Below are 53,914 nucleotides of genomic sequence, written 5' to 3' on the forward strand. Positions count from 1 at the left end.
CCCGAACGTATCGCGGATTGGCAGGTGCCTTATGTGGTTCTGAATGATCATCTACCTCATGACCGGCTGGCTGAGGGGCGAAAACCACCCCGCTTGACGGGGCAGGCACTGAAGGCGGGACGGAATCCCGAAGTGCATTTTGAGATGCTGAAGGCAATGCACAACCGCAGCGCCGAGGTGCCAGCAGCACTGGACAGCCTTTGCACTGTCCTTGCGAACCGAGGAATTCGGCTCGGCAGCCATGATGATACAACGCCGCAGGATCGTGCTGAGTGGCGCGAGCGCGGGGTGATGATCTCGGAATTTCCGGAAACGCTGGAAGCCGCCGAATGTGCCCGGGCGGGCGGAGATCACATCATCCTCGGCTCACCCAATGTTGTGCGGGGCGGCTCACATAAGGGAAATGCCAGCGCGGTGGATCTGATCTCGATGGGTTTGTGTGATGCATTGGCATCGGATTACCACTACCCCAGCCCGCGCCGCGCTGCGCTGATGTTGGTAAAATCTGGCCTGCTGGATATTGCGAGCGCCTGGGCGCTTGTCTCGTCCGGTCCCGCGCGGGTTTTAGGCCTGAAGGATCGCGGAACGTTACAGCCCGGATATCGTGCTGATCTGGTGATACTCGATGCGACAACCCACAAAGTCGCCGCCACACTATCAGGCGGGTGTGTCAGCTATATGTCCGGTAGTATCGCAACACGTTTCTTGAGCTGATCCCGGCTTCATCTGGCTAAAAATACCTCCGCCGGAGGCATCGCGCTTAAGCGCGATTACCTCATCGCGAAATCCGGTTGAAATGCCCCATCTTGCGGCCGGCCTTGACCTCGGCCTTGCCATAGAGATGCAGTGCTACGTCCCGTTCGCGTGAAAGCTCGGGTACGCGGTCCATGTCATGCCCGATCAAATTCTCCATCACGACGTCCGAGTGGCGCTGACCGTCGCCCAAAGGCCAACCGGCCACGGCGCGAATATGTTGTTCAAACTGATCCACGGCGCAGCCGTTCTGGGTCCAGTGACCCGAGTTATGAACGCGCGGCGCGATTTCATTCACGATCAATCCTTGTGGCGTCACAAACAATTCGACACCCATGACGCCGACATAATCCAGCGCGTTGAGAATGTTGGCGGCCAGCAATACCGCATCTGTCCGCTGCGCCGGAGACAGGCGTGCCGGTATTGTGGTCGTGTGCAGGATGCCATCGCGATGGACATTCTCTCCAGGATCGAAACAGGCAACTTGCCCGTCCAGACCGCGTGCTGCGATGACCGAAACCTCGTGGCTGAAGTCCACAAACCCTTCCAGTATGGACGGCGCGCCCGCCATATCGGCCAGTGCCGCCCCGGCATCTTCGGGTGCGCGCAGCCGGGCCTGACCTTTACCGTCATAGCCGAAGCGGCGGGTTTTCAGGATGGCGGGGGTGCCAATGTCATCAATTGCGGCGCGCAAGCTGTCCAAATCGGAGATGTCTGCAAAGGGCGCGGTTTGCAGGCCTAAGCCTTGTAGAAATGTCTTTTCGGTCAAGCGGTCCTGACTGACCCGCAACGCCTCTCGACCCGGGTGAATGGGGCGGTGTGCCTCAAGCAGATCCAGCGCCTGGGTGGGGATGTTTTCAAACTCGTAGGTGATCACGTCCACCGACTCCGCAAAGGCCTTCAATGCGTCGGCGTCATCATAGGCGGCGGTCGTGACCTGATTTGCAACTTGACCGGCCGGAGGATTTGCGCCCGGCTCGAATATGTGGGACTTGAACCCCAACCGTGCAGCCGCGATCGAGAGCATCCTGCCCAGCTGACCGCCCCCCAATATCCCGATTGTCGCACCGGGCGTAAGCATATCTGACATCGTCATGTCTCCAATCTCTTGCCAATCGCACTCAGTGCAGCACGCAAGGCATCATGCGCGCCCTCGGATTGCAAAATATCCGTCATCTGAAGGCTCAGTGTGCCCTCGGTCGCAAGCGCGTCACGCTCGGCTGCCAGTTGGCCCGCATGCTCTTTTTGCATTGATGTCAGAAACCCTGACACAAGCTGCGTAGTGTAGAATTCGGCCCGGTCTTTGTCGCCGGTCTGATCAGCCAACCATTCGGTGCCTGTTGCCATAAGGTCCAGGATACCTGGCACCATGGCGCAGATGGCGAAGTGGGCGTTCAACGCGGCCTCATTGGCAACCTTGACCACAGGATTTTCGGGCTCGAACAAATCTGCCAAGAGGCGATCGTTGCCGTAAGCGGCCAACGGGCAACCTCCTGTCTGAAGGAAACCCAGCGGAATCGTTTGCACAAAATCCGATGCCGGCGCGCACAGGCAGGATAGCTGCTCCTCAGAGACGGCGGCCATCACTGAAACGATTTGCTGATCTGCGCGAAAGCTTAGTGGGGTTAGAACGACTTCGGCCACATGGGGTCGCAGGCAGAGAAACACGATCTCGGACGCATCAATTACGTCTTGGGGAGTGCCAACACTAGCCCCAAGCTCGGCCTGCAGAGCCGAGGAGACTTGGGCATTGCGCTCGGTGACATAAAGATCATGACCTTTTGCAGCCATCAGCCGCGCGATTGGCGCAGCGATGTGGCCTGTGCCGATGAAACCGATACGGCTCATTGCTGAGGCTCTTCCGGGATCGAAGCAGAGAGGGCCTCGCGCCACGCATCCAGCCGTTCCGCAAGCGCGGCATCCTGCAGCGCCAGAATGCCCGCGGCCATCAGGCCCGCATTGGCCCCGCCGGCGGAACCGATAGCCATGGTTGCAACCGGAAAACCTTTGGGCATCTGCACGATGGAATAGAGCGAATCCACACCCGACAACGCGCGGGTCTGCACCGGAACGCCAACTACCGGCACGCGGGTTTTCGAAGCCATCATGCCCGGCAAATGCGCCGCGCCACCCGCGCCCGCGATAATGACCTGCAAGCCGCGCGACACGGCGGTTTTACCATAATCCCAGAGGCGATCCGGCGTGCGGTGGGCCGAGACGATCCGCGCCTCATAAGCGATGCCCAGCTCATCCAGAATATCGGCGGCCTCTTTCATCGTAGGCCAGTCCGATTGGCTGCCCATGATGATCCCTACTTTCACATCGCTCATCCGCTTACGCCCCTGCCATCGGAAAGAGCGCGCACTATAGCCAAATCCGCATATGTGGCAATGCGGTACGCGCGTCTCAGGCGATGATATCGGGGGTCAATCTGTCTTCGATCAGACGGATGATGTCTTTGAGGCGCAGTTTCTGCTTTTTTAGCCGCTTGATCGTCAATTGGTCCGAGGTCCCCTTGGCCTGCAAGGCCTCGATCGCTTCGTCCAAATCACGGTGCTGGCGTCGAAAGACCTCTAATTCCACCCGCAGGACTTCATCGGTTTTCATCGAAAGATCGGTGGGTGCGTTCATGGACGACTCAGTGTTTCAAGTGGTGCTTCTAACACAAGATAGTGTGTCAGGGTTTATCCGGCCAGACCTTGTGGACATCCCTGTATCTTCCCATATTCTATATCACGCGGTTGCCGACATCGGGACCGCAGAATACGTCGCTTTGACAATGAAGGACGAAAATACGTGTCGAAACTTACCTTAGGCTCATACCCGCATCTTTTGGGGTTCGAGCAGTTGGAACGCCTTCTGGAACGGTCTGCAAAGGCCGGAAATGAAGGATACCCGCCCTATAATATCGAGCAGACCTCGGATTTTTCCTATCGCATCACCTTGGCGGTGGCCGGGTTCGCGGAAGAGGACCTGTCGATTACCATCGAGGATCGCCAGTTGGTGATCCGGGGCCGTCAGCGCGACGACAGCGAGGGGCGCATATTCCTGCACCGTGGCATCGCGGCGCGTCAATTCCAGCGCATGTTTGTGCTGGCTGACGGGGTCGAGGTGGGCGAGGCGATCATGGAAAACGGTCTGCTGCATGTGGACCTGACCCGCGCCGTGCCTGAAACCGTGGTTCAGACAATCAACATCAAGAAGGGGTAAGAGCAATGAATACACCGATTGAGATCAACGCCGAAGGCAATCGGATTGTCTATGTAAAGGCCGTTGATGTGGCAGACCTTCCGCAGGATCTGCGAGAGCAGGCAGGCGATCTGGATCAGCTGTATGCTGTCCACGATTCGGATGGGCAGCAATTGGCACTGGTTGCCGACCGCAAGCTGGCCTTTGTACTGGCACGCGAACATGACCTGTCCCCGGTGGCCGTTCACTAGGCCACCAAACATTCCGCCGAATTGACGTGACATTTTCTGCCTAAGCGGTGATCGTGCCGCTGATTGAAACGCAGGAGTGCGCGATGAGCTGGTATGATTTCGATTGGGTGGATGCGTTCAGCGATCAGGCCTTTGGTGGCAACGGCTGCGCAGTTGTGCATGAGGGTGCAGGGCTGTCGGACGCGGTTTGCATGGCATATGTGCGCGAGACTTCTCTGGTTGAATGCACTTTTACCGGGCCATCCGATATCGCTGATATCCGGGTCCGGTACTTCCTGGCCAGCCGGGAAATCCCATTTGCCGGGCACCCGACCATAGCAACCGTTGCAGCGATGCGATCACGGGGGTTGTTTCAGGGTGATGCTCTGACGCTTGAGACCGGAGCAGGGATTGTATCGATCAAACTGAATGGTGATGACATCGAAATGACGCAGGTCGCCCCGCAATTCGGCGATCATGTGCCCGCAGATCTGGTTGCCGCCGCCATCAGCCTGCCGGAAGAGGTGGTAATTTCTCCACCGCAGTTCGTTTCAACAGGTCTGCCCTTTTGCATTACGGTCCTGCGCGATCACGAGGCGCTGCGCGCTGCCAAGCTGGATGTTGCTTTGCTCAGTCATATTACCGAAAAGGCCGGTTTCTCGGGGTCGGACATGGCTGAACCGTTTCTTGTAACACTGAAAGGCGCAACGACTACGGGCGACACATTCTCGCGCCTGATGATGGCGCCCCCCAGCCCGCCCGAGGACCCGTTCACCGGATCGGCCACCGGTGCGATGGCGGCCTATCTCTGGAAACACGGACTGATGGACAAAGAGACATTCATCGCCGAACAGGGCCATGACATGGGCCGCCCCGGTCAGGCGACCGTGACACGCGTTGGACCTTCGGATGCGATGACGGGGATCAAAGTTGCCGGGCGCGGCCATGTCCTGATGCGCGGGCAGGTGAATTTGCCCGACTGAACCAGACCCGCACCTGCGAAAAAGGCCCTCAGAAATCTGAGGGCCTTTGATGTATTTTTTCGTCTTAAGTGATCAGGATGCTGCAATCAGCCCCATGCTTTCCAGCTTAAGCAGAACCTGATGTGCGCAGTTGTCAACCTCGACATTCTCGGTCTCGACGCGCAGCTCTGGGTCTTCAGGGGCGTCGTAAGGGTCGGAAATCCCCGTGAACTCTTTGATCTTGCCCTCACGTGCCAGTTTGTACAGACCCTTGCGGTCTCGGCGCTCGCATTCTTCAATGCTGGTCGCGACATGCACCTCGCAAAATGCACCGAATTGTTCGATCTCTTCACGCACAGCACGACGGGTAGTTGCGTAAGGCGCGATAGGAGCACAGATGGCAATACCGCCGTTCTTGGTTATCTCAGACGCGACATAACCGATGCGGCGGATGTTCAGATCGCGATGTTCCTTCGAAAAGCCCAGTTCCGAAGACAGGTTCTTACGCACGATATCCCCGTCCAGCAGGGTAACCGGACGATCCCCGGTCTCCATCAGCTTGACCATCAAGGCGTTGGCAATGGTGGATTTGCCCGAGCCTGAAAAACCGGTGAAAAACACGGTGAATCCCTGTTGCGAGCGCGGCGGGAAGCGGTTGCGCAGTTCCTGAACAACTTCGGGGAACGAAAACCATTCAGGAATCTCCAGCCCTTCGCGCAGACGGCGGCGCAGTTCAGTTCCCGAGATGTTGAGGATCGTGACGTTGTCCTTGTCCAGGATCTCGTCATTCGGCTCGTATTGCGCGCGTTCCTGCACGTAGACCATATGTTTGAAATCGACCATCTCGACGCCGATCTCGTCCTGATATTTTCGGAACAAGTCTTGCGCATCATAGGGGCCGTAGAAATCCTCACCGGCAGAGTTTTTGCCCGGACCTGCGTGGTCACGACCGACGATGAAATGGGTGCAGCCGTGGTTTGCGCGGATCAACCCGTGCCAGACTGCCTCGCGCGGGCCAGCCATGCGCATCGCAAGGTTCAGCAGCGACATCGACGTAGTCGAGGCCGGATATTTATCCAACACGGCTTCGTAGCAACGCACGCGGGTGAAATGATCCACATCGCCCGGTTTGGTCATGCCAACCACGGGATGGATCAGCAAGTTGGCCTGTGCTTCTTTTGCGGCACGGAAAGTCAATTCCTGATGCGCGCGGTGCAAAGGATTGCGGGTCTGGAATGCCACGATACGGCGCCAGCCCACTTTGCGGAAATAGGCGCGCAACTCGTTCGGCGTGTCGCGGCGGGCTTTGAAATCGTAATGCACGGGCTGCTGGATGCCAGTGACCGGGCCACCCAGATAAACTTTGCCCGCTACATTGTGCAGGTAATTCACAGCCGGGTGCGCATCATCATCAGCGCCAAAGACCTTTTCCGCCTCACGCGCCTTGTCTGGTGTCCAGCGGTCGGTCACGGTCATGGTGCCGAGGATCACGCCTTCCTGATCGCGCAGGGCAATGTCCTGCCCCAGCTCGATCGATGCGGCAAAATCCTCATCAACATCCAAGGTGATCGGCATTGGCCAAAGTGTTCCATCGGCGAGGCGCATGTTTTCGACCACGTTGTCATAGTCCGCTTCGCTCAGGAAACCTTTGAGCGGATTGAACCCGCCGTTCATAAGCAGTTCCAGATCGCAAATCTGCCGGGGCTTAAGATCCCAGCTGGTCAGATCAGCGGCTTCTATCTTGAGTTTCTGCGCAGACTCGTAGGAAACATACAGTTCGGAGATAGGGGCCAGATTGCTTAACATCGTCATCGGAAAACTCTTATCGCAGTTCTGTTGGCATTTGTTTCAAGGGTGTTTGCAGGGCATGTGCCTCGGCCTGAGGGTGAAGTCCATAGACTTGCAAAAACTAAGGATGAAATGCGTGGTTTTTTCTTGAAATGGAACGGTTTTCTGTTTTTTGTTTCAGGTTATTGAAAAAATCCCGCCGCTCAGGCTCATTAGGCGCATTCTCAGGCAATCTGTTCCAGTGGTGAGGTTTGCGACTCAAGGTCGGCTGCGTGCCTGACGGGCAGGGCGGGGACAGGTTCAGAGACACCGCGCAGGCTGAATTCCCGCAGATCGCGGGGATCACATTGTAACCCAGCCGCGTCCAAAACCTTGTCCGATACAAGGAGTTCGACCCCCAACGCTTTGGTTTCAGCCTCCAAACGGCTGGCAACATTTACAGCGTCTCCGATGATGGTGCGTGGCGCGTGTTTCGCCGCTCCGATTTCGCCCAGCACAAGATCACCAAGATGTAGACCCATGCCAATGCGCACGGGTTGGCTGCCTTCTGCTTGAAGCTGCTGGTTGAAACGCTCCAAAGCGTGTCCGATCCCGGCCGCCGCCCTCAGACCGGCACTTGCCGAACTTGCGGCGTTGGCTGTTTCAAACATCGCCAGCAACCCATCGCCCATGTATTTGTCGACAACTCCGCCTTGCGCCGTGATTGCTGGGACAATTGCGTCGAAGAAACGATTCAACAGAAACACGATATCATACGGCAATTGCCCCGTTGTGCGGGCGGTGAACCCGCGCATGTCCAGAAACAGAACCGCCAGCTGCCGTTCTTGCCCTTGGCTCGCATGCGCACGATCACGCGCGCCGTCAGGGCGGAAAACACGAAACACCGTGAGCGGGTCGGACGGCCGCATCTGGCAGGCCAAACGGGTTCCTTCTGGCGCGCTGATCGCTTTCAGACTGCGGGCTTCAACTTCGGTAGGCGGGTGCAACTGATCGGCACCATCTTCAACCACTACGCGACAGGTCGTGCAGCGCCCCTTGCCACCACACAGCGCGGTATGTGGGATGCCATTTGCGCGTGACATCTCCAAAAGGGTCATGCCTTTCTCCGACACAACTTCTGGACCGTTGACATAGCGCACCCGCACCGAATGCCGCCGCCGCCAAAGCTTGCGCCCGAGATAGACCAAGCCTGTTAGTGCAAGCGCGGCCCAGAATACCCACTGCGTATAGTCTGTGACGGAAAACAAAGACTGAAACTCTTCTTGCGAAGGCCAGTTATAGTATTCGACATACTGTTCTCGTAGATCGGGGTCGGCAAAATCGGCCCAGATACGCCGCCCCTCGGTCAGAAGGCCTGCGAAGGCGAAGCCCGGTACAAAGACGGCGAGACCGATCAGATATGGAACCATCGCGCGCCACCATGTGGTCAACCGTAACCACATGTGCAGCCCAATACATCCGTGGACCCACACCAGCAGAAGTAATAGGCTTTGGAACCAGATCGCGGTGCTGGGCCACATCAGAATGATGATGTAACCCATTTCATCATTCACCCCAAAAATCTCATGCGCGTATCGGGTCTGAACCAAATGTGAGATAAGCTGCAGCGGGATCAACAGGCCAAGAATAACCTGAAGCGCGACGCTGAAAGGCATTCTGAGCGTCCGGCGCTGCGCGAGTGAGATAAGCGCCAGTCCCATGTGCATCAGCAATGCGCCATATATCACGACGCTGCCGATCTCATTACGGCTGACAGCTTTACGTCCGCCCTGCATCCCGTGCAGCAAATCAGTGTGAAACAGACCAAGGCCGATATTGATGAAATGAAAGAACGCAAAGACAAACAGCACGAGGCCGCTTGCGATTCTGAGCCGGCTCATCCATCCGCCGCGCCAAAGAACGTTTTCCAAAAGCTCACCTGTTCTTCGCGTTACTATGGTTGATCCTGATACGGTGCCGGGTGCCGGTCAAGATAGGCGCGGTCACCTTTCGGGGAACCAGTCGCAGGGGGCACCTGCGGTTTGTATCATCTGGTGTTCTGCGTTGAACAACACCAAATGGCTCAGTTTAGGACGCGAGCGCGAACTGTATAGCAGTCCATCCGCGCCGTATGTGCGGGCCTTGTCCGAAAATCGCCATGTTGGAGAGGGTATGCCGGTTGCCCGCATGTCTTGCCAGACGATCGAGGCAGAAGGTTGCCCCCGCAAATCCAATACTTGCGCCTTGGATATCTTCAAGCGATGGATCGTCCGTGGAGGGTCGCACTGCGAGACATAGCGCCGAATGGCGATCCCGGCCCCTTCAGCGCTAAGCGACGCGTAAAGCGCGAATTGGCCAGAATGATGAAACCGTCCTTCGGGGGCACGGGCCGATGAGAGCGGGTCACCCGATTGGGTGCGGAACAGAATTCTCCAGACGAGGCCGGAGAATTCTGTGATCATCTTAGTCGTTCTCCGCCAAGAATCGTTCTGCATCCAGCGCGGCCATGCAGCCCATACCGGCGCTTGTCACAGCCTGACGGTATACGTGGTCGGTCAGGTCTCCGGCAGCGAAAACTCCCGGAACCGAAGTTTGCGTCGTGCCCGGCTTGGTCACGACGTAGCCACCCATGTGGGTTTCCAGCGTATCTTTGACCAGCTCATTTGCCGGGGCGTGGCCGATAGCGACAAATACGCCTTTGCACGGAATCTCCGTGATTTCGCCGGTCTTTACATTCTTGACCTTGACGCCTTCCACACCCAGTGGGGCATCGGTTCCGATCACCTCATCCAGTTCGTGAAACCAAAGCGGCTCGATCTTTTCGTTCTTGAACAGCCGATCCTGAAGGATCTTTTCAGCTCGCAACTCATCGCGGCGGTGGATCAGAGTGACTTTGCTTGCGAAGTTGGTCAGGAACAGCGCTTCTTCTACGGCAGTATTTCCGCCGCCGATCACAACGATTTCCTGACCGCGATAGAAGAAGCCGTCACAGGTGGCACAGGCTGATACGCCAAACCCTTTAAATTTCTCTTCCGAGGGAATGCCTAACCACTTGGCTCGTGCGCCCGTTGCCAGAATCACCGCGTCGGCGGTGTAGACGGTGCCACTGTCGCCTTTGGCTGTGAAGGGACGCTGGCTTAGATCGAGATCGCTGATGATATCGCCGATCACTTCGCATCCCATTGCCTTCGCGTGATCCTGCATCCGAACCATCAGGTCTGGCCCCTGAACCTCGGTGTCACCCGGCCAGTTTTCCACCTCGGTTGTGGTGGTCAGTTGTCCACCGGGTTCGATACCCTGCACCAGGATCGGTTCCAACATGGCCCGGCTTGCATAAACGCCCGCGGTGTATCCTGCAGGTCCCGACCCGATGATCAGAACCTTGGTGTGTCGTGTTTCGGCCATGGTATCCTCACTCAAACTGCCTCGGCGGACATGTTGTCCGGTGCGGATCGATATAGCGACCGCAGGGCAGGGCTTAAAGCCCCTTCATATTGCAGGTCCGTGATGTGCCTAATGATTGGCATTGCGGCCAATTATGTATCTGAAATAACGAAAATTGCGTGGCTGTGAAATATTATTGCGCCTCTCGGGGCTGCTGATATAACAACTGAAAAACTCAGGAGCATTCGATGGTCACGACCCGGTTGGATGAAATCGACCGCAAAATTCTTGCGGAACTGCAGGCCGATGGCCGTATGACCAATGTTGAGCTTGCCAAGCGCGTAGGAATATCCGCTCCTCCTTGCCTGCGACGGGTGCGGACGCTGGAAGATTCGGGGTACATTCGCGGCTATCATGCCGAGGTGAACGCCCGCGAGCTTGGGTTCGAAGTGCAGGTCTTTGCCATGGTCGGACTTGAAAGTCAGGCTGAATCCGAACTCAGCGCTTTTGAAGACCGGTGTCGGGAATGGCCATTGGTTCGCGAATGCCACATGCTGAATGGCGAGGTTGATTTCATCCTGAAATGCGTCGCACCGGATCTCAGCAGTTTTCAGCAATTTCTGACAGGCGAGTTGCTGACCACGCCAAACGTGGCCAGCGTCAAGACTTCGCTTGTTATCCGAGGCGCAAAAGACGAGCCAGGCGTACCATTTGACGTACTGGAAGACCGGATGAACCGGACGGCCTGAACCTACCTCTTGTTTGATCCACAGGACAGGGTGGCAGCATCGCTGCCAGTGCAAGGGTTAAAACCCAACTCAGTAAAATCTGCATAATGCCCCACGCTTGCAGTAATAGTTAACCAGTTCACGCTGTCATTGCGTCAATTTCACCATCTCCGGCTCTTGGCAAGAGCAACGGCCCAAAATCATTCAACGATTCGATATGTGAGAATAGATTCAAATAGATCGAACGCAAAGAGTGACTGATCATTCGGACTGCGTTGATGCCCGGATGATAGGTCTCGAATTGCAGGCCATCGACCCGAATCACGGAATGTCGGGCGACACAGATATGAAACAGCTCGACCGGAGTCGGTGGCAGCGTTTCAATGATACCCATTCCATCCTGAAACTCACTGACGGGTGTCAGCATGGGCTGCCCGCCGTTCAAATGACGCATGTGCGTAGGCGTACCCAGCAGACGTGCGGCGGGGCCCGTGATGACGCCCGACATCGGTTTTTGCATCCCGAACGTGTCGGCCATGATCCGTGTCAGCGGCCGGGTTCGCCCGCGCGTATCCTCGCGTCCGGGTATCAGCGTGACAGACCCTTTCCAAAGCACGGTTTCCGATGATCCGTCCTGAGTGAGGACATCATCACCCGGCAGCAGATCTTCGATCGCCATCTGGCCTTGCGGCGTCTCGACCAACGATCCGCGCGTGAACGCACAAAATGCATCTTCAAACATCGGCAAAGCTGGCGCGATATGGCGTGTCTGTGAAATATCCCCGTTTTTCAGCAGACTGCACACTTCATAGCGTCGAAGCTGTGCTTTTTGTTTTGTCGCGGGACGAGGCGCATCGCGCAATAGCGCTGACGTCTCGACCGCGTTTCTGGCAGCGCGGGCCAGAGAATTTGGAATAGTCATGGTATTCCGTCCCCTCTAAATCCCGTCCGACGGCTTGAACCCCCGTGCAATATCGCCGGACGACCTTGTTCTTTGTCTGTAATCAGATGGGTAAACACAGGCCGGTCGCCGCGAATGCACAGCGCCGCATCAGAAAACACCAGTGTTTTGGTCAAGTTCTTGACCCCCCAGACAAACTCGTAAACCGCAGGCTGCAATTGCCTGCACACACACGCTCCGAACCCTGGTCGCAGTCCTGATTGCGACCCCACACACCGAACCGGAGCTTCATCCGGTATGCGTTTGCCCTCTGAGACCGGCAGATGGTCTCTTGGGGTTGCTGTGTCAGCGTCGCGCCGCCAGACGGCGTGCAACTCTGACTGAGTGACTTGAAACCCGCTTCCAGGGCATTTCTGGTTCTTGATCCCTGACAGCCGCAAAAACGGCGCTGAGAAAGCGTGATTTCGATTTCATATCCATTGTCCTGCTTCGATAGGGCGGTCGCCCTGTTCCCGTTCATGAAGCCAATGTGACGCTGATTTGCGGCGCCTATAAGGCTGATCCGGGTTGAATTGAGGACAAATTGAAGGTTTCAGGTACCTCTTAGTTGCTTCCGCCCGTGCCATGACGACCCCACTTGGGGTAACCGTCTGTGCATTGGCGAAAATTTGAGACGATTCTGACTCTGATAAACACAAGAAATGTGGCAGAAACTGGGCAAAGCTGCCTTAATCTGGGCCAGATTTACAACCTGATAGCGGAAATCAATCTGCCGTAGTCGGCCTCGTTGGCATGGGTCGATCGCCGGTATGAATAAAACCTGTCAGGGTCGGAATAGGTGCAGTGACGGACCCACTCGGCCTGGCCGATACCAGCTTCGCGCAGACGATGCAGGCCAAAGGCGGGCAGGTCGAAATGCATCCGGTCACCTTTGCCATTTGCAAAAAAACGCGCGTTCTCTGGCGTGTCAGCAAGGAAGTCGTCCAGAAACTCTGAGCCGACCTCGTAAGCGCGTTGTGAAATCGTGGGGCCGATTACGGCAACTGTATTATCCCGGTTGGCTCCCAGCGCTTCCATCGCGTCCAGTGTTGATTCCAGCACACCGTCCAACGCGCCGCGCCAACCGGCATGTGCGGCCCCGATCACATTTGCGTCAGGATCCGCGAACAGCACCGGCTGACAATCAGCGGTTAATATTGTAAGCGCCAAACCCGGCGTTGATGTGACAACCGCGTCAGCTTTGGGTTTGTCACCCGTCATCGGCCCATCGACTGCAATCACGGTCGGTGAATGCACTTGATGCACACCGATCATCGCCTCAGGTGCCACTTCCATCGCGTCGGCGACGCGCCGACGGTTCAAAGCTACGGCCTCAGTCAAATCTGTCGACCCGGTTCCGCAGTTGAGTCCTTCGAAGATACCAGAAGATGCGCCACCGCGGCGGCTGAAGAACCCGTGTCGTACGGGGGACAGCATGTCTGAGGTAATGATTTCCAGTGTCATGGTTCCAGTCCCGGTGGCGGCGTGGCGTTTGGCGGATAAAGGCCCAGTACTTTGAACAGGTTTCCCATTTCGTCGGGGTGCGTCAACCGTCGATGTGCAGTGACCAGCGTCTCAAGCTGTGACCCGCTGAGAGGGGCGGCAAGCGATTGCGCGCGCGCGGTGATCCCGAGCCGCTCAAGAAACACACCCTGCGGGGTCAGTTTTGTATATGCGCAGCCCGAAGCATGAGACGCCTTCGCCAAGACCTCAAAGTCGACATGTGTGGTCAGATCCGCCTGACCGGGCTGATCCAGGGGATCGACACGTTCATGCGCTTGCAACGCCTGCAATGTGTCGCCAAGCGAGCGCCAGTCACCATAATCGATGATCAGCGCGGCTCCGCCGTTACGAGCGATCTGCCCGGCAACAGAGTACATAATGGAACTGGCAGCAGCGCACAGTTCTACCAGATCTCCGTCCTGCGTATCCTCGACACGTTCGCTGAGCGCAGCTTGTGCCGATTGCGCACCAAGACCGAACGCAAGCGATGCACCATTTTTGCCAACTAACCTCTCGCGCCAACCTTCGCCTTCGCGCAGGAACTGGCGGATGGGCAGGGCATCAAAGAACTCGTTTGCCACCAGAAACAGTGGAAGATCTTCAAAATCAGAAATTGCCTCGATCCACTGAGGTTCATACCCTTGCAGTGCCTTGGCTTGTACGTCGCGCAAAACAGGTGAAGCTTCGAGCAACGCGATCTCGGCCGCTTTGTGAAAGCCAGGCACACTCTGAGTGGCGCGCAGGATGTCAGCCATCAGGGTGCCACGACCAGGGCCAAGCTCGGCCAGAACAAACTTTTCGGGTTTGCCTTGTACCAGCCAGCATTGCGCCAGACACAGTCCTATTAGCTCTCCGAACATCTGACTGATTTCAGGCGCTGTAATGAAATCGCCTTGAGCGCCCAGCGGATCGCGGGTTGTGTAGTATCCATGTTCCGGATGCATCAGACACTCGGTCATGTAGTCAGCGATGGTCATAGGGCCATCATTCTGGATGCGCAGGAGCAGACGATCCTTCAGGTTCATGATCTGCGTTGTGCCCGAATTGCGAACCAAAGGCCAAGTGCAATCATTGGTAGCGACAAGACTTGCCCCATCGTCAATCCATATCCGCCAACATGCCACGCCAGCCCTAGCGGATTCCCCGGCGATACAAATTGCGCATCGGGTTGACGGAAGAATTCGACAAAAAACCGCGATGCGCCGTAGCCAGCCAGAAATACGCCCATAACCAGACCTGGTTTTTGAAACGCGCCGCGCCGGTAGGCCAGCCATATCAGAATCGCCCCGAGGACCAGACCCTCAAGTGCTGCCTCATACAGTTGCGAAGGGTGGCGAGCGCACATCCCGGCAACAACGCCGGGACAATCCTGGGCCGCAGTTCCGGGAAAGATCACCGCCCACGGCAATTCGCTGGGTCGACCCCAAAGCTCGGCATTAGTGAAATTCGCCAATCGTCCCAGCAACAACCCGGGCGGCACTGTGTAGGCAACCAGATCACCCAGCGAAAGAATCGGTGTAGCGTGGCGCTTGCCGAACAGATACGTGGCGATCACCACGCCTAACAGGCCGCCATGGAAGGCCATGCCACCCTGCCAAACCATCAGAATTTCCAGTGGATACGCAAAATAATATGCGGGTTGATAGAAAAGGACGAACCCCAATCGACCACCAAGAATTACACCCAGTATGATCCAGGTGACCAAATCCTCAAGCTGATCGGGTTGCATCGGTGGTGTGTCATCAGCCCAAAGCACAGGCCGCCTAAGCGCCATCAGCGCCATGCGCCAAGCAATCAGGATGCCAACGATATAGGCCAGCGCATACCACCTGAGCGCAAACTCCATCCCGAACAGAGAGATCGAGAAAATTTCGGGTGACAGATCGGGGAAATTCAAAACAGCCTGCATGTGCGTCTCATTGCCCGGGGTTTGCGTGGCAAGTCAACCTTGAGCCCGGGCCAATCTTTACCCATATAGAGAGCAATCGCGAAATCGGAGAAAGCCCATGCAAACCCGTAACAAGATTCTGGACGATATGTCTCAACTGATGACCAATGCCATGGGTGTGGCGCAGGGGGCACGAGAAGAGGCCGAGAATGCGATGAAATCCATGATGGACCGCTGGCTGGCCGACCGGGATTTCGTAACCCGTGAAGAATTTGATGCTGTGCGTGCCATGGCGCAGAAAGCGCGCGAAGAGAACGGTGCACTTGAACAGCGAATTGCCGCGCTCGAGGCGAAGCTGGACAAGTAACGTCCGCAGGAATTTAAGATTTTGGGTAAAAGCGTCCGCCGCGCAATCCGAACTTGGATTGTGCGGTGTTGTGCATTTTGCCGCTCTGCAGAAATTTATCAAGACAAAGCTGCATCCAACGCCAATATTTTGATCGGCGTTGCCAACTGTCCACAACTTATTGCTGTTATCCCCAATAAATAGGGTTGCCAGAGCTGTGCTCACATCGCACCATATTTAGTACAGGCAGACTGGGGAAGCCCGGCTTGTAGAGCAGGCAACTAGCGCTGGGGCGCTGCCAGCCCCAAAATGCTAGAGATTAGTGAGGTGGCATTATGGCCCTTTCCGAGCAGTATCTCGAAGAAGACCTTCATCCGATCGACATTGTTGAACATCTTGCAGAACATCACGACTGGGATTTTGACCGGATCGGGGATGATCAGATTGCCATGGCTGTCGAAGGACAGTGGCGCACATATTCGATAACTTTGGCCTGGTCGAATTACGATGAAACGCTCCGCATGGTGTGTTCCTTTGAGATGGAGCCTCCGGCCGAGCGCGAAACCGAGCTTTATGAGCTACTGAACAAGATGAATGATCAGTGTTGGGCCGGGGCGTTTACCTACTGGGCCAACCAGAAATTGATGGTCTATCGCTATGGCTTGGTGCTGGCCGGTGGTCAGACGGCCAGCCCAGAACAGATCGATACCATGATCACCGCAGCGGTACTGAGCGCCGAGCGCTATTACCCCGCGATCCAACTGGTGACCTGGGGAAACCGAGACCCCGAAGAGGCGATGCAAGTCGCCATTGCAGAGGCCTACGGCCGCGCGTAAAGCTTTACCCCGAACCATAGGGGAGGGGCCAGCATGGATATCTCGCGAGTTGCGGAACAGGGGCTTGTGCTTCTGGGATGCGGCAAGATGGGCTCAGCGATGCTTGCAGGCTGGTTGGAACATGGCCTTCCTGCCGCATCGGTCTGGGTGATCGATCCATTTCCCTCGGATTGGCTGAAGGCGCAGGGCGTCAACATCAACACTCCTCTCCCCGAGGCACCCGCAGTTGTACTCGTAGCGGTCAAACCACAGATGATGGGCGAAGCCCTGCCAGCCATTCAAGCGCTGGGCAATGGTGACAGTCTTTTCATATCGGTCGCAGCGGGTACATCGCTGGCCACTTTCGAGAACGTCATTGGGGCAGATACGCCGATCATCCGTGCGATGCCAAATACGCCTGCGGCGGTTCGGCAGGGGATCACGGCGCTGATTGGGAATGCCAACACCTCGGACGCGGATATCCTTCTGGCTGAAGACCTGCTTTCGGCCATTGGTGAGACGGTTCGATTGGATGATGAGACGCAGATGGATGCCGTCACCGGGGTCAGCGGTTCGGGCCCGGCCTATGTATTCCACCTAATCGAAACACTGGCGCAAGCTGGCGAAGCGCATGGTCTGCCACCGGAACTGGCGATGAAGTTGGCCAAATCAACCGTCGCCGGGGCAGGGGCGTTGGCGATGGCCGCTGACGAACACCCCTCGCAATTGCGAGTTAACGTCACCTCTCCCAACGGCACCACTCAGGCCGCACTGGAGGTGTTGATGCATGAAGAAGAGGGTTTCCCAGACCTGCTACATCGTGCCGTCAAAGCTGCAACCGACCGATCTAAGGAGTTGTCTCGTGAGTGAGATTTCATTCGACGAATTTCTCAAAGTCGACATTCGTGTAGGTGAGGTGATACGCGCCGAGCCGTACCCGGAGGCCCGCAAGCCCGCGATCAAGCTGTGGGTCGATTTTGGCGATGAGATCGGTGAGCGCAAAACTTCAGCCCAGATCACCGCGCACTACGATCCGGCGACGCTGGTGGGCAAGCAGGTGATGGCCGTGGTCAACTTTCCCCCGCGCCAAATCGGTAAATTCATGTCCGAGGTTTTGGTGTTGGGTCTTCCCGACGAAAACGGTGAGATCGTGTTGATAGGCCCCGATGGCGCTGTGCCCATCGGTGGAAGAATGCATTGATGAAACTGCTGATTGCCCGACCGATGACTTCGGCTGTGCAAGTGCGCGCCCGTGCCGAATTCGATGTGGAATTCCGCAGTGAAACCACGCCTATGACGCATGAAGAAATGTTGCGGGCGCTGACTGAGTTTGACGTTGTGGTCCCAACGTTGGGCGATCAGTTTTCGGCAGAGATCTTTGCTCAGGTGCCAGAGCCTCGCTGTAAACTGCTGGCAAATTTCGGAGTTGGTTACAATCATATCGACGTGGGCGCCGCACATGCTGCCGGAGTCGCGGTTACCAACACGCCGGGTGCCGTCACCGATGCCACCGCCGATATTGCCATGACTCTGTTGCTGACGACGGCCCGCCGTTCAGGTGAGGGGGAAAGGTTGGTCAGGTCAGGCCAGTGGCAGGGGTGGCATCCTACACAGATGCTGGGCCACCACGTGACCGGCAAAAAGGTGGGCATCGTTGGAATGGGCCGCATAGGACAGGCTATTGCCCGGAGGTGTCATTTCGGATTCGACATGACCGTTGCCTATCAATCACGCAATCCAAAGCAGCTGGACCTCCAAGCAGAGTATATTCCGGATCTCAGTGCATTAGCTGCGGCAGTGGATTTTCTTGTCATAGCCGTCCCCGGAGGAGCTGAAACACGACACTTGGTCAACGCGCAGATTTTGGCCTCGATGAAGCCCTCGGGCATTGTAATAAACATTGCGCGCGGTGAAGTTGTGGACGAAGCCGCCTTAATCCAAGCGCTTCATGCGGGTCGGATTGCCGGCGCTGGGCTGGATGTCTACGAGTTTGAGCCCAAGGTGCCGCAGGCCCTGTGTGACATGGAAAATGTGACTCTGCTGCCCCACCTCGGCACCGCGACCGAAGAGGTGCGCACCGATATGGGTCACATGGCATTGGACAACGTCGCGGCGTTCGTGGCCGGGCGAGCGCTGCCCAACCCGGTTTAGGAACCCACCGCCTCGCGCCAGTGTTTGCGGCAGAGCGAGACATAAGTCTCGTTCCCGCCAATCTGTACCTGCGCCCCTTCGGTGATGGTGTTTCCGTTTTCATCCTGACGAATCACCATCGTCGCCTTGCGCCCGCATTCGCAGATGGTGCGTACTTCGCGCATCTCATCGGCCAGAGCCAACAATGCTGCCGACCCGGGGAATAGTTTACCCTGAAAATCCACCCGCAACCCGTAGGTCAACACTGGGACCTTCAGATCATCTACGGCGCGCGCAAGTTGCCAGACCTGCTCTTCCGAAAGAAACTGGGCTTCATCAATGAATACGCAGGCGATGCTCCCTTGTGTCAGGCGGTTTTCGATCATGGCAAACACATTGTCGTCGGGACGAAACATGTCCGCTCGTTCCGAGATTCCGATTCTTGATGCGATCCGCCCCTCACCGGCGCGTCCGTCAATGGCGGCTGTCATCAGGTAGGTATCCATGCCGCGTTCGCGATAGTTATGCGAGGCCTGCAGCAACACGGTCGATTTGCCCGCGTTCATAGTCGAATAGTTGAAATAGAGCTTTGCCATGCCGTGGGTCTAATTCGCATGTGCTGCCTGGGCAAGCCGTCTCATGGGGGTAAATCGACGCCACCATCGCTACAGCTGAGGTTGAGCAAATGCTCTTGGGGATGGATTACCTCGCCTTCGCGACAGTGGCGTCGTCGGCCTACAAGTGGCCTATACAATGCAAGGCTAAAATCCTGCCCCGCATACACTCTTTACCGGCTCGAACGGCCGCCACTCACTCACAAAATCCCTGCATATCTGAGGGATAGTCAATTATTGCCATTTCAATTATGAATCGAATATGGGAAATTTCCCTACCCTTTCCCCCAGCATGGACAGGCAGAGGGGGCAGGGCGCAGGTAACAAGGGTAGCAAAATGGCAGATATCGGGGCCTATCTGAAAAAGCATACCGAAGCATTGGTTAAGGATGTCGGAATCGAAGCAGCGTGCGAGATCACCGGGAAATCCAAAGCCACGCTTGGCAGGTACTATTCAGACAACGCAGAACATTCTGACCGGTTCATGCCGGTGGATGCTGTTGCCCGGTTGGAAAACGCGGCTGCCTATCCGCACGTGACTGCGGCATTGGCGGATTTGAAGAATATCACGCTTTCTTACGATGGACGAAACTCGGACAGCCCACGTACGGGCGGGGTAAATTCCGATGTCATTGCGCTGAGCCAACGTTTTGCCATGCTGATGACGGAATACCAGTCGGCGATAGAAGATGGCATCATCACGGTGAACGAGGCGAAGCGGCTGCTGAAAGAAACCAGTATGCTGCAACAGGTTCTGATCGAAATGAAGCTGCATCTGGAAGAGGAAAGCGTCAGTTAAGGTGTCATGTCCCTGTACTGAATTGTTGTGAATGCGCAAAATAAAGGCGGCCCATGTGCCGCCTTTTTGTTTGTCTGCCGGGCAGATTAATATTCAGCGTTCATCATTGTTGGCGTTCTTGCCGCGCCCGGGGCTTGCCCCCTCTGGTCCGTTGCCGCCACCGTTATTGCCTTTGGCACCGCCTTTGCCTGGCTTGTCACCACCGTCGTGGCCACCTTTACCACCGCCTTTGCCTGGCTTGTCACCACCGCCGTGACCGCCTTTACCACCGCCTTTGCCGGGCTTGTCACCACCGCCGTGACCGCCTTTGCCGCCGCCTTTGCCGGGTTTGTCACCACCGCCGTGACCGCCTTTGCCGCCGCCTTTGCCGGGTTTGTCACCTCCGCCGTGGCTACCTTTGCCACCGCCCTTACCGCCGCCATCGCCAGGACTGCTTCCACCATCACCCGGATCACCGTTGCCGCCGGAACTCCCGTCGCTGTTGCCTGAGCTACCGCCGCCGTTGCCCGAGCTTCCGTTTTCACTCGAGCCAACGGAATTGGAGGATGGATCTCTGCTGCGCTCTTCACCGGCATTGGTGTTGGAAATCGACGCAGTGGGCAGATCGCTCAACAACTGAGTCAGACCGGGGCATTGCGCCGAAGTGTTCTGCAGGATCGAAGCAAAATCAGATCGTTTTTGCAGATGTGATACAAACCCTCGCGTGACCTGCGAACAGCCGCAGAGCGTGTCAAAATCGCCTTCATTGGCGGCAACACGCGCGGTGTTGACTGTACAGGTTTGCGGTTCTGCGATTGCCGCGCCGGTCGCCATGACCCCAATGAAAGGTGCGGCGACCAAGGCGGCCAGTCCAACGCGAGTATTATTTCCCATAACAGCGGGCTCCCATAACTACATCACTCGGATGCACAGGGCATCCGGGTTTCGATGTATCGGTCAGAGATGAAGGAGCGGTTGAGCCCGTCTGAATAATTCTTGAGAAAGCGGTTTGGTCTTGCAGCGATTCCAGCAGCGCAGTTAAGGCGCGCGCTTATTGATGCCGTTTGACGATCACGGAACCCACCGAATACCCGGCTCCGAACGAGCAAATCAGGCCCACATCGCCCGCATCCAGATCATCGGAATGCTTTGAGAAGGCGATAATCGACCCGGCGGATGAGGTATTGGCGTAGTCTTGCAGAATGTTGGGTTGCTCACCCGGTTCTGGCTCACGCCGCAGAACCTTCTTACCGATGAAGTCGTTCATCGTCTTGTTGGCCTGATGCAGCCAGAGGCGTTTTAGATCATCACTACTGATGCCCTCTGTCTCCATGTGGTCGCTGATATGTTTGCTGACCATGGGCAGGACCTCTTTGAACACCTTGCGACCATTCTGCATGAACTGCATGTCGCGGCGATCCACCAGCCCATCGGGGCGCGAACGGCGGAGGAAGCCGTTGTTGTTGCGGATATTGTTGGAAAAAGCAGTTGCGCACCGGGTCGATACTATCTCGAAATGTGGGCCTTGGGCGTCTTCGATCCGCTCGATCAGAGTAGCGGTCGCGACATCGCCAAATATGAAATGGCAATCCCGGTCGCGCCACTCAAGATGACCCGAGCAGATCTCGGGGTTGACGACCAGCGCCGCTCGGACCGAGCCCGAGCGCACCATATCCGCCGCCGCCTGAATGCCGAATGTGGCCGAGGAACAGGCCACGTTCATGTCAAACCCGAATCCGCTGATCCCCAATGCCTGCTGAATCTCGATGGCAATTGCAGGATAGGCACGTTCATGGTTCGAAGCGGCGCAGATCACCAAATCGACATCCTCGGCGCTGCGCCCCGCTTGTGCTAGCGCCTTAAGGCACGCATCCACCGCCATCTCGGTCATGATCCCAGGCTCGTCGTCGCTACGCTGGCGCAGCGCGGGATGCATGATCTCGGGGTTCAAAACACCGGTCTTGTCCATCACATACCGGTTTTCGATGCCTGATGCCTTCAGGATGAACTCTTCCGAGGAATGCTGCATCGGTTCCATGTCGCCCGCTGCAATCGCATCCGCGTTTTCGACGTTCATCCGGTCGGCATAGGCATTGAACGCTTCCACCAGTTCGGCGTTGGTTATGATGTTTTCTGGTGTATAGACACCGGTCCCGGTGATGGCAGGAGTGTACATGGCTGGCCCTGAGTTCATGATCTGCACAAAATGCAGTCCCTATTCGTATTGATCAAGATGTGTTGACCCAAGGGAATGCATCGCCCCTCGCTTCATAACTTGAATAGTTCAAAATTCGAAGTATATTTCGCCGCGACTCGCACGGAAAAGATTCATGTCAGACGATATCAGCATGCGGTTAGGACGCCTCAGCCCTGAGATTCAGGCGATGATGGGGGTCTACGCGCTTTATTGGAAACTGGAAGAGAGCTTTGACAGCATCGAAACAGACCTGAGCCATCAGGAATGCCACATGCTAATCAAGCTCGATGTGCCCAAACGTATGGGAGTGCTGGCCGCAGATATGTTGACAGTGCCGTCAACGATTACGGCGACCGCCGATGCACTTGAACTGGCGGGGCACCTGACCCGACAGCGTGATCCCGAAGACCGTCGCGCCTGGCTTTTGGTGCTGACCGAACAGGGCGAAGAGGCCCGCAATATGCTGGTGGCCGTGGCGGGTGAGCTTTTCCACAGCGCATCGGGTCTGAACACCGAAGAAACCGCCGAGTTCGCACGGCTGGCTCACAAAATCCGTGACAACATTCTGAAAACCGGAATTCCCGAGGGATTGACGAAATGAAACTCCTGACCTCTGTTTGCCTCGCACTGTCCTTGTTGACTGCGCCTGCCATGGCGCAAGAGCCCGCTAAGCCTGTGAAACTGATGCAGGTCAGCGAAACTTCACCCGGCTTTTCGCGCCAGTTCTTTGGGCGGATCGCCGCGCGCCAGACCGTTGATCTGGCGTTTCAGGTCGCGGGGCAGATCGTCGAGATGCCTGTGACCGAAGGTTTTGTGATCCCCAAGGGTGAACTGATTGCCCGTCTCGATCAGGAACCGTTCGAACTGCAGCGCGACCGGACGCGCTTGCAAAAAGATCAGGCGGATCGAACACTCGCCCGCCTGTCGCGTCTGCGTGGAACCGCAGCCAGCCAGGTTGCCGTCGATGATGCCGAAACAGCTGCGCAATTGGCTGCGATTGCTGTTCGAGATGCAGAATATGAACTGGAGCATGCGACGCTGACCGCTCCGTTCGACGCGCTGGTTTCAAGCCGTGCAGTTGAGGCGTTTACAACTGTTTCTGCGGGTACTCCGATCGTGCGGATTCACGATATGTCTGAACTGCGTATCGAGGTGGATGTGCCCGAAATCCTATTTCAGCGGTCCGGACAGCAGGACGACATCACGATTACTGCCAAGTTCCCTGTCAGCGACGAGATCTTTCCGCTGGAAATAAGGGAATTCGATGCTGAATCTTCAAGCGTGGGCCAGACCTTTCGCATCCAGTTCGGTTTGACACCGCCCGAGGGATTGCAGATTCTTCCCGGTTCATCCGTGACCGTCACCGTGCAGGTGCAGGATGAACGCACCGGGATCATCATCCCGCCAACGGCTGTAGTTGCTGATGCCAGCGGCGCGCTGGGCGTTCTGGTCTTCTCGCCGGCTGGCGCCAACGAAGGCACCGTCCGCCGGGTTCCCGTGACTGTAGAACCTACGCAGAGCGGCGATGTCCGCGTGCTGACCGGCCTGACCGATGGCGAAGAAATCGTCGTCGCGGGTGGGGGTGCATTGACCGATGGTCAAACCGTCCGCCGCTTTGTCGGCTTTTCAAACTGAGGGCAGTTTCATGAGCATCGCACGCGCTTCGATCGACCGGCCTCTCTATACGTGGCTGTTCATCCTGATTGCCCTGTTCGGCGGCATTTGGGGTTTCACGTCGCTAGGTCGCCTTGAAGACCCGGCCTTCACCATCAAACAGGCGGTGATCGCCACGCAATACCCCGGTGCGACTGCCGAACAGGTGGCGCTGGAGGTGTCAGAACCGTTGGAATCTGCCATTCAGCAGATGGGCGAGGTGGATGTCATCACCTCGGTCAACCAGCCGGGACAGTCGCTGATCGAGGTTGAGATTAAATCCACCTATGACGGCAGTGAGTTGCCCGACATCTGGACCCGTCTGCGCGCCAAGGTGCGCGATGCAGCACGCGGTCTGCCTTCGGGCGTGGGTGCGCCTTATGTGAATGACGGGTTCGGGGATGTGTTCGGCCTGTTCTATGCCGTTACGGCAGAAGGGTTTTCTGACGCCGAGAAGCACGAACTGGCGACCTTCCTTCGCCGCGAATTGCTGACGGTAAGCGGTGTTGCAGATGTCGAGGTTCAGGGCTTGCCGGATGAGGCGATCTTTATTGAGCCGGACCTGTCGATCTCGGTCAATCAGAACGTTCCGCTGCAGGCGATCAACGAAGCTATCGCAAACGCAGACTCGGTCAACGCTTCGGGTTCGCTGAGATCCAATAGTGACCGCACCACGATCTTGACGGCCGAGGGCTCGGACAGCGTGTCGGCGATCGCCGGCCTGTCGGTTGGATCGCAGGGGCAGGTGATCAATCTGTTTGATATGTCAGATGTCTATCGCGGGCGGCAGAATGATCCCGATATCATGATCCGATTCAACGGCGCTGAAGCTTTCACGCTGGGTATCGCTGGGCTGGCCACTGAAAACATCGTCGAAGTCGGGCAGCGTGCAGATGCCAAACTGGCCGAACTGGATTCCGAAATCCCCTTTGGTGTCGAAATCCTGCCCATCTATCAGCAGCATGTTGTTGTCGATGAGGCCTCGAACGCCTTCCTGCTGAACCTCGCCATGTCAGTCAGCATCGTTGTTGCGGTTCTGGGCATTTTCATGGGCTGGCGCGCCGCAATTGTCGTTGGGTCCACCTTGTTACTGACCGTTGTGGGTACTTTGCTCTTCATGTCGATGTTCTCGATCGAGATGGAACGGATCTCGCTGGGCGCTCTGATCATCGCCATGGGGATGCTGGTCGACAACGCCATCGTGGTGGCCGAAGGAATGCAGATTTCGATGTTGCGGGGAAAATCCTCGCGCGATGCTGCGGAAGAGGTTGCGTCAAAAACGCAGATCCCACTTCTGGGCGCGACGGTGATCGGGATCATGGCTTTTGCCGGGATCGGGCTCAGTCCTGACGCGACCGGGGAGTTCCTGTTCTCGTTATTTGCCGTGATCGGCATTTCACTACTGCTGAGCTGGGTTCTGGCCATCACGGTGACACCTTTGCTTGGGCACTATTTCTTCAAGCAGGGCAAAGAGGGTGAGGTGGATGCCTATGGCGGCACCCTGTTCCGCGTCTACGGTGCAATCCTGAACTGGGCGCTTCGGTTCCGATGGCTGGTAGTGGCCGGGTTGATCGGGGTCACAGTCGTCTGTTTTGCGGGCTTTGGACTGATGAAACAGCAATTCTTCCCAAACTCGAACACGCCGTTGTTCTTCGTGCACTACAAGCTGCCACAAGGCACGCCGATCGCCCGCACGGCGGAAGATATGGCCGTATTCGAGGACTGGCTGGCCGAACGTGATGACGTCGTCTCGGTTGCCACATTCGTCGGGCAGGGTGCCACGCGGTTCATGTTGACCTACGCTGCCGAGAAGCCAAACCCAAGCTATGGACATATGATCATCCGCACCGAGGCTTTGGACGACATTCCTGCCTTGCAAGCCGATCTTGAGGAATTCGGTTCAGCCCAGTTCCCCGAAGGCGAGTTCCGAACCAAACGCCTGATTTTTGGTCCCGGTGGCGGCGATCCAATCCAGGCTCGGTTCTCGGGTAGTGATCCGGTTGTTCTGCGTCAACTGGCCGAAGAAGCGGTACAGCGCATGTCAGCCGCATCTCCGAATGCGCTGCATGTGCATCACGACTGGCGTGAGCAGGAATTGGCCGTGCAGCCGATCTATGCCACGGAGCGCGCCCAAACAGCAGGCGTATCGCGCGAAGACATTGCAGCTACGTTGCAGTTTTCGACCGATGGCATCACGGGCGGCGTTTTGCGCGAGCGCGACCGCCAGATCCCGATCATCTTGCGCCGCCCGGCGGATGGAGACTATTCGATCGTCGATCAGGTAGTTTACTCCGATCAGTCGGAACGTTTCGTTCCAATCGAGCAGATGGTGGATGGCTTCGACTACAAGGCGCTCAATACGTTGGTTCACCGCCGTGACCGGGTGTTGACCATCACGGTTGGAGCGGACATCCCCCCTGACATGACCGCCGCGCAGGTCCACTCCGAAGTACGCAGTGCCATTGAAGCGATGGAACTGCCGATCGGCTATCGTATGGAATGGGGGGGCGAGTTCGAGGATTCAGGCGACGCGCAGGCCAGCCTTGGGCGGCAGTTGCCACTGAGCTTGCTGATTATGGTGTTGATTTCCGTATTGCTGTTCAATGCAATCCGGCAACCGGTCATTATCTGGCTACTGGTCCCGATGTCCGTAAATGGCGTAGTTATCGGTCTGCTTGGAACAGGCCTGCCCTTCACCTTCACAGCGCTATTGGGGCTGTTAAGTCTGTCAGGGATGCTGATCAAGAACGGCATCGTACTGGTCGAAGAAATCGATCTGGTCCGCGCTACTGGTAAAGCCCTGCGTCCTGCGATTGTTGAAGCCTCTGTCTCGCGTCTGCGCCCGGTAATGTTGGCGGCGATCACGACGATTCTGGGGATGGCACCGCTTCTGACGGATGCGTTCTTTGTGTCCATGGCAGTCACGATCATGGGCGGTCTGGCCTTTGCCACGATCCTGACCATGGTTGCCGCACCTGTCTTCTACATGTTGTTTTTCAACCGTGAAGAAAAGCGACGTCTGGCTGCTGGTTGATCATCCGCCCGAATCCTCCTTTGGATCATAATGGTAATAAAAACAGGATAGCTTGTTGCCATCGGGGTCGCGCAGATAGGCCACATAGAATCCGGGCTCGTAATGGGGGCGGACACCAGGTTTGCCTTCATCTGCACCGCCGTTTTTCAAACCCGTGGCATGGAAACGCCGGACCTGATCGGCACTTCTGGCGGGAAAGGCGATCATCGTGCCATTGCCGGTACTGGCGGTGGCTCCGTCAAAAGGTTTGCAGATCCAAAACCCGGTGCCGCTGTCGGGGTCGGAACCCCATCCGGCCCAGCCATCAATCCAACCGGGCAGGCGCGGCTGGCCAAGAACCGCGAAGATCGCATCATAAAAGCGGATAGCCCGAGGCAGGTCGTTGCTTCCGTATGTGGTGTAGAGGTCCATGAGCACTCCTTCCCCGCCCATCATGTGGGCGATGGGCAATGAGGGGAAGAAAAAAGACCCCGGCCGAGGCCGGGGTCCATTCATTCATACCGTTGCCGGGGCTTAGCCCTGCAGCGATTTCACCTCAACATCGCCTTCGGCCTGCGCCTTGATCGCCAGCGCGGCGGCATAGCTTGCTGCGGCTGTGGTGTAATAGGGGATCTTGTCATACAGCGCGATCGACCGGATTGATCGGCTGTCTTCCACCGCCTGTGCGCCTTCGGTCGAGTTCATGACCAGCTGCACGCCGCCGTCCTTCATCAGGTCGGTCACATCCGGGCGGCCTTCGTACACTTTGTTGACCACGCCGCACGGCACACTTTCTTCAGTCAGCCAGGCTTGTGTGCCGCGGGTCGCAACAAGCTCAAAGCCTTGCTCAACCAGAACACGCGCTGCTTCGAGCATATCCGGCCCTTTGTCAGCATCCTTGATCGAGATAAACGCACGACCTGCGCTGGGCAGCACCATACCGGCCCCCATTTGTGCTTTCAGGAAAGCGCGCGGGAAGTCGCGATCCCAGCCCATGACCTCTCCGGTCGAACGCATTTCAGGGCCCAGGATGGTGTCAACGCCGGGGAAGCGGGCGAAAGGCAAAACGGCTTCTTTTACCGAGAACCACGGCATGTCGGGGTCGGCCAGCGTCATCTGGTCAGCGATTTTGGTGTCATCGACAGTTTTGTAAGGGGGGCGTTTCGGGAAATTCGCCAGTTTCTCACCGGCCATTACACGCGCAGCGATAGAGGCAATGGCGCTGTCAGTGGCTTTAGCCACAAAAGGCACGGTGCGGCTGGCACGAGGGTTGACCTCAATCAGGTAAATCTCGTCATCCTTGATGGCGAACTGCACGTTCATCAGGCCGACGACATTCAGCGCCTTGGCCAGCTTGAACGCCTGATCCTTAATCTGTTCGATGATCTCTTTCGACAGCGAATAAGGCGGCAGCGAACAGGCCGAGTCGCCCGAGTGCACGCCGGCCTCTTCGATGTGCTGCATGATGCCTGCAACATGCACGTCGTTACCGTCGCACAGCGCGTCCACGTCCAGTTCGACCGCACCGGCCAGATAGCTGTCCAGAAGAACCGGGCTGTCGCCGGATACCACTACGGCCTCATTGATGTAGCGGCGTAGCTGATCCATATCGCGCACGATTTCCATCGCGCGGCCGCCCAGAACATAGGAGGGGCGGATGACCAGCGGGAAGCCGATATCTTCGGCAATCTCCAGCGCCTTTTCGTCGGTCGAGGCGATGCCGTTCTTGGGCTGCTTCAGGCCCAGTTCATTGACCAGCGCCTGGAAACGCTCACGATCTTCGGCGAGGTCGATCGCGTCGGGCGTGGTACCGAGGATCGGGATACCTTCAGCCTCCAACGCATTGGCCAGTTTCAGCGGGGTCTGCCCGCCAAACTGAACGATCACTCCATGCAGCGTGCCGGCTTCCTGTTCCTTCGTAAGGATTTCCATGACGTGTTCGAAGGTCAGCGGCTCGAAATACAAACGGTCCGAGGTGTCATAGTCCGTTGAGACCGTCTCGGGGTTGCAGTTGACCATGATGGTCTCATATCCGGCTTCGGTCAGCGCGAAACAGGCGTGGCAGCAGCAGTAATCGAACTCGATGCCCTGGCCGATCCGGTTCGGACCACCACCAAGGATGACGACCTTTTTGCGGTCGCTTGGACGTGCCTCGCATTCGACCTCACCCATCATCGGGGCTTCGTAGGTCGAGTACATATAGGGGGTCTGCGCCTCGAACTCAGCCGCACAGGTGTCGATGCGTTTGAAGACGGCGTTCACACCCAGATTGCGGCGGGCGCGGCGGACGTTGTCTTCGTCACGGCCGGTGAGATTGCCCAGACGCGCGTCGGTGAATCCAAGCATTTTCAGTTTGCGGATACCGTCCTCGGTAACCGGCAGACCATCTTTGCGCACCTGACGCTCGGCCTCGATGATCTCGCGAATGCGGGCCAGGAACCACGGGTCGAACTTGGTGACGCCGAAAATCTCATCGTCGGTCAGGCCGTGACGCATGGCCTGCGCGATTGTGCGCAGACGATCGGGGGTCTGCTGGCTGATCGCCTTGATCACGGCGGCCTTGTCGTCGGCTTCTTCCCAGACTCCGACGTTCAGACCGGGGATTTCGATCTCATCAAAGCCTGTCAGACCCGACTCCATCGAGGCCAGAGCCTTTTGCATCGATTCGTGAATGGTGCGGCCGATGGACATGGCCTCACCCACCGACTTCATCGCGGTGGTCAGGTAGGGTTCGGAACCGGGGAATTTCTCAAAGGCAAATTTCGGGATCTTGGTGACAACATAGTCGATGGTCGGCTCGAACGAGGCCGGGGTGACCTTGGTGATGTCATTGTCTAGCTCGTCCAGCGTGTACCCAACGGCCAGTTTTGCGGCGATCTTGGCAATCGGGAAACCGGTCGCCTTCGAGGCCAGCGCAGAAGAGCGGGACACACGCGGGTTCATCTCGATCACGACCATACGACCATCAACCGGGTTGATCGCCCACTGCACATTTGACCCGCCGGTTTCCACGCCGATCTCGCGTAGCACCGCAATCGAGTGATTGCGCATGATCTGGTATTCTTTGTCGGTCAGCGTCAGGGCAGGGGCCACGGTGATCGAGTCACCGGTATGCACGCCCATCGGGTCGACGTTTTCGATGGAACACACGATGATGGCGTTGTCAGCGGTGTCGCGCACCACCTCCATCTCGTATTCTTTCCACCCCAGAAGACTTTCATCGATCAGGATCTGACCGACGGGGGACGCATCCATACCCGAGCGGCAAATATGGATATAATCCTCGCGGTTATATGCGACACCGCCGCCGGTGCCGCCCAGCGTAAAGGCGGGGCGGATGATGGCGGGCAGACCAACTGTTTCGAGGGTTTCAAGCGCCAGTGCCACACCGGCGTCGAGATCTTTCTTGCCGTTCTCATCCTTGGGGGCCGTCACGATCTCGGCTTTGGGGTTTTCGATGCCCAACCTATCCATCGCCTCGCGGAACAGGGCGCGGTCTTCGGCCATTTCGATCGCGTCTCGCTTGGCGCCGATCATCTCGACGTTGAACTTATCCAGCACGCCCATCTCTTCCAGCGCCAGCGAGGTGTTCAGGCCGGTCTGTCCGCCCATAGTGGGCAGTAGGGCATCGGGGCGTTCTTTTTCGATGATCTTGGCGACAACTTCGGGCGTGATCGGCTCGATATAGGTCGCATCGGCTAGCCCCGGGTCGGTCATGATCGTTGCAGGGTTCGAGTTCACCAGAATGACCCGATAGCCTTCCTCGCGCAGCGCCTTACACGCCTGAGCGCCGGAATAGTCGAACTCGCAGGCCTGACCGATAACAATGGGGCCTGCCCCGATGATCATGATCGACTGGATGTCGGTTCTTCTCGGCATGGCTTGGCCCCTTCAATTGTCCGCGAGTCAGGGCACCGCCCCAGCGCCCAAATTGTCCTGCGTTATAGGGACCGCGCGAAAAGGTGCAAGAGGTATCGGAAACGGGTTTGAAATTGCCGCTTTCCCCTCTTTCCCTTGGCGCGCTATTCTCTATACCGCGCAGCACGGCAAATGAGGATGCAATTGCGTATTCGTTTCGATCAAGGACCAGCTGGGCGCGGAACCCGGTTTGAGCGTCCGTCCCGGATTATCCGTGCGGATAACGCGGCGGAGGTGCCCCAGGCTCTGGCGGCGCTGGATCAGGCGCGCGCGGATGGGGCCTGGCTGGCAGGGTACGCAAGTTATGAACTGGGCTACGTGCTGGAACCACGTCTGGCAGACCGGCTGCCAGAAGGACGACGCCTGCCACTACTGTGTTTCGGTGTGTTTGACGCACCGGATCGCGTTGGACTGCCAAAGGCGTCGGGCAGTGTCACTGCGTTTCAGCCCCGCTGGGACGAGGCGCGATATACGCAGGCCTTTCGTACAGTGCATGAGGCGATTGGTGCGGGTGACATTTATCAGGCAAATCTGACCTTCCCAATTGATCTCGATGTAACCGGAGACAGCGTCGCGCTTTATGCGGCGCTTGCGGCTGGTCAACCCGTCGGCCACGGCGCCTTGGTTGAGCAGGAGGGGCTGCCTGATCTGCTGAGCCGCTCGCCCGAACTGTTTTTCCGAACCGACGCCGAGGGCCGGATCGAAACGCGCCCGATGAAGGGAACTCAACCGCGCAGCGAGGACCCAGTCGAAGACGAGCGTCGACGCGCTTTCCTGTCTTCGGATGAAAAGAACCGGGCCGAAAATCTGATGATCGTCGATCTGCTGCGCAACGATATTAGCCGGGTCGCGCTGGCCGGATCGGTGAAAGTACCCGAGCTGTTCAAGGTTGAGACCTATGCGACTGTCCATCAGATGGTCTCGCTTGTGCAGGCGCAGTTACACCTTGGCGTAGGCCTTTCTGATATTCTGACCGCCTTGTTCCCGTGTGGATCAATCACCGGAGCGCCAAAGATTCGCGCGATGGAGATCCTGTCCGAACTGGAACCTTGGCCTCGCGATGTTTACTGCGGAACCATCGGTTGGGCGGCCCCGGACGGTCGGTCGGAATTCAACGTGGCCATCCGGACCCTCATGGTTGAAGGCGGCAAGGCGACCCTTAACGTAGGCGGCGGGCTGGTCTGGGACAGCACCGCGCCATCGGAATATGAGGAGGCGCTATGGAAAGCCCGCTTCGCCCACCAACTGAGCCTGATTTCCGTCTGATCGAAACTTTGGCCTACAGGCCGGGGCAGGGGTTCGTCAGGCTTGATCGTCATTTGGCCCGCATGGCGCACACAGCACAGAAGTTCGGCATTGATTTTGACCGAACCGCCGCTTGGACGATTTTGGATGCGAGTTTGGGTGAGATTGCATTGCGCTGCCGTTTGACCTTGGACGCGGATGGCAAATTTGAACTGACGTCCGGAGAATTGACTGCCAATCCGCCCGTCTGGCGTGTGGATTTGGCCAAACAGAGACTATCATCATCGGATATCTGGCTGGGTTACAAAACTACCCGACGGGCCGTCTATGACATGGCGCGGGCAGGCTTGCCGCTAAGAGTTGATGAGCTTTTGTTTTTGAACGAACGGGATGAGCTTTGCGAGGGCACTATCACGAACCTGTTCCTGACCATGCCCGACGGCAGACGACTTACGCCCTCACTGCGATGCGGATTGCTTCCCGGGGTTTTGCGCGAGGAATTGTTGGATAATAAAGAAGTTACCGAATCCGTTCTGACCTTGACCGATCTAAAAAACGCGCAATCTATCCACTGTGGAAATTCCCTTCGGGGGCTGATCCGTGCGGAGCTTGTGGCACCTTGAGCAAAAATACCGAATGGGTGGAGACCCCTGTTACCAACTCACGCCTCAGGATTGAGTTTGTGCTCTTCTTTGTGGCGGTTCCCATAGCCATCGCGACATTGTTCCCGCCAAACTGGATGTTCCCCTCGCTTTTTGCGTTTACCGGACTGGGCATACTGCTGCTGCAGGATACGCCCGGTTTTTCCTGGGCAGAGCTTCGGTATGGCTGGCGAAACTGGTCGTGGACCGAAGTCTTTGCATTTACCCTGTTCATGGCTGCCTTCTGTTCCGCCCTGGTGCTGTGGGCGCGACCGGATGCAGCCTTTGTTTTGCTGCTGCATCGGCCAGAGATGTTGATATTCATCTGTATCGGCTACCCGTTGTTATCCGCTCTGCCACAAGAGCTGCTTTTCCGCTCTCTCTTTTTCCGACGCTATCACGCGATCCTACCTGAAGGGCGGGTCGCATACCTTTTGAACGCTGGCCTGTTTTCGCTTGCGCACCTCATGTACTGGAGCTGGGTCGTTGCCATCATGACTTTCGTCGGAGGCCTCCTGTTCACTTGGGCCTACCGCAAGCGCGGATCATTCTTTTATGCAGTTCTTCTGCACGCAATTGCCGGTAATATTATCTTTGCGGCAGGGCTGGGCGTCTATTTCTACTCGGGCAACGTGCAAAGGCCGTTTTGACGGCGCGACCCGCCTTGACTTTCCAAGCCTGACGGGGTGTATCGGCGCGACGAATTCTGCGCCCGAAGGGATATGATCCATGCACGCCTATCGCAGCCACACCTGCGCCGCTCTGACCGCCGCCAATGTCGGTGAAACCGTCCGCCTGTCCGGTTGGGTGCATCGTGTCCGAGATCACGGCGGCGTACTGTTCATCGACCTGCGCGACCATTTCGGTGTGACCCAGGTTTTGTGCGACGGCGATAGTGCGGCATTTGCTGAACTGGAAAAGGTACGGTCCGAGTGGTGCATCCGCATCGACGGCACTGTCAAAGCCCGCGACGCTGATCTCATTAACCCGAAATTGCCGACAGGCGAGATCGAGGTTTATGTGCGTGAGCTGGAGGTTCTTGGTGCTGCCGACGAATTGCCGTTGATGGTGTTCGGCGATCAGGAATACCCCGAGGAAACACGTCTGCGCTATCGCTACCTCGACCTAAGACGCGAGGCGATGCAGCAAAACATGACCCTTCGCTCGGACGTTGTCGCATCTATGCGCCGCCGGATGTGGGATCAGGGATTCCGTGAATATCAGACACCGATCATTACCGCATCGTCGCCCGAAGGCGCACGCGACTTTCTGGTCCCCTCGCGACTACATCCGGGCAAGTTCTACGCCCTACCGCAGGCCCCGCAGCAATTCAAACAGCTGATCATGGTGTCGGGCTTCGACAAGTATTTCCAGATTGCACCCTGCTTCCGCGATGAAGACCCGCGTGCAGACCGATCGCCCACCGATTTCTATCAACTCGATCTAGAGATGTCGTTTGTCGAGCAGCAGGATGTGTTCGACACCATCCAGCCCGTGCTGACTGGTGTGTTCGAAGAGTTCGGGGGCGGGCGCAAGGTCGATCAGGAGTGGCCGCAGATTTCCTACAAGGACTCAGCCCTGTGGTACGGCACCGACAAGCCTGACCTGCGGAACCCCATTAAGATGCAAGTGGTCTCTGACCACTTCCGCGGTTCTGGCTTCGCGATTTTCGCGAAACTGTTGGAGCAGGAAGGCACCGAAATCCGCGCTATCCCAGCGCCGAGCGGTGGCAGCCGCAAATTCTGTGACCGTATGAACGCATTTGCCCAGAAAGAAGGTCTGCCCGGTATGGGTTACATTTTCTGGCGTGATCAGGGCGAGGGTATGGAGGCCGCAGGTCCACTGGCCAAGAACATCGGCCCCGAACGCACCGAGGCGATCCGTCAGCAATTGGGTCTGGGCGTCGGTGATGCCGCGTTCTTCCTGGGTGGTAAGCCAAAAGCCTTCGAAAAGGTCGCTGGTAAAGCGCGTGATGTGATCGGCGAAGAACTTGGCCTCACCGAGAAAGACCGCTTTGCCTTTGCCTGGATCGTCGATTTCCCGATCTACGAGCAGGACGAAGAAACCGGTGCGATTGATTTCGAACACAACCCCTTCTCGATGCCGCAGGGGGGAATGGAGGCGCTGCAGGGCAATCCTCTGGACGTACGCGGGTATCAGTATGACCTGGCCTGCAACGGCTACGAGCTGGTGTCAGGTGCGATCCGGAATCATAAGCCTGAGATTATGTTGAAGGCCTTTGAACTGGCAGGGTACGGCGAAGACGAAGTCAAATCCCGCTTTGGCGCCTTGTTTAACGCCTTCCACTACGGCGCCCCGCCGCACGGCGGCTGTGCCGCAGGTATCGACCGGATCGTGATGCTATTGGCGGATGAGGCTAATATCCGCGAAGTCATGATGTTCCCGATGAACCAGCGCGCTGAAGACCTGATGATGGACGCGCCATCCGATCCGACCTCGGATCAGTTGATGGAACTGGGTCTCAGGATCATCCCGCAAGACTAAATCTAGCCGCCCGCCCTGAGCGGGCGGTTTACGTTTGGGGCAGTGCAAAACAATCGGTGTATTCGCCGCGCCACGCAAATCTGAGTTGCGTGGTGGGCTTAAAACAAGCTCAGCTCAATCCAGTGGATTTGCGGCATCCCGACGATTGCGGATGCTCTTGGCCGTCTCTCGTGTCAGGCGATAGACCCAGATGCAAAGAATCGATGCGGTAATAAAGTAAGCGGTCAGCATCTCAGATCGCCTCTTGCCGTTCGAGCCGATTCTGAACCAGACCCGCAATCCGTGCAGCCTGGGCGGTGACCGGTGTCCCCTGCGCACGAGATTGGGCGAGGTCCCGGGCTGCTTCGGCAAGCACAGTATCTTCGGCGTCTCGCGCAACGCTTTGCAGGAATTGTTCCGCATAATCCAATGCGCGCTGATCAGTGGGGCCGGTAAGCACGTCGGCGATATGGGCCATGTCGTCCCGATAAGCCAGCGGATCGGGCTGAACGATATTATCCCTGACGAAATCCAGACCTACTGGGCGGCGATCTTCGGGCAGAAGTTCAAGTATCGAGGTCTGGAAATAAGCGACCGAGGTCAGGGGTTTGGCCAGAAACCCATCTGCACCTGCGCGTCTGGCGATAACCTGCATGCTGTCATCGCCAGACAGCCCGAGAATGACACCGATGCGGGGTACAGCATGGGTCATTTCGGCTATCAGGTCAGCGCCGGACCCGTCTGGAAGACCCATATCGACGATCAGGACCGAGGGACGATAGATTTGCAGATGGCGCCGCGCTGATTTCAGACAATCCGCACGACGGATACGCGCACCGCTATGCAAGCACATCAATCGTATTGCATCGCATGCATAGCGGCTGTCTTCGACCACAAGGATTGTTTGGCCCAGCAGCGGTCGCATCTTGGTGGCCAGCGCTGGAGAGGCGAAAGGTCCCGAATCGTCCATGGCAGAACTCCTGTTTAGCAGATGCCTCACGCTAGGAACTTCTGGCTAATACAGGGTTAACGACGATTTGGCGCACTTGTCCTTTGGGTATACTGCCCCCATAACCGCTGCAACGCAGAAGGAAGGAGAGTCCCATGATTGGTCGCCTTAACCACGTAGCCATTGCTGTTCCCGACCTGGAGGCCGCATCGGCCCAGTATCGCAATGCGCTTGGCGCCAAAGTCGGCGCTCCACAGGATGAGCCGGATCATGGGGTCACCGTGGTCTTTATTGAACTACCCAACACCAAGATCGAATTGCTGTATCCGCTGGGTGAGAACAGCCCGATCAACGGGTTTCTGGAAAAGAACCCATCAGGCGGCATCCACCATGTCTGCTATGAGGTCGAGGATATCATCGCGGCCCGCGATCATCTGAAAGAGACCGGTGCGCGCGTTCTGGGATCGGGTGAACCCAAGATCGGAGCGCATGGCAAACCGGTGTTGTTCCTGCACCCGAAGGATTTCAACGGATGCCTCGTTGAGCTGGAGCAGGTCTGAAGTCGATGACCATTACCGCCGCTCTGGTTCTTTTCGCTGTAATTTGGTTTCTGACCTTGCTGATTGTTCTGCCTGTGCGCATCAAAACGCAGGGGGATCTGGGGGATATTGTTCCGGGCACTCATGCAGGTGCGCCGGAAGTCCATCACATGAAGAAGAAGCTGTGGATTACCACCGGGATATCGGTCGTGCTGTGGGCGATCATTGCAGGCATCATTATCTCCGGCGTAATCAGCGTGCGCGATTTCGATTGGCTGAACCAACTGGAACCGCGCGAGTAGCTCAGGTTTGGCTACCCGACAGACCGTGATAAATGTGCGTGAAGGTCGCCGCTCCTAGGATCGGGATCAACAGGTTGACCAATGGCACAGAGAGCGGGACCGCCATAAGAATACCGGCGACCCAAATGGTTGTCGCGTGCTTTGCGCGCAGCTTTCGCGCCCCCTCGCGCCCCAGTCGGCGCATCGCAGCCAGGGTGAAATATTCTCTCCCCAGAAGAAACCCGTTCATACCCCAAAAGATAAACAACGCGAATGGCGTGAAGAGTGCATAGAGGATCAATGCCAACAGGTTGGCAACGATCAGTACACCCAGAAAACTGAGCGTATCCCTTAGCGCATCGCCAAAGGGGATGCGCTGAGCCGGCGGCAGACCGGGGTAATGCTTATCCTCAACCGCCTGTGCGACCTCATCCAGAAACATCGAGGTGATGGCTGACGCAACGGGGACCATCAGAAACACCGACAGCACCATCATCAGCAGGAATGATGACACGCTGAGCAGGTCGTTCAGCCATGTCACCTCACCCAGTATTGGCAAGGTGGCCTGATCGCCGACCAGCGCGTTGATCAGCCACAAAAAGCCGGCATAGGCAGCCACCAACAACGCGAATGTCAGGCCAACACCCAACAGAAGTACCTTGCGGAATCTTGGGTCGCCGATCTGTCCCAGCGCCTGTAGAAACGACTGGATGATGATCATTCGGAAACCCATTGGGTTAGTGCCGCCACATTGGGGCGCGGTCGTTCGGGCGGGGTCGTACCTTCGGTTGCGATATGGATAAAGCCTGCAATCTTCTCGTTTTCGGCCAAGCCAAGCCCCTGTTCGCAAAACTCGCGATCATGCGATTGCCAGCCGGACAACCAATTGGCCCCCCAACCTGCGGCCAGCGCTGCGTTCAGCAGAGCCAGACATACCGCACCCGCTGAATAGGTCTGTTCAATTGCCGGTATCTTGTCAGAAGGTTTCTGCACCTCAATAACAGCAACCGCCAAATGGCCCATTTCGAATTGGCTGCGCGCCTTGGCGATATCTTCGGGCGATTTTCCCAAGGCGAGACCACAAGTTTCTGTAAGATCTGCAAGGCGTTGCATGGCCCCATGCTCGACAACAACAAAACGCCAGGGTTCCAGCTTTCCATGGTCCGGGCTGCGCGCTGCAGCAGTCAGCAGCGGCCTCAGCTCTTCCCGGGTCGGGGCCGGGGATACTAGCGTTTTGGCCGGACGAGACCGGCGCGCGTGCAGAAAATCCAGCGCAGCTTGGTTCTTCAGGGTCATATGTTAACTTCCTTCACATGGCAGTCTGTATGTCGGAGGCATACTGTTCTCTTTCAAGGGCAAACTGCTCATCAAAAGGCGACAAATTCAATCTGAATTGCTGCTTGTGATCAGACGCAAGATCCAAAAGGAACCACTAGTCTTTGGTGCTCTCGGACTCACGTATCTGATAAACGCCCTCGGGCAAATCCAGCGCAGCGGCCAGATCGCGTACCTGCTCTGGTGACAGGGTAATCTTCTGAATCTGATCGGTCCGCGGGTCCAACTGCTCGAGCGTGACGCATTCAGCGAAGTTGTTGATGACGACATCCTCTTGCAAAGGCTTTGCGCCTTCGTCCACCAGCGTAATCACCGTCGAGTCGAATTCGTGTTCAATTGAAAACATATGTGCAGAGTGCAGGGCATAAGATCGCAATGCAACCCGTTGCAAGCTGTAATCGGCTGTGGCCCGGCCTTAAATGCCGCGCTATGCTTGTCTGCCGACAGAGTGACCGAAAGGAATGTGAATGCGCCGTCTTGCCCTGTTGCTGGTGATGCTGTTGGCGGCTTGCGATATGTCGCCTGTTATCGCGATCCCGGCCGATCAATGGCAGCCATCGTCATCAGAACAAAAGGACAGGGCGCGCGTATTCGAGCAGGTCAGCCGGGCTGTCGGAACGACCGCAAGCCGGGAATGCCGCCGCCAATCGAGGACTGCCAATTGTGATTTTGTGATTTTGGTTGATCTCTCGTCAAAGGCCCCAGCGAATGCGTTTCAGACCTTGGACAAGGATGGGCGACCGCTAGTCGTTTTTACACAGCCGATGATCGATGCAACGCAGAACGCGGACGAGATGGCCTTTGTCATGAGCCATGAGGCCGCCCACCATATTTTGGGTCACATCGCCCGGCAGGCGCAGAACGCCAAAGAGAGCGCGCGGATATTCGGTGAACTCGCGCGCAATCAGGGCGCGGACGATGCAGGGATTGAGCGCGCACAGGCGCTGGGTGCTGAGGTCGGGGTGCAGAACTACACGCGTGAGTTCGAATTGGAAGCGGATCGTCTGGGGACACAGATCACTTACGCGGCGGGGTATAACCCGCTGGCCGGGATGGCTTTCTTCCAACGCATTCCTGATCCGGGTGATCGTTTCCTTGCCACGCACCCTCCCAATGCCCAGCGGGTCGAAGTTGTGTTGCAAACGGCGCGGGAACTGGGATTACGATAATGGTCAACTTAACCCGATTGGGTGTCGTTCTCAGTGATCGCGGGTCGAAATATGCTGTGACCGGCGCGGGGGTCACCAGTCGTGCTGATGTCGATGCGGTACTGGCGGAACTGAAATCCGACAAGGCATATGCGAAGGCAACTCACAACACTTGGGCGGCCATCTTGCCAAACGGTGCGCTCAAGGCTGATGACGGAGAGTCTGGCGCGGCAATGGTCATTTTGCGGATGATGGAGCGGGCCGAGCTGACGGATCACGTAATCATCGTGACACGCTGGTACGGTGGCAAGAAGCTGGGCGGGGACCGCTTTCGCCGCGTGCAGGACGCCACGCGGGCCTATCTGGACCAGCTGGCAACCGGGCATTGACCTGAGTCAAGGGCACTGTGCGGGGCATGCGTTACTCTTTCCATAGAGTGAATGGAAAAGGAAACCGCATGTCTGATCGTGAAACGCTGCGACGTCACGCCGACCTTGTAGATCGGATGGCCACGACGCTGGGCGTAGATTTGCAAGAAGTTGCCATCAAAGGGGCCTTACAGTTCGACGAAATCTCGGACGCGGTATTGCGGTGCACGGAATGCCCGAATCCGGGCCATTGCAAGGCGTTTCTGGCCAAGAACCTGACAGCGCCCGACACACCTGAATACTGCCGCAATCACGAGCTGCTGAACAGGCTCAAGCCGTAACGCCAAAGGGGGGTACCGTGCCACGACTTGGACGGATCATGACCCATCTTCGTCTTGTATTGCGAATGGCACAGGCGACGGGAACCGACCTTGCCACCGCACATCGCGACGGGCACCTGAGCCAACAGGAATGGGCAGATATGGTTCAGCTCTGCCGCGGGTGCGAATGGGCGCGGGCATGCCCAGACTGGTTGAACGAGAACGAAACGGCGGAAAGCGCGCCCTGCACCTGCCCAAACCGGCACAGGTTCGCCACCTTGAGGGTCAGCAAGCAAAGGTGATCAAATGGATCGAACATCTCTGGGCGAGATCGAAAAACACTTTTGGCTGACACGCTCGGTCGCGCGATCCTTAGGGATTTCTCTGACCGAAGCAATGGCCGAAGGGAAACTGACACCTGCCGACTACGCTCAGCTGGTGACCCGATGCCGGGGCGCAATATGCGACGAACGTTGTCAGATATGGCTTGCCGCACAACAAGGACTGGCTGGGGAAGCGCCTGATTTTTGTGCCAATGCTCAGGTTTTGAACGACTTGACCTGACCTTCAGAGCTTATTGTGCGTTCCGTCGCATAACGGCGGGTTGGCGCAATGCTTGCAGCCACAGAAGAAGACCTTCTTGCTGGCATCAGCAGTATATTTTACGGGTTCAAACGACGTATCTTTGTGCGAACCATCGCAAAACGGTTGCCGCTTGGATTTGCCACAGGCGCACCAGAAATAGGTTTTTCCTTCGGTCACTTCGACCGGATAGGGCGATTTCTGGGCGATGATCGGGGCGTCTGACATGTGGCTACTCCGTCTTTGGCTGATGTCGAAGTCAAAGTTTAGGGCTCTTTGTCAAAAAAGGTAGACTGCGAATGAAAACCCGCCTTCCAGCGTGGTTTCGCCTTTATTCACGAATGCGTTATCGATTCGGTTGCCATATGAAATTCTTGGTCCTATTCTGATACCGGCCCCGAAAAACTGGGCAATATCAGAAAAGTAATAGAGGATTGATGGACATGAAACTGAAATTTGCTGCTATCTGCGCCACGGCCGTTGTATTGACTGCGTGCTCGCAGCAAGAGGAACCGACCCCGGTTTACATCCAGCCCGACTATGACAAGTTTGGTACACCCAGTTGCTCGGCAGGCTATGAACTGGCCACAACCGAAGCAGGCCAGACCGTATGTAACCCGGTCACCCAATAAGTATTAAGCAGGCGGTTCTGATCGCAGGGCCGCCTGCACACCTTTAAAAAGAACACCGCCCTCGAGGCGGTTTTTTCTTGCCTTTCTGCTGTGGGTCGCGGACGTCTTCTTGCAGGACGACTGATCGGAAACCCCATGCGCAAATTCTTTGACCACCTAAAGGATCGTACCCGCTGGAGCTGGCAGGGCCTGGCTGCAACCTGGCGGCAAGAGTATTCGTTTCGTGGGTGGGTTTGGGCCAACCTGATTTCGGCTTTATTGGCGCTTGCACTCCCTCTAGGTACGGCAGAACGGGCGTTGATCCTTGCTTTGGGCATTCTGGTCTTGGTGGCCGAGTTATTTAATACGGCCATCGAGCGTGCCGTCGATCACACCTCGACCGAGCACCACGCGTTGGCGGGGCAAGCCAAGGATGCAGCAAGTGCAGCGGTGGCGTTGTCTGCAGTCGCTGCCGGAGTGGCGTGGATCGTGATTTTGATCGGCTTGTTCTAGGGACAGACGCCTTTCGTTACGCCGAGGGGTGCAAACGCCCCCACAAGTCGTATTCTCCGGCTTCATCTACCTCGACCGTGACGATATCCCCGGGTTTCAGGCCTTCGAAGCCTTCGTCGATAAACAAGTTGCCATCGATTTCTGGAGCATCGGCCTTAGTGCGGCAGGTCGCGGCCTCTTCATCCACCTCGTCTACGATGACATCGAGTTTTTGGCCAACCTTTGCTGCCAGCTTGGCCTCAGAAATGGCCTGAGCTTTCTCCATGAAACGCTCCCATCGCTCTTGCTTGACCTCGGCCGGGACGTGATCCGGCAGGTCGTTCGAGCGGGCGCCATCGACATTTTCGTACTGGAAACAGCCGACACGATCCAACTGCGCTTCGTCCATCCAGTCCAGGAGCGTCTGGAACTCTGCCTCGGTTTCTCCGGGGTAGCCGACGATAAAGGTTGATCGCAAAGTGATATCAGGACAAATAGCGCGCCAGTTGGCAATCTCGTCCAGAGTTTTTGCCCCGGCGGCAGGGCGGGCCATGCGTTTCAGAACATCGGGATGCGCATGTTGGAATGGAATGTCGAGATACGGCAGCACATTGCTACCCGAATCTGCCATCAGCGGAATCAAATCGCGCACATGGGGGTAGGGATAGACGTAATGAAGCCTGACCCACGCATCGAACTGGCCCAGTTCACGCGCCAGATCGGTGATATGGCTGCGCACCTCCCGATCTTTCCATGGGTTCACGTCATACTTACGATCCAGCCCATAGGCCGAGGTATCCTGTGAGATCACAAGCAGTTCGCGCACGCCGCTGTCGACCAGTTTCTCGGCCTCGCGCAGCACTGCATGGGCCGGGCGGCTTGCGAGTTTACCGCGCATGTCGGGGATGATGCAAAACTTGCACTTATGATTACAGCCCTCGGAAATCTTGAGATAGCTATAGTGGCGCGGGGTAAGTTTGACGCCCGAAGCGGGCAGCAGATCGACATAAGGGTTTGGGTCGGGTGGTACGGCTGCATGTACTGCGTCCAGCACCTGTTCGTACTGATGCGGTCCTGTAACCGCCAGAATGCGCGGATGGTGTTCCCGGATGTAGTCAGGCTCAGCCCCCAAACAGCCGGTCACAATGACCTTGCCGTTTTCAACCAATGCCTCGCCAATTGCGTCCAGCGACTCGGCCTTGGCGCTGTCCAGAAACCCGCAGGTATTCACAATAACGGCATCAGCACCCGTGTAGTCCGGCGAAATACCGTACCCCTCGGCCCGCAACCGGGTCAGGATACGTTCGCTGTCGACCAGCGCTTTTGGACAACCCAGCGACACCATTCCAAGGGTCGGTTGGCCACGGCGGGGCGTCTCGGCGATCCGGGCCTCTGGGGCTAGATCGGGGCGGAGGTTCGGTGGGTTCGTGCTCATGGCCGGGCATATAGAGGGGAAAGCTTCCCCTTGCAAATCCCGCCCGCTCGGGGCTGACTTGAAACAGAGCAGAAAGGCCGGAAAGGCAGACCCATGAAGTGGCTCATTCGTTTTCTATTTCTCATAGTTGCAGCCTTCGGGCTGGTCATTGGTGCCTTGCTGCTGATGCCAGGCGAAAAACTGGCGACAATACTTGCTGAACAAGTCAAGGCGCAAACAGGCCGCGATCTCGAGTTGACCGGTGACGTCAAACTGTCATTTTGGCCGGTATTGGGGATGGAAACCGGCCCTGTGACATTTGGCAATGCGCCTTGGGCCGGGCCGGAACCGATGCTTAGCGCCCAAAGCCTCGCGGTTGGGGTCGATGCCTCGGCGTTGTTGTCTGGGAATATCCGGATCAAACGGGTGTTGGCCGATAGCCCGGTTCTACGCCTTGAACGCGCCGATGGGCGCGGCAACTGGGAGCTGCATCAGCCAGGTAACTCCTCGCAAACGGGCGCTACGGCGCAAGCCGTTGAAAGCCGACCCATCACGCTCGAGCGGTTGGAACTGACCAATGCGCGCCTAATCTATCTTGAGAATGGCGCGGTTAGTATGGATTTTGCCGATGTCGATCTTTCGGCCCGCTGGCCTGACGTAACGGCCCCAATGGAAATGCAAGCCAGTATGTCCGTCCCCGGCGGCAGCGTCGCAGTGGACCTTACCATCCCCGACTTGCCCGCATTTTCCAGCGGCGCTGTCACGCCGTTGCAGCTGAGCCTAACCGCGCCTGGCGGAGATATTCAGTTCTCGGGCCGGGTGAATCTGGCCGGCGAAATGGATGGCAAGACGACGGTCACGGCCAAGGACACCCAAAGGATGCTGGCCGCGTTTGGTCACGGAGGAGTCACCGTTCCGGAGGGACTAGGACAGGTCGCGAGCGTATCCGGGCAGATGACCTATACCCGGGACGGGCGGATTTCATTGCGCAACATGATCGCGGTTCTGGATCAAAACCGGCTTGAGGGCGAAGCTGATATCCAGATTTCAAATCCGCCCCAGATGTCTGCGCGTCTGAACGCAGGTGATCTCGACTTATCGAAGGTAAGCGGAGGCAACTCTTCTGACGGCACCTCAGATACGGAAGGGTGGTCAAAAGCCCCAATTGATGCGTCGTTTCTGGCGCTGGCAAATGGCAAGATCCGCTTGCAAGCCACCTCGATTGCGGTTCCGGGTATGACCTTTGGGAAAAGTGATCTGACACTCAGCCTTGATCGGTCGCGGGCTGTATTGCAGATGCACCCGGCCTCGCTGTTCTCGGGGCAATTGAACGGCCAGGTGGTCGCCAATAATCGCAACGGTCTGTCGGTTGGTGGAAATCTGAAAGCCGCCAATATCGATATCAACGAAGCGCTCGAAACGCTTGGGGATATCAAACGGCTTTCGGGCACCGGTTCAGGCAATCTTGAATTTCTGGGCGTCGGACAGAGCGAAGATCAGATCATGCGATCGCTCAGCGGCAAAGGAGATATCGAGGTCGGGCGGGGCGTTATCTCGGGGCTGGATCTTGACCGCCTTATGGGGCGGGGAAAGGGATCGGGTGGTACGACCGTATTCAACAGCCTTACGGCCAGCTTTACGATGAAGAATGGCGACTTGACCAACAAGGACCTGTTGATGCAGCTGGATAATTTCCGGGCGGACGGTACGGGCCGCATTGGCTTAGGAGCTCGCGATATCGATTATCTGTTCACACCAGTCGCCCTGCGCGCCAACTCAGGGCAGGGGATATCGGTACCCGTCCGAATTAAAGGTCCGTGGAGCGACCCGTCGATCAAGCCGGACCTTACCAAAGTCATTGAGGCGGCAGCCGAAGGCAAAGTTAAAGAACTGGAAGACGACGCAAAGAAGAAGGTTTTGGAAAAGGTTGGTAAAGAACTGGATACCACGGTGACGGATTCCGGTCACATCGAAGACGCGCTGAAGAACAAGCTTGAGGATGAGGCCAAGAAAGGCCTGCTCAAGCTGTTTGGCGGGGATTGATCTGAGCGCGATAACAAAGGGCGCCGAAATGGGCGCCCTTCATAGTGTCATTTAGATTGTCTGATCGTATTCGCCCACGCCGGGTTCAGTTCGAATGACGGCGTCGATATCTGCGAAGATCGCGCGCATTTCATCCTCGCTTTCGCTGCTTTCGCAGACGACGACCAGATTGGGTGTATTGGATGATGCGCGAACGAGGCCCCAACTGCCATTGTCCAGAATGACCCGGGCTCCATTGACGGTCACGACCTCTTTGATAGCCCGCCCTGCGAAGTGTTCGCCGGCGTCGGCCTTGGCAACCAATTTGCCGACCAGGCGCTGCAGAATATCGTATTTTTCTGTATCCGCTGCGTACGGAGACATGGTGGGTGTCGACCATGTCCTTGGTAGTGCTTTCCGAAGGTCTGACATGCTTTTGTCCGGGTTGCGGTCCATCAGTTTGCAGATTTCCACCGCCACGCGCATTCCGCAGTCGTATCCGCGCCCGACCGGTTCCGCCAAGAAATAGTGTCCCGATTTCTCAAACCCAGCCAGCGCACCGATTTCCTTGACCCGGCGCTTCATATGGCTATGGCCGGTTTTCCAGTAGTCGGCTTTGACCCCAAGCGCTTGCAACTCGGGATCGCTGGCGAACAGCCCAGTGGATTTCACATCGGCTACAAAGGTCGAACCTGGATGCAGCTTGGCCAGATCACGGGCCATGATGACGCCGACCTTATCGGCAAATATCTCTTCGCCTTCGTCATCCACAACACCGCAACGATCGCCATCACCATCAAACCCTAGCGCCAGGTCCGCGCCGCTGGATTTGACTGTGTCGGACATGTCATGCAGCATTTCCATGGCTTCCGGGTTCGGGTTGTAATTGGGGAATGTGTAATCCAGCCGTGTGTGGCTGGGCACAACCTCAACCCCGATCCTTTCGAAAATCTCGGGCGCGAAGGCGGCGGCGGTGCCGTTTCCGGTGGCGCAGACCACTTTCAGCGGACGTGACATTCTGAAGTCACCGACCAGATCGTCGATGTAGGCTTCTTTCACACCGTCGACGAATTCATATGACCCGCCCGGGCGCGCGACGCCTTCCCCATTCAAGACGATGTCGCGCAGTTCCGACATTTCGTCAGGGCCGTGGGTCAATGGGCGGTCAAAGCCCATTTTGACGCCGGTCCAACCGTTCGGGTTATGGCTTGCCGTGACAATCGCAACCGCCGGTACGTCCAGATGGAATTGCGCGAAATACGCCATCGGGCTGAGCGCTGGGCCGATATCTTTCACCTGAATACCCGCCTGCATAAGTCCAACGATCAGAGCGTTTTTGATCGACAGGGAATAATCGCGATAGTCATTTCCCACTGCAATCACGGGTTCGATCCCGCGTTTGAGCATCTGTGTGCCCAGACCCAAACCCAAGGCCGTCATGCCTGGCAGATTGATCTCATTGGGGTATTTCCACCGCGCGTCATATTCGCGAAAGCCCGTGGGCTTGATCATCGGATCGCGCAGAAAGCTCCAGGTGTTTGGGGTCACCTCAGGCAAAGGCTTGGTCATCACAAATCTCAATCGTTAAATCTGAATTGGGTTTTCTTTGGCCAGCGCATCAAATCGCATCAATGTGTCAACCAGATGGCCCATTTGATCCAGAGGGATCATGTTCGGCCCATCTGAGGGGGCGGTGTCGGGATCCTGATGGGTTTCTATGAATACGGCTCCGACGCCCAGAGATACAGCGGCGCGCGCCATCACCGGCGCAAACTCACGCTGTCCACCCGAGGAACCACCTTGGCCGCCGGGCTGTTGCACCGAGTGGGTCGCGTCCATGACGACCGGATATCCGGTTTGCGCCATCTGCGGCAGCGATCGCATGTCCGCGACCAGCGTATTGTAGCCAAACGAAGTTCCACGCTCGGTCAGCAGGATGTTCTGATTGCCAGTGCTTTCGATCTTTGTGACGATATTCGGCATTTCCCACGGGGCAAGAAACTGCCCTTTTTTTACGTTGACCGCTTTGCCGGTATTGCCCGCCGCCAGCAGCATGTCCGTCTGACGACACAGAAACGCAGGGATTTGCAGAATATCGACGGCCCCAGCCGCAATCGCGCATTGCGCTTCGGTATGGACATCGGTCAGTACCGGTATGCCCATGGTCTTGCGGATATCTTCCAGCACCTGCAGCCCGGAATCAATGCCCATGCCGCGCTTGCCGGACAGCGAGGTCCGGTTAGCTTTGTCATACGAGGCCTTGAACACATATTGCGCACCTGCGGCGTCGCATGCCTCTTTCATGGTGCCGGCGATCATTTGGGCGTGATCGGCGGTTTCAAGCTGGCAAGGGCCGGCAATGATGGTCAGCGGAAGGTCGTTGCCAACCGTCAGGTCGGCTATTTTTACATGTTTCATGAGTCTTACGAGGATACCTGTTCACGAAGGACCGACGCGGTAAGCGAGATCATCAGGTAGATACCAGCAAATAACAGGAATGCCAAAATCGTATTTTCGAACTTGCGCGGATAGCTGGGCTCCTGGCTGGCGACCGGGTTCACCGAGACGGTCAGATACCGCACTTTTCGATTGGCCTCGGTCCGCGTAGCTTCCATTTGCTGCATTGCCGTTTGCAGCATCATGTCACGCGCCGCCAGATCGGCCTGAGCCATCTGGATTCGCACGCTCAAACGCGCCAGCGAATTTTCGCCCGCCGACACATCCAGCATCTCGGCATTCAACTCATCAAGGACCGCTTGCAGCCGCGCGATATCCGCCCGTGTACCATCCACCTTGGCCTGGTTGGGGCGCGTATTATCGAGAAGCGCGGCCAATTGTAGTTCTTTGTCCTGCAGCTCGAATTCGAACTGATCGATCCTTCCTCGCAGGCTGGCGATCACACTTTGCGGGTCCAGTATCGCACCTTGTAGCTGCAGTTCGATCAGGTCTTCCTGAGCCTGTCTGCGTGCCTCTTGCGCAGCCTCAAAACTCGCCAAGGCATCGCGCATCTGGTCTTCGCGTTTCAATTCAGTCAGACCATTGATGGTCTCTTCCGCGTAAGAGATAAGCCGCCTGGACAAATCGACCGCTATCTCGGGGCTCGGCGCTGCGACCTCCATTCGGATGACGCCGTCACTAGGATCATATCCGATTGTGATCATACGTTTATAAAGCTTGTAGGTTTCTTCAAGCGTCGCATCAGCCGGCAATCGTTGGATCGGGTCTATCCAATCCTGCCGAAAAAACTCAGTAAATCCGACATCACGTTCAAGCCGTTCCAATGCATCCTTGGATTCCAGAAATTCCTGAGTGGACACGGAATCCTGCGCCGTCGCAAACTGCGTGCCCGCCAGAAATCCACCGAACGAGGCACCGCCGCCATCCGCTTGCAGGATCGAAAACACCGAGTCGCTGGCATACATTGGAGTCGCCACGCGATAGAAATAGTAGCCCACGATAAACGTTGGAATGAATACGAACACCGTCAATCGTGCGAATAGCCCGGCAAGCTTGCGGCGGCGGCGGCGGGCGATGTCTTTCTGGATCTGCCCGATTTCATATTCACGACGTTCGGCCGGGCTGAGCTCGGGTCCCGGCAGGTTCCTCTGCGAGTCTCTGGTCGTTTGCGGCAGGTGAATCTTTATATTGTCTTGCGCGGCGTCATCACCAGTTGGCTTGCCTTTGTCAGGAGCTGCCAGATCAAGCAGGTTTGTGCGCTGAAACGGATCAATTCCTTTCTTTCGTAACAGCCGGACCGCATCGTAGTCAGACGTCGCCGCAAGCCCGTTCTTGTGCGCCAAACGCCGCGCGACGCGCAATTGCCGCCCTGTCAGACCTTCGCGTTTGATCGCATCCAACTCGTTGCCCGGTTGCTGAGTGTCGTCAGCCGAGTTCGTGCCTTGGGTTGCATTGCGGATGCGCGAAATGGCGTCCGAGCGTGCCTCGGCAGTGCCAGAACCGCGTGCCGTGCGGTCGGGATTGTATTTCCTAGCCTTGGGTTTGGTAGTCATAGAGCTGCTTTGCCTCTTCCAAGGTTTCAAACATGTAAAGCTGGCCGTCTACCAATACCGCAGCCTGCCGCGCGAATTTTTCAAGAAGCGAAGGGTTGTGCGATACGATCACCAAGGTTGTCGTGCGCAGCTTCTCTTTCAGAATGTCGCCCGCCTTCTTGTTGAACTCGACATCGGTTGTCGAGGGCATCCCCTCGTCAATCAGATACATATCGAAATCTAGGGCCAGCATCAGTGCAAATGTAAACCGGGCCCGCATTCCGGACGAATAGGTTCCGAGCGGCTGGTCGAAATACTCACCCAAGTTGCACAGCCATTTGCAGTAGGCTTCGACATAGTCGGGATCCATGCCGTAGATCTTCGCGATATAGCGTGCGTTCTCCAGCGCGGACAGGCGCTTGGCCACACCTCCTGCAAAGCCCATGGGGAAGGATACGCGGCAGTCGCGCCGAATCACGCCTTCGTCGGGCTTTTCCAGCCCTGCCATCATGTTGATCAACGTGGTCTTGCCGGTTCCGTTCGGGGCCAGCACGCCAAGAGATGTTCCAAGCTCAACCCGGAACGAGACCCGATCCAGAATCACCTTGCGGCGGGTTCCGGTCCAGAAAGACTTGCTGACATTTTCGAATTCCAGCATGTGCGGCCTGCAGATCGCTCGGGGTTTTGACGGTTTGAGGATCGGTGTGCTACCGATCCATGTTGGCCACATTATGTCGAAATATGAAACAAATGATCAATGCGCATCCGCGTTCATGACATTGATGTGTTGCAAGGACGGTTTCATTGGCTCGAGGGTAGATGATGCCTATCTTCATCGATGAACATTGCAAAAGCCTGTTGATCCGATGAATTCGCTGATTGAGGACATCCAAGCCTGCCGTTTGTGTGCGGACAGGTTCGCGCAGACCGCGACTGCGCACCAGCCGCGCCCGGTGGTCTGGTTTCGCCCCGGTGCGCGCATTTTGATCGCAGGTCAGGCACCGGGCGCGCGCGTCCATGCTTCAGGGAAGCCTTTCACCGACCCTTCGGGTGACCGGCTGCGGGATTGGCTGGGACTGGATGAGAACGCATTTTATGACCGTTCGCGCGTATCCATCGTGCCGATGGCGTTTTGCTTCCCCGGATACAATGAGCGCAAGGCCGACCTGCCTCCGCCGCCGATATGCGGGCGCACCTGGCATGACAAGGTGATGGCTGCGTTGGGAGAAGTACCGTTGACGATCCTCGTCGGGGGTCATGCCCATAAATACCATCTTGGCGTAAAAACACCGGTTACCGAGACCGTCAGCCTTTGGCGAGACCATGCGCCGCGCGTCTTTGCCTTGCCTCACCCGTCCTGGCGCAATACGGCTTGGCTGAAGAAAAACCCCTGGTTCGAGGCCGAGCTGTTGCCGGTGCTACAGAAACGGGTGCACGAGGTTCTGAATGACTGAAGCCACAGCTTTGGATGCTGCACATAACGCCATGCAGGCGGCCCCGGAAGACGACAACGCTCGACTACGCTTTTTCGAAAGACTGGCCGATAGCGAGCTGTTCCTGATGCTGACCGAGGAAGCGAAGGATGAAAGCATTTCGCCTGAGCTGTTCGATGTGGCGGATGGTCGTTTTGTTCTGGTGTTTGATCTCGAGGAACGAATGGCGGCATTTGCGGGTCGACCGGTCCCCTATGTCGCTCTGTCGGGTCGTGTTCTTTCAGGGATGTTGTCGGGGCAGGGGGTCGGGCTGGGTCTGAACCTTGATGTTGCACCGTCGTCGATGTTGATCCCCGCTGAAGCGCTCGGTTGGTTGTCTGACACGCTGCAGCATGGTCCTAAGGAGGTGCAGCAGCGACTTGCCGAATTCCATCCGCCCTCCGGTTTGCCTGATGTTCTGTTGACCGCGCTTGATGTAAAGCTGGCGACGGCTGCAGGTCTGGCTGCGGCGGCGTTTCTGGTTGGGACAAAGACTGAAGATGGGGGGCAGGGCCATTTATTGGGTTTTGTTTCAGCGGTCGAAGGCGCGCAGCCAGCGCTTGCACGCGCCGTATCCGAGGCATTGACCTTTTCGGGGATCGAGGCCGGAGCGCTGGATGTTGGCTTTTTTGAAGTGCAGGATCCGGCTACTTCTGCCTTGGCAAAGGTTGGGCTGCGGTTCGATTTGCCCCAGCCTCAAGCGCCCCAAATGGAAAGGGCCGCGCCGGGCAGTGATCCCGAGCGGCCCCCAATATTGAAGTAGCGCAGGGCGTTAGTCTGCCGCTTCCAGTTTATCCTGCGTGCGCGTCTCAAAATCGCTGGCGTCATGGCGTTCGTGCAACTGCGTATGCGGCTCTCCAAACGCACGATTGACCATCCGGCCGCGCTGAACGGCGGGCCGAGCATCGATGGCTTTGGCCCACCGCATCACGTTTTCATAGCTTTCGACATCCAGGAATTCTGCCGCATCGTATAGACGGCCCAGAACAAGCTGCCCGTACCACGGCCAGATCGCCATGTCGGCGATCGTATAGTCCTGACCTGCAATATAAGGCTTATCGGCAAGTTCCAGTTCCAGCACATGCAACTGGCGTTTGGCCTCCATCGCGAAACGGTCGATCGGGTATTGCCATTTCTCAGGCGCATAAGCGTAGAAGTGGCCAAAGCCACCGCCCAGATATGGCGCGCTGCCCATTTGCCAGAACAACCAGTTCATCACTTCTGTCCGTTCGGCACCGCTGGCGGGCAGAAACTCACCGAAATTCTCAGCGAGATGCAGCAAGATGGAGGCGCTCTCGAAAACGCGCACAGGTGTTTCACCTGAATGATCCCACAGCGCCGGTATCTTCGAGTTAGGATTGGCCCCGACAAAGCCCGAGCTGAACTGATCACCTTCACCGATGTTGATCAGCCACGCATTGTATTCGGCCCCGGAATGGCCCAATGCCAAAAGCTCCTCCAGCATGACCGTAACCTTGACGCCGTTCGGGGTGGCGAGCGAATACAGTTGAAGCGGGTGCTTCCCGACCGGAAGATCCTTTTCGTGGGTCGCACCAGCTATGGGCCGGTTTATATTGGCAAAGCGTCCTCCGCTTTCGCTGTCCCAAGTCCAGACCTTTGGGGGTGTGTAAGTGGATTGTTCGCTCATCTTTTGCCTTTCTGCATCATTTGGCCAAAACGCCGCCGCCTTCACAGCTAATATTGCAAAACTCAAAGTCCAACCCCGGATGTGGCGAGATATTTGTAACATTGCGCCTCGTTCACCTCACAAAACCCCTCTGGTTTTCACAGCGGCGCGAGGGGGTCTTCGCGCCGGGCCAAAATTACCTATTGTTTGACCAGACCCGCAGTTCGGGTGACCAGAAACCGTAAGGACATGAGGACCAATCACATGAAACGCTTTGCGCTGACCCTTGCCGCGACGATGGCTTTTGCCGTGCCCGCGTTCGCCGGAGAACAATATGTTGATGGCACCGGATTTGCCGTATCGGGATACGACGTTGTTGCTTACCGCAGCCTGGATCAGGTTCCTGTAGGCCAGTCGCAACCCGAGGCTGTTCGCGGTCGGGCCGACATCACCGCAGACTATAATGGTGTTACCTGGGCGTTTGCGACCGAAGAGAACCGTGACAAGTTTCTGGAAAACCCGGCCTTTTACGCACCGCAATATGATGGCCATTGTGCATACGGCGTGTCGAAAGGCGGCAAGGTTCCGGGCAACCCAAATCTGTGGCGTATTGTCGATGACAAGCTCTATCTGAACATCACTGATGTTGTTGTTGGTTTCTGGGAAGAGGATGTTCCGGCCAACATCGACCTGGCGGAAGGCAACTGGCCCGGAATCGAAGGGGATGCCGCTTCGACCAGCGTGATCCCGAAATTCACATCAGAAGGCCCGATTTCCAACTGATTCCGATTAATGAAAGAAAGCCCGGCCACTAAGGCCGGGCTTTTTTCGCTGGCGGGTTCTCTCACCCCGCCAACTCGAACATATCCCGCATGTGTTGATCCGCTTCGAACCGTATTGTTACACTCTTGGCACCGGGAAATTTCCTCTCGCGTATCGGGTCAGGAATGACAATCTCACCGGAGCCCGAGCCTTTGGACCGAAAGGTCAGAATCTCTGTTTCTGACTTGCGGTAGCCGGAAAGGACCGAGGTTGGCAATGCAACGCGGTTAGACCCTTCGCAGACTGACGATGCAACGAAGTAGGTAAGATCGCGCCCGAAGCATCCGATTGCATCAGGAACATGGTCCGAAGAGTCGCGGGCACTTTTGGCGGCGTCCGTTTCACCTAGTTCCGATAAATCCTTCAGCGCGTGTTCGGGTTTTAACAGATCGTGACAAGCTTTGATTTCATCTGCGGCCAGTTCGATTACGCGTTTCTTCAGACGAGGACGACGCGGTGTAGAAGAATCTAAACCGTTTTTGCGTGTCATCCCTTCTTTACGCAAAAAATCATAGGCTGATTTGGCATCCGAAAACCCGGAATAATCACCATCGGTATGATCAGGATGATCGTGGAACGCGATTTTGCGCCAGGCTTCACGAATCTCGTTTGCGTTTGCATTTGGGGGCAGACCAAGAACCTGCAACGCTTCGGCCCGAGCCTGTACCTTGCTCACTGGCTTCATACTCAAAACACTCATTAAAACTACAACGGGGTCAGATTGCCATTGATCACATTTTTGTCAAATTTTTTCAGGAATTAGAC

General features: G+C 56.9%; 60 protein-coding genes (1 of these 60 running past the window's edge). 31 read left to right on the plus strand and 29 right to left on the minus strand.

What is annotated here, in order from left to right:
- Positions 1 to 714 carry the 3' portion of an alpha-D-ribose 1-methylphosphonate 5-triphosphate diphosphatase gene (locus ACR0AW_RS12670; protein WP_170401837.1) on the plus strand. Its footprint begins 438 nt before the window's first position, so only the last 714 of its 1,152 coding nucleotides appear in the window; its start codon lies off the left edge, out of view; the stop codon is at positions 712 to 714.
- Between the two features lie 61 nt (positions 715 to 775).
- Here ACR0AW_RS12670 and ACR0AW_RS12675 read toward each other — a convergent pair whose 3' ends face one another.
- The 4 genes from ACR0AW_RS12675 to ACR0AW_RS12690 form a co-directional block, all read right to left on the minus strand.
- Positions 776 to 1,843 (minus strand): 5-(carboxyamino)imidazole ribonucleotide synthase, encoded by a 1,068-nt coding sequence (locus ACR0AW_RS12675; RefSeq protein WP_170392403.1) that lies wholly within the window; start codon positions 1,841 to 1,843, stop codon positions 776 to 778.
- Positions 1,844 to 1,845: 2 nt separating this feature from the next.
- A complete protein-coding gene (locus ACR0AW_RS12680; protein ID WP_170733000.1) occupies positions 1,846 to 2,601 on the minus strand; it encodes an NAD(P)-binding domain-containing protein in 756 nt (251 codons plus the stop codon).
- Complete coding sequence (gene purE, locus ACR0AW_RS12685) at positions 2,598 to 3,083, minus strand: 5-(carboxyamino)imidazole ribonucleotide mutase (protein ID WP_170420576.1); 486 nt, start codon at positions 3,081 to 3,083, stop codon at positions 2,598 to 2,600. Before purE ends, ACR0AW_RS12680 begins: the two co-directional genes overlap by 4 nt.
- A 76-nt stretch (positions 3,084 to 3,159) precedes the next feature.
- Entirely contained in the window at positions 3,160 to 3,384 is a 225-nt protein-coding gene (locus ACR0AW_RS12690; RefSeq protein ID WP_010441787.1) for a YdcH family protein, read from the minus strand.
- Positions 3,385 to 3,549: 165 nt separating this feature from the next.
- Between ACR0AW_RS12690 and ACR0AW_RS12695 the strand changes: the two genes are divergently transcribed.
- The 3 genes from ACR0AW_RS12695 (at position 3,550) to ACR0AW_RS12705 (ending at position 5,155) form a co-directional block, all read left to right on the plus strand.
- On the plus strand, positions 3,550 to 3,963 hold the full coding sequence (locus ACR0AW_RS12695) for an Hsp20 family protein (protein WP_010441788.1): 414 nt from the start codon (positions 3,550 to 3,552) through the stop codon (positions 3,961 to 3,963).
- Positions 3,964 to 3,968: 5 nt separating this feature from the next.
- On the plus strand, positions 3,969 to 4,193 hold the full coding sequence (locus ACR0AW_RS12700; RefSeq protein ID WP_170392397.1) for a DUF1150 family protein: 225 nt from the start codon (positions 3,969 to 3,971) through the stop codon (positions 4,191 to 4,193).
- A gap of 83 nt (positions 4,194 to 4,276) precedes the next feature.
- Entirely contained in the window at positions 4,277 to 5,155 is an 879-nt protein-coding gene (locus tag ACR0AW_RS12705) for a PhzF family phenazine biosynthesis protein (protein WP_170512499.1), read from the plus strand.
- Positions 5,156 to 5,227: 72 nt separating this feature from the next.
- On the opposite strand, the gene ACR0AW_RS12710 is transcribed toward ACR0AW_RS12705, so the two are convergent.
- The 4 genes from ACR0AW_RS12710 to trxB form a co-directional block, all read right to left on the minus strand.
- The gene (locus ACR0AW_RS12710; RefSeq protein ID WP_170392393.1) at positions 5,228 to 6,946 is read right to left on the minus strand and encodes a bifunctional sulfate adenylyltransferase/adenylylsulfate kinase; all 1,719 of its coding nucleotides are present in this window, start codon (positions 6,944 to 6,946) and stop codon (positions 5,228 to 5,230) included.
- Positions 6,947 to 7,146: 200 nt separating this feature from the next.
- Positions 7,147 to 8,802 carry an adenylate/guanylate cyclase domain-containing protein gene (locus ACR0AW_RS12715; protein WP_480439142.1) on the minus strand — a complete coding sequence of 552 codons (1,656 nt, stop codon included), beginning with the start codon at positions 8,800 to 8,802 and terminating at the stop codon, positions 7,147 to 7,149.
- Positions 8,803 to 8,904: 102 nt separating this feature from the next.
- Complete coding sequence (locus tag ACR0AW_RS12720; RefSeq protein ID WP_170392389.1) at positions 8,905 to 9,363, minus strand: RES family NAD+ phosphorylase; 459 nt, start codon at positions 9,361 to 9,363, stop codon at positions 8,905 to 8,907.
- Position 9,364: 1 nt separating this feature from the next.
- Positions 9,365 to 10,306, minus strand: coding sequence for a thioredoxin-disulfide reductase (gene trxB, locus ACR0AW_RS12725; RefSeq protein ID WP_170512491.1), 942 nt, complete (start codon positions 10,304 to 10,306; stop codon positions 9,365 to 9,367).
- Positions 10,307 to 10,533: 227 nt separating this feature from the next.
- On the opposite strand from trxB, the gene ACR0AW_RS12730 reads away from it, so the two are divergent.
- Positions 10,534 to 11,034 carry an Lrp/AsnC family transcriptional regulator gene (locus tag ACR0AW_RS12730; protein ID WP_170392385.1) on the plus strand — a complete coding sequence of 167 codons (501 nt, stop codon included), beginning with the start codon at positions 10,534 to 10,536 and terminating at the stop codon, positions 11,032 to 11,034.
- Positions 11,035 to 11,152: 118 nt separating this feature from the next.
- Here the strand turns inward: ACR0AW_RS12730 and ACR0AW_RS12735 are convergent, their stop codons facing one another.
- From ACR0AW_RS12735 to lgt, 4 genes are all read right to left on the minus strand, one after another.
- Positions 11,153 to 11,935 carry a Hint domain-containing protein gene (locus tag ACR0AW_RS12735; RefSeq protein ID WP_170392383.1) on the minus strand — a complete coding sequence of 261 codons (783 nt, stop codon included), beginning with the start codon at positions 11,933 to 11,935 and terminating at the stop codon, positions 11,153 to 11,155.
- A 723-nt stretch (positions 11,936 to 12,658) separates the two neighbouring features.
- On the minus strand, positions 12,659 to 13,417 hold the full coding sequence (gene pgeF, locus ACR0AW_RS12740; RefSeq protein WP_170401812.1) for a peptidoglycan editing factor PgeF: 759 nt from the start codon (positions 13,415 to 13,417) through the stop codon (positions 12,659 to 12,661).
- Complete coding sequence (locus ACR0AW_RS12745; RefSeq protein WP_170732998.1) at positions 13,414 to 14,481, minus strand: SAM-dependent methyltransferase; 1,068 nt, start codon at positions 14,479 to 14,481, stop codon at positions 13,414 to 13,416. Before ACR0AW_RS12745 ends, pgeF begins: the two co-directional genes overlap by 4 nt.
- Positions 14,478 to 15,365: a prolipoprotein diacylglyceryl transferase gene (lgt, locus tag ACR0AW_RS12750; RefSeq protein ID WP_170732997.1), complete on the minus strand. Its 888-nt coding sequence runs from the start codon at positions 15,363 to 15,365 to the stop codon at positions 14,478 to 14,480. The genes ACR0AW_RS12745 and lgt overlap by 4 nt, the downstream gene beginning before the upstream one ends.
- A gap of 97 nt (positions 15,366 to 15,462) precedes the next feature.
- Here lgt and ACR0AW_RS12755 point away from each other — a divergent pair, with 97 nt between their 5' ends.
- From ACR0AW_RS12755 to ACR0AW_RS12775, 5 genes are all read left to right on the plus strand, one after another.
- Complete coding sequence (locus ACR0AW_RS12755) at positions 15,463 to 15,711, plus strand: accessory factor UbiK family protein (protein WP_170512483.1); 249 nt, start codon at positions 15,463 to 15,465, stop codon at positions 15,709 to 15,711.
- 314 nt (positions 15,712 to 16,025) lie between these two features.
- Positions 16,026 to 16,526 carry a type III secretion system chaperone family protein gene (locus ACR0AW_RS12760; protein ID WP_010441802.1) on the plus strand — a complete coding sequence of 167 codons (501 nt, stop codon included), beginning with the start codon at positions 16,026 to 16,028 and terminating at the stop codon, positions 16,524 to 16,526.
- 33 nt (positions 16,527 to 16,559) lie between these two features.
- Complete coding sequence (gene proC / locus ACR0AW_RS12765) at positions 16,560 to 17,375, plus strand: pyrroline-5-carboxylate reductase (RefSeq protein ID WP_170512482.1); 816 nt, start codon at positions 16,560 to 16,562, stop codon at positions 17,373 to 17,375.
- The gene (locus ACR0AW_RS12770; protein ID WP_170392371.1) at positions 17,368 to 17,706 is read left to right on the plus strand and encodes a tRNA-binding protein; all 339 of its coding nucleotides are present in this window, start codon (positions 17,368 to 17,370) and stop codon (positions 17,704 to 17,706) included. The genes proC and ACR0AW_RS12770 overlap by 8 nt, the downstream gene beginning before the upstream one ends.
- Positions 17,706 to 18,656 carry a 2-hydroxyacid dehydrogenase gene (locus tag ACR0AW_RS12775; RefSeq protein WP_170732996.1) on the plus strand — a complete coding sequence of 317 codons (951 nt, stop codon included), beginning with the start codon at positions 17,706 to 17,708 and terminating at the stop codon, positions 18,654 to 18,656. The genes ACR0AW_RS12770 and ACR0AW_RS12775 overlap by 1 nt, the downstream gene beginning before the upstream one ends.
- Here ACR0AW_RS12775 and ACR0AW_RS12780 read toward each other — a convergent pair.
- Entirely contained in the window at positions 18,653 to 19,231 is a 579-nt protein-coding gene (locus ACR0AW_RS12780; RefSeq protein WP_170636058.1) for a thymidine kinase, read from the minus strand. The two genes, ACR0AW_RS12775 and ACR0AW_RS12780, sit on opposite strands and share 4 nt — an antisense overlap.
- Positions 19,232 to 19,586: 355 nt before the next feature.
- Between ACR0AW_RS12780 and ACR0AW_RS12785 the strand changes: the two genes are divergently transcribed.
- Positions 19,587 to 20,048, plus strand: a complete 462-nt coding sequence (locus ACR0AW_RS12785; RefSeq protein ID WP_170392365.1) for a hypothetical protein — start codon at positions 19,587 to 19,589, stop codon at positions 20,046 to 20,048.
- 93 nt (positions 20,049 to 20,141) lie between these two features.
- On the opposite strand, the gene ACR0AW_RS12790 is transcribed toward ACR0AW_RS12785, so the two are convergent.
- Together ACR0AW_RS12790 and ACR0AW_RS12795 are read right to left on the minus strand one after the other, a co-directional pair.
- Positions 20,142 to 20,921 (minus strand): hypothetical protein, encoded by a 780-nt coding sequence (locus ACR0AW_RS12790; RefSeq protein WP_170732995.1) that lies wholly within the window; start codon positions 20,919 to 20,921, stop codon positions 20,142 to 20,144.
- Between the two features lie 157 nt (positions 20,922 to 21,078).
- Positions 21,079 to 22,203, minus strand: a complete 1,125-nt coding sequence (locus ACR0AW_RS12795; RefSeq protein ID WP_170732994.1) for a beta-ketoacyl-ACP synthase III — start codon at positions 22,201 to 22,203, stop codon at positions 21,079 to 21,081.
- Positions 22,204 to 22,357: 154 nt separating this feature from the next.
- On the opposite strand from ACR0AW_RS12795, the gene ACR0AW_RS12800 reads away from it, so the two are divergent.
- The 3 genes from ACR0AW_RS12800 to ACR0AW_RS12810 are packed head-to-tail and all read left to right on the plus strand — an operon-like array spanning position 22,358 to position 26,911.
- The gene (locus tag ACR0AW_RS12800) at positions 22,358 to 22,825 is read left to right on the plus strand and encodes a MarR family winged helix-turn-helix transcriptional regulator (RefSeq protein ID WP_170420601.1); all 468 of its coding nucleotides are present in this window, start codon (positions 22,358 to 22,360) and stop codon (positions 22,823 to 22,825) included.
- Positions 22,822 to 23,859, plus strand: a complete 1,038-nt coding sequence (locus tag ACR0AW_RS12805; protein ID WP_170625206.1) for an efflux RND transporter periplasmic adaptor subunit — start codon at positions 22,822 to 22,824, stop codon at positions 23,857 to 23,859. The genes ACR0AW_RS12800 and ACR0AW_RS12805 overlap by 4 nt, the downstream gene beginning before the upstream one ends.
- Before the next feature lie 10 nt (positions 23,860 to 23,869).
- Positions 23,870 to 26,911 (plus strand): efflux RND transporter permease subunit, encoded by a 3,042-nt coding sequence (locus ACR0AW_RS12810; protein ID WP_170625207.1) that lies wholly within the window; start codon positions 23,870 to 23,872, stop codon positions 26,909 to 26,911.
- Here ACR0AW_RS12810 and ACR0AW_RS12815 read toward each other — a convergent pair whose 3' ends face one another.
- On the minus strand, positions 26,912 to 27,322 hold the full coding sequence (locus tag ACR0AW_RS12815; protein WP_170732993.1) for a VOC family protein: 411 nt from the start codon (positions 27,320 to 27,322) through the stop codon (positions 26,912 to 26,914).
- Positions 27,323 to 27,424: 102 nt separating this feature from the next.
- On the minus strand, positions 27,425 to 30,769 hold the full coding sequence (gene carB / locus ACR0AW_RS12820; RefSeq protein WP_170401770.1) for a carbamoyl-phosphate synthase large subunit: 3,345 nt from the start codon (positions 30,767 to 30,769) through the stop codon (positions 27,425 to 27,427).
- Between the two features lie 177 nt (positions 30,770 to 30,946).
- Here carB and ACR0AW_RS12825 point away from each other — a divergent pair, with 177 nt between their 5' ends.
- The 4 genes from ACR0AW_RS12825 to aspS all read left to right on the plus strand — a co-directional run bounded on the left by ACR0AW_RS12825 (position 30,947) and on the right by aspS (position 35,199).
- Positions 30,947 to 32,074 (plus strand): aminodeoxychorismate synthase component I, encoded by a 1,128-nt coding sequence (locus ACR0AW_RS12825; RefSeq protein ID WP_170401766.1) that lies wholly within the window; start codon positions 30,947 to 30,949, stop codon positions 32,072 to 32,074.
- A complete protein-coding gene (locus ACR0AW_RS12830; RefSeq protein WP_170564077.1) occupies positions 32,029 to 32,676 on the plus strand; it encodes an aminotransferase class IV family protein in 648 nt (215 codons plus the stop codon). Before ACR0AW_RS12825 ends, ACR0AW_RS12830 begins: the two co-directional genes overlap by 46 nt.
- Positions 32,673 to 33,344: a type II CAAX endopeptidase family protein gene (locus ACR0AW_RS12835; RefSeq protein WP_170732992.1), complete on the plus strand. Its 672-nt coding sequence runs from the start codon at positions 32,673 to 32,675 to the stop codon at positions 33,342 to 33,344. Before ACR0AW_RS12830 ends, ACR0AW_RS12835 begins: the two co-directional genes overlap by 4 nt.
- A 79-nt stretch (positions 33,345 to 33,423) precedes the next feature.
- Positions 33,424 to 35,199 (plus strand): aspartate--tRNA ligase, encoded by a 1,776-nt coding sequence (aspS, locus tag ACR0AW_RS12840; protein ID WP_170732991.1) that lies wholly within the window; start codon positions 33,424 to 33,426, stop codon positions 35,197 to 35,199.
- Positions 35,200 to 35,431: 232 nt separating this feature from the next.
- Here aspS and ACR0AW_RS12845 read toward each other — a convergent pair whose 3' ends face one another.
- Positions 35,432 to 36,148: a response regulator gene (locus ACR0AW_RS12845; RefSeq protein ID WP_170732990.1), complete on the minus strand. Its 717-nt coding sequence runs from the start codon at positions 36,146 to 36,148 to the stop codon at positions 35,432 to 35,434.
- A gap of 134 nt (positions 36,149 to 36,282) precedes the next feature.
- Between ACR0AW_RS12845 and mce the strand changes: the two genes are divergently transcribed.
- Complete coding sequence (gene mce / locus ACR0AW_RS12850; protein ID WP_010441821.1) at positions 36,283 to 36,687, plus strand: methylmalonyl-CoA epimerase; 405 nt, start codon at positions 36,283 to 36,285, stop codon at positions 36,685 to 36,687.
- Between the two features lie 5 nt (positions 36,688 to 36,692).
- Complete coding sequence (locus ACR0AW_RS12855; protein WP_170392343.1) at positions 36,693 to 36,968, plus strand: DUF1467 family protein; 276 nt, start codon at positions 36,693 to 36,695, stop codon at positions 36,966 to 36,968.
- A 1-nt stretch (position 36,969) separates the two neighbouring features.
- Here ACR0AW_RS12855 and ACR0AW_RS12860 read toward each other — a convergent pair whose 3' ends face one another.
- The 3 genes from ACR0AW_RS12860 to ACR0AW_RS12870 form a co-directional block, all read right to left on the minus strand.
- Complete coding sequence (locus ACR0AW_RS12860; protein ID WP_170732989.1) at positions 36,970 to 37,668, minus strand: EI24 domain-containing protein; 699 nt, start codon at positions 37,666 to 37,668, stop codon at positions 36,970 to 36,972.
- The gene (locus ACR0AW_RS12865; protein ID WP_170512462.1) at positions 37,665 to 38,243 is read right to left on the minus strand and encodes a nitroreductase family protein; all 579 of its coding nucleotides are present in this window, start codon (positions 38,241 to 38,243) and stop codon (positions 37,665 to 37,667) included. Before ACR0AW_RS12865 ends, ACR0AW_RS12860 begins: the two co-directional genes overlap by 4 nt.
- Positions 38,244 to 38,379: 136 nt before the next feature.
- A complete protein-coding gene (locus ACR0AW_RS12870; protein ID WP_170392337.1) occupies positions 38,380 to 38,628 on the minus strand; it encodes a hypothetical protein in 249 nt (82 codons plus the stop codon).
- A gap of 121 nt (positions 38,629 to 38,749) precedes the next feature.
- Here ACR0AW_RS12870 and ACR0AW_RS12875 point away from each other — a divergent pair, with 121 nt between their 5' ends.
- The 5 genes from ACR0AW_RS12875 to ACR0AW_RS12895 all read left to right on the plus strand — a co-directional run bounded on the left by ACR0AW_RS12875 (position 38,750) and on the right by ACR0AW_RS12895 (position 40,682).
- Complete coding sequence (locus tag ACR0AW_RS12875) at positions 38,750 to 39,451, plus strand: M48 family metallopeptidase (RefSeq protein WP_170420619.1); 702 nt, start codon at positions 38,750 to 38,752, stop codon at positions 39,449 to 39,451.
- On the plus strand, positions 39,451 to 39,819 hold the full coding sequence (locus ACR0AW_RS12880; protein WP_170392333.1) for a YigZ family protein: 369 nt from the start codon (positions 39,451 to 39,453) through the stop codon (positions 39,817 to 39,819). Before ACR0AW_RS12875 ends, ACR0AW_RS12880 begins: the two co-directional genes overlap by 1 nt.
- A gap of 68 nt (positions 39,820 to 39,887) precedes the next feature.
- A complete protein-coding gene (locus tag ACR0AW_RS12885) occupies positions 39,888 to 40,139 on the plus strand; it encodes a DUF6455 family protein (protein ID WP_170401746.1) in 252 nt (83 codons plus the stop codon).
- A gap of 17 nt (positions 40,140 to 40,156) precedes the next feature.
- Complete coding sequence (locus ACR0AW_RS12890) at positions 40,157 to 40,420, plus strand: DUF6455 family protein (protein ID WP_480439149.1); 264 nt, start codon at positions 40,157 to 40,159, stop codon at positions 40,418 to 40,420.
- A 4-nt stretch (positions 40,421 to 40,424) separates the two neighbouring features.
- A complete protein-coding gene (locus tag ACR0AW_RS12895) occupies positions 40,425 to 40,682 on the plus strand; it encodes a DUF6455 family protein (protein ID WP_170420627.1) in 258 nt (85 codons plus the stop codon).
- A gap of 3 nt (positions 40,683 to 40,685) precedes the next feature.
- Here the strand turns inward: ACR0AW_RS12895 and ACR0AW_RS12900 are convergent, their stop codons facing one another.
- Positions 40,686 to 40,928, minus strand: a complete 243-nt coding sequence (locus tag ACR0AW_RS12900; RefSeq protein ID WP_170401738.1) for a CDGSH iron-sulfur domain-containing protein — start codon at positions 40,926 to 40,928, stop codon at positions 40,686 to 40,688.
- A gap of 215 nt (positions 40,929 to 41,143) precedes the next feature.
- Between ACR0AW_RS12900 and ACR0AW_RS12905 the strand changes: the two genes are divergently transcribed.
- A complete protein-coding gene (locus ACR0AW_RS12905; RefSeq protein WP_255611743.1) occupies positions 41,144 to 41,332 on the plus strand; it encodes a hypothetical protein in 189 nt (62 codons plus the stop codon).
- Between the two features lie 135 nt (positions 41,333 to 41,467).
- Positions 41,468 to 41,824, plus strand: coding sequence for a diacylglycerol kinase (locus ACR0AW_RS12910; protein ID WP_170420629.1), 357 nt, complete (start codon positions 41,468 to 41,470; stop codon positions 41,822 to 41,824).
- 16 nt (positions 41,825 to 41,840) lie between these two features.
- Here the strand turns inward: ACR0AW_RS12910 and rimO are convergent, their stop codons facing one another.
- Complete coding sequence (rimO, locus tag ACR0AW_RS12915; protein ID WP_170732988.1) at positions 41,841 to 43,238, minus strand: 30S ribosomal protein S12 methylthiotransferase RimO; 1,398 nt, start codon at positions 43,236 to 43,238, stop codon at positions 41,841 to 41,843.
- Positions 43,239 to 43,331: 93 nt separating this feature from the next.
- Between rimO and ACR0AW_RS12920 the strand changes: the two genes are divergently transcribed.
- Complete coding sequence (locus ACR0AW_RS12920; protein ID WP_170732987.1) at positions 43,332 to 45,260, plus strand: AsmA family protein; 1,929 nt, start codon at positions 43,332 to 43,334, stop codon at positions 45,258 to 45,260.
- Positions 45,261 to 45,311: 51 nt separating this feature from the next.
- Here the strand turns inward: ACR0AW_RS12920 and ACR0AW_RS12925 are convergent, their stop codons facing one another.
- From ACR0AW_RS12925 to ACR0AW_RS12940, 4 genes are read right to left on the minus strand one after another with little or no spacing between them, the layout of a single operon-like run.
- A complete protein-coding gene (locus ACR0AW_RS12925; protein ID WP_170732986.1) occupies positions 45,312 to 46,808 on the minus strand; it encodes a phosphomannomutase/phosphoglucomutase in 1,497 nt (498 codons plus the stop codon).
- 15 nt (positions 46,809 to 46,823) lie between these two features.
- On the minus strand, positions 46,824 to 47,657 hold the full coding sequence (gene kdsA, locus ACR0AW_RS12930; RefSeq protein ID WP_170732985.1) for a 3-deoxy-8-phosphooctulonate synthase: 834 nt from the start codon (positions 47,655 to 47,657) through the stop codon (positions 46,824 to 46,826).
- 5 nt (positions 47,658 to 47,662) lie between these two features.
- Positions 47,663 to 49,249: a capsule biosynthesis protein gene (locus ACR0AW_RS12935; RefSeq protein WP_170564051.1), complete on the minus strand. Its 1,587-nt coding sequence runs from the start codon at positions 49,247 to 49,249 to the stop codon at positions 47,663 to 47,665.
- Positions 49,227 to 49,886 carry an ABC transporter ATP-binding protein gene (locus ACR0AW_RS12940; RefSeq protein WP_170392311.1) on the minus strand — a complete coding sequence of 220 codons (660 nt, stop codon included), beginning with the start codon at positions 49,884 to 49,886 and terminating at the stop codon, positions 49,227 to 49,229. The genes ACR0AW_RS12935 and ACR0AW_RS12940 overlap by 23 nt, the downstream gene beginning before the upstream one ends.
- A 208-nt stretch (positions 49,887 to 50,094) precedes the next feature.
- Here ACR0AW_RS12940 and ACR0AW_RS12945 point away from each other — a divergent pair, with 208 nt between their 5' ends.
- Both ACR0AW_RS12945 and ACR0AW_RS12950 read left to right on the plus strand, forming a co-directional pair.
- On the plus strand, positions 50,095 to 50,682 hold the full coding sequence (locus ACR0AW_RS12945) for a uracil-DNA glycosylase family protein (RefSeq protein ID WP_170732984.1): 588 nt from the start codon (positions 50,095 to 50,097) through the stop codon (positions 50,680 to 50,682).
- The gene (locus ACR0AW_RS12950; RefSeq protein WP_170732983.1) at positions 50,675 to 51,463 is read left to right on the plus strand and encodes an SseB family protein; all 789 of its coding nucleotides are present in this window, start codon (positions 50,675 to 50,677) and stop codon (positions 51,461 to 51,463) included. The genes ACR0AW_RS12945 and ACR0AW_RS12950 overlap by 8 nt, the downstream gene beginning before the upstream one ends.
- Positions 51,464 to 51,472: 9 nt before the next feature.
- On the opposite strand, the gene yghU is transcribed toward ACR0AW_RS12950, so the two are convergent.
- Positions 51,473 to 52,348, minus strand: coding sequence for a glutathione-dependent disulfide-bond oxidoreductase (gene yghU / locus ACR0AW_RS12955; RefSeq protein ID WP_170732982.1), 876 nt, complete (start codon positions 52,346 to 52,348; stop codon positions 51,473 to 51,475).
- A gap of 243 nt (positions 52,349 to 52,591) precedes the next feature.
- Between yghU and ACR0AW_RS12960 the strand changes: the two genes are divergently transcribed.
- Positions 52,592 to 53,110 carry a YHS domain-containing (seleno)protein gene (locus ACR0AW_RS12960; protein WP_170392303.1) on the plus strand — a complete coding sequence of 173 codons (519 nt, stop codon included), beginning with the start codon at positions 52,592 to 52,594 and terminating at the stop codon, positions 53,108 to 53,110.
- A gap of 61 nt (positions 53,111 to 53,171) precedes the next feature.
- On the opposite strand, the gene ACR0AW_RS12965 is transcribed toward ACR0AW_RS12960, so the two are convergent.
- Entirely contained in the window at positions 53,172 to 53,834 is a 663-nt protein-coding gene (locus ACR0AW_RS12965; protein ID WP_170648152.1) for a J domain-containing protein, read from the minus strand.
- Positions 53,835 to 53,914 lie beyond the last annotated feature (80 nt).

This window comes from Ruegeria sp. C5, assembly GCF_056537605.1.

What these genes read in the sequence shown, in the direction of transcription:
- ACR0AW_RS12910 (WP_170420629.1), top strand. Translation starts at nt 41,468, where the DNA reads ATGCGCAAATTCTTTGACCACCTAAAGGATCGTACCCGCTGGAGCTGG.
- ACR0AW_RS12800 (WP_170420601.1), top strand. Translation starts at nt 22,358, where the DNA reads ATGTCAGACGATATCAGCATGCGGTTAGGACGCCTCAGCCCTGAGATT.
- ACR0AW_RS12795 (WP_170732994.1), bottom strand. Translation starts at nt 22,203, where the DNA reads ATGTACACTCCTGCCATCACCGGGACCGGTGTCTATACACCAGAAAAC.
- mce (WP_010441821.1), top strand. Translation starts at nt 36,283, where the DNA reads ATGATTGGTCGCCTTAACCACGTAGCCATTGCTGTTCCCGACCTGGAG.
- ACR0AW_RS12730 (WP_170392385.1), top strand. Translation starts at nt 10,534, where the DNA reads ATGGTCACGACCCGGTTGGATGAAATCGACCGCAAAATTCTTGCGGAA.
- rimO (WP_170732988.1), bottom strand. Translation starts at nt 43,238, where the DNA reads ATGAGCACGAACCCACCGAACCTCCGCCCCGATCTAGCCCCAGAGGCC.
- ACR0AW_RS12775 (WP_170732996.1), top strand. Translation starts at nt 17,706, where the DNA reads ATGAAACTGCTGATTGCCCGACCGATGACTTCGGCTGTGCAAGTGCGC.
- kdsA (WP_170732985.1), bottom strand. Translation starts at nt 47,657, where the DNA reads ATGAAACATGTAAAAATAGCCGACCTGACGGTTGGCAACGACCTTCCG.
- proC (WP_170512482.1), top strand. Translation starts at nt 16,560, where the DNA reads ATGGATATCTCGCGAGTTGCGGAACAGGGGCTTGTGCTTCTGGGATGC.
- ACR0AW_RS12950 (WP_170732983.1), top strand. Translation starts at nt 50,675, where the DNA reads ATGACTGAAGCCACAGCTTTGGATGCTGCACATAACGCCATGCAGGCG.
- ACR0AW_RS12710 (WP_170392393.1), bottom strand. Translation starts at nt 6,946, where the DNA reads ATGACGATGTTAAGCAATCTGGCCCCTATCTCCGAACTGTATGTTTCC.
- ACR0AW_RS12845 (WP_170732990.1), bottom strand. Translation starts at nt 36,148, where the DNA reads ATGGACGATTCGGGACCTTTCGCCTCTCCAGCGCTGGCCACCAAGATG.
- ACR0AW_RS12790 (WP_170732995.1), bottom strand. Translation starts at nt 20,921, where the DNA reads ATGGGAAATAATACTCGCGTTGGACTGGCCGCCTTGGTCGCCGCACCT.
- ACR0AW_RS12825 (WP_170401766.1), top strand. Translation starts at nt 30,947, where the DNA reads ATGCAATTGCGTATTCGTTTCGATCAAGGACCAGCTGGGCGCGGAACC.
- ACR0AW_RS12875 (WP_170420619.1), top strand. Translation starts at nt 38,750, where the DNA reads ATGCGCCGTCTTGCCCTGTTGCTGGTGATGCTGTTGGCGGCTTGCGAT.
- carB (WP_170401770.1), bottom strand. Translation starts at nt 30,769, where the DNA reads ATGCCGAGAAGAACCGACATCCAGTCGATCATGATCATCGGGGCAGGC.
- ACR0AW_RS12745 (WP_170732998.1), bottom strand. Translation starts at nt 14,481, where the DNA reads ATGAACCTGAAGGATCGTCTGCTCCTGCGCATCCAGAATGATGGCCCT.
- ACR0AW_RS12735 (WP_170392383.1), bottom strand. Translation starts at nt 11,935, where the DNA reads ATGACTATTCCAAATTCTCTGGCCCGCGCTGCCAGAAACGCGGTCGAG.
- ACR0AW_RS12940 (WP_170392311.1), bottom strand. Translation starts at nt 49,886, where the DNA reads ATGCTGGAATTCGAAAATGTCAGCAAGTCTTTCTGGACCGGAACCCGC.
- ACR0AW_RS12780 (WP_170636058.1), bottom strand. Translation starts at nt 19,231, where the DNA reads ATGGCAAAGCTCTATTTCAACTATTCGACTATGAACGCGGGCAAATCG.
- ACR0AW_RS12705 (WP_170512499.1), top strand. Translation starts at nt 4,277, where the DNA reads ATGAGCTGGTATGATTTCGATTGGGTGGATGCGTTCAGCGATCAGGCC.
- ACR0AW_RS12900 (WP_170401738.1), bottom strand. Translation starts at nt 40,928, where the DNA reads ATGTCAGACGCCCCGATCATCGCCCAGAAATCGCCCTATCCGGTCGAA.
- ACR0AW_RS12700 (WP_170392397.1), top strand. Translation starts at nt 3,969, where the DNA reads ATGAATACACCGATTGAGATCAACGCCGAAGGCAATCGGATTGTCTAT.
- ACR0AW_RS12935 (WP_170564051.1), bottom strand. Translation starts at nt 49,249, where the DNA reads ATGACTACCAAACCCAAGGCTAGGAAATACAATCCCGACCGCACGGCA.
- purE (WP_170420576.1), bottom strand. Translation starts at nt 3,083, where the DNA reads ATGAGCGATGTGAAAGTAGGGATCATCATGGGCAGCCAATCGGACTGG.
- ACR0AW_RS12785 (WP_170392365.1), top strand. Translation starts at nt 19,587, where the DNA reads ATGGCAGATATCGGGGCCTATCTGAAAAAGCATACCGAAGCATTGGTT.
- ACR0AW_RS12830 (WP_170564077.1), top strand. Translation starts at nt 32,029, where the DNA reads ATGGAAAGCCCGCTTCGCCCACCAACTGAGCCTGATTTCCGTCTGATC.
- trxB (WP_170512491.1), bottom strand. Translation starts at nt 10,306, where the DNA reads ATGGCCGAAACACGACACACCAAGGTTCTGATCATCGGGTCGGGACCT.
- ACR0AW_RS12815 (WP_170732993.1), bottom strand. Translation starts at nt 27,322, where the DNA reads ATGGACCTCTACACCACATACGGAAGCAACGACCTGCCTCGGGCTATC.
- ACR0AW_RS12880 (WP_170392333.1), top strand. Translation starts at nt 39,451, where the DNA reads ATGGTCAACTTAACCCGATTGGGTGTCGTTCTCAGTGATCGCGGGTCG.
- ACR0AW_RS12870 (WP_170392337.1), bottom strand. Translation starts at nt 38,628, where the DNA reads ATGTTTTCAATTGAACACGAATTCGACTCGACGGTGATTACGCTGGTG.
- ACR0AW_RS12865 (WP_170512462.1), bottom strand. Translation starts at nt 38,243, where the DNA reads ATGACCCTGAAGAACCAAGCTGCGCTGGATTTTCTGCACGCGCGCCGG.
- ACR0AW_RS12675 (WP_170392403.1), bottom strand. Translation starts at nt 1,843, where the DNA reads ATGTCAGATATGCTTACGCCCGGTGCGACAATCGGGATATTGGGGGGC.
- ACR0AW_RS12945 (WP_170732984.1), top strand. Translation starts at nt 50,095, where the DNA reads ATGAATTCGCTGATTGAGGACATCCAAGCCTGCCGTTTGTGTGCGGAC.
- ACR0AW_RS12965 (WP_170648152.1), bottom strand. Translation starts at nt 53,834, where the DNA reads ATGAAGCCAGTGAGCAAGGTACAGGCTCGGGCCGAAGCGTTGCAGGTT.
- ACR0AW_RS12905 (WP_255611743.1), top strand. Translation starts at nt 41,144, where the DNA reads ATGAAACTGAAATTTGCTGCTATCTGCGCCACGGCCGTTGTATTGACT.
- ACR0AW_RS12860 (WP_170732989.1), bottom strand. Translation starts at nt 37,668, where the DNA reads ATGATCATCATCCAGTCGTTTCTACAGGCGCTGGGACAGATCGGCGAC.
- ACR0AW_RS12805 (WP_170625206.1), top strand. Translation starts at nt 22,822, where the DNA reads ATGAAACTCCTGACCTCTGTTTGCCTCGCACTGTCCTTGTTGACTGCG.
- ACR0AW_RS12960 (WP_170392303.1), top strand. Translation starts at nt 52,592, where the DNA reads ATGAAACGCTTTGCGCTGACCCTTGCCGCGACGATGGCTTTTGCCGTG.
- lgt (WP_170732997.1), bottom strand. Translation starts at nt 15,365, where the DNA reads ATGCAGGCTGTTTTGAATTTCCCCGATCTGTCACCCGAAATTTTCTCG.
- yghU (WP_170732982.1), bottom strand. Translation starts at nt 52,348, where the DNA reads ATGAGCGAACAATCCACTTACACACCCCCAAAGGTCTGGACTTGGGAC.
- aspS (WP_170732991.1), top strand. Translation starts at nt 33,424, where the DNA reads ATGCACGCCTATCGCAGCCACACCTGCGCCGCTCTGACCGCCGCCAAT.
- ACR0AW_RS12760 (WP_010441802.1), top strand. Translation starts at nt 16,026, where the DNA reads ATGGCCCTTTCCGAGCAGTATCTCGAAGAAGACCTTCATCCGATCGAC.
- ACR0AW_RS12690 (WP_010441787.1), bottom strand. Translation starts at nt 3,384, where the DNA reads ATGAACGCACCCACCGATCTTTCGATGAAAACCGATGAAGTCCTGCGG.
- pgeF (WP_170401812.1), bottom strand. Translation starts at nt 13,417, where the DNA reads ATGACACTGGAAATCATTACCTCAGACATGCTGTCCCCCGTACGACAC.
- ACR0AW_RS12885 (WP_170401746.1), top strand. Translation starts at nt 39,888, where the DNA reads ATGTCTGATCGTGAAACGCTGCGACGTCACGCCGACCTTGTAGATCGG.
- ACR0AW_RS12715 (WP_480439142.1), bottom strand. Translation starts at nt 8,802, where the DNA reads ATGAGCCGGCTCAGAATCGCAAGCGGCCTCGTGCTGTTTGTCTTTGCG.
- ACR0AW_RS12680 (WP_170733000.1), bottom strand. Translation starts at nt 2,601, where the DNA reads ATGAGCCGTATCGGTTTCATCGGCACAGGCCACATCGCTGCGCCAATC.
- ACR0AW_RS12810 (WP_170625207.1), top strand. Translation starts at nt 23,870, where the DNA reads ATGAGCATCGCACGCGCTTCGATCGACCGGCCTCTCTATACGTGGCTG.
- ACR0AW_RS12920 (WP_170732987.1), top strand. Translation starts at nt 43,332, where the DNA reads ATGAAGTGGCTCATTCGTTTTCTATTTCTCATAGTTGCAGCCTTCGGG.
- ACR0AW_RS12720 (WP_170392389.1), bottom strand. Translation starts at nt 9,363, where the DNA reads ATGATCACAGAATTCTCCGGCCTCGTCTGGAGAATTCTGTTCCGCACC.
- ACR0AW_RS12925 (WP_170732986.1), bottom strand. Translation starts at nt 46,808, where the DNA reads ATGACCAAGCCTTTGCCTGAGGTGACCCCAAACACCTGGAGCTTTCTG.
- ACR0AW_RS12755 (WP_170512483.1), top strand. Translation starts at nt 15,463, where the DNA reads ATGCAAACCCGTAACAAGATTCTGGACGATATGTCTCAACTGATGACC.
- ACR0AW_RS12855 (WP_170392343.1), top strand. Translation starts at nt 36,693, where the DNA reads ATGACCATTACCGCCGCTCTGGTTCTTTTCGCTGTAATTTGGTTTCTG.
- ACR0AW_RS12895 (WP_170420627.1), top strand. Translation starts at nt 40,425, where the DNA reads ATGGATCGAACATCTCTGGGCGAGATCGAAAAACACTTTTGGCTGACA.